Below are 57,024 nucleotides of genomic sequence, written 5' to 3'. Positions count from 1 at the left end.
GCGCGGATTAACCCGCCAGACCTGCACACTGAATGAGCAGACGTACCGGGCAACCCACCAGACGTGCACACCGGATGTCGCGCCTTCCATCCCCGGGTCGGCCGCCGTCGATTCGACTCCCGGACAGGGCCGCCCCCGGCATGAACCACGAAAAACCGCCCCACCAAACGCCGTAGACTGGAACGGATACCTTTTTATCCGTAAAAGACGCATGGGAGACTCATGTCTGAGATCAATCGTGAGGCTGTGGCGCACCTGGCGCATCTGGCCCACATTGAGATGACCGAGGATGAACTGGCCAAGATGGCCGGCGAACTGGATGTCATTGTTGATTCGATCAAATCCGTAAGCGAAGTTGCCGGTGAGGACATCCCGGCCACCTCCCACCCGATCCCGCTGGTCAACGTGTTCCGCGAGGATGTTGTGGGGCAGACGCTGACCAATGAAGAAGCGCTCTCCGGTGCTCCCGATAATGCGGCCGGCCGCTTCAAGGTCCCTGCCATCCTGGATGAGGAGTAAAGACTTCCATGAATGAACTGATCACATCGAGCGCCGCCGTCCTGGCGGACAAGCTCGCAGCCGGCGAGGTCTCCGCCGTTGAAGTTACGCAGGCACACCTGGACCGCATCTCCGAGGTCGACGGCGCCGTCAACGCCTTCCTCCACGTGAACACCGACGAAGCGCTGGCCGTTGCGGCCGACGTCGATAAGGCCCGCGCCGCCGGTGAAACCCTGCACACCCTTGCCGGCGTGCCGATCGCCATCAAGGACCTCATTGTCACCAAGGGTCAGCCCACCACGGCCGGCTCCAAGATGCTTGAGGGCTGGATGAGCCCGTATGACGCCACTGTGATTACCCGGATCCGTGCTGCGCGCATGCCGATGCTGGGCAAGACCAACCTGGACGAATTCGCCATGGGTTCCTCCACCGAGCACTCTGCGTTTGGCCCCACCCGCAACCCGTGGGACCTGGACCGCATTCCCGGCGGGTCCGGCGGCGGTTCGGCTGCTGCCGTTGCTGCCTTCGAGGCTCCGCTGGCACTGGGCACGGACACCGGCGGGTCCATCCGCCAGCCCGCCGCCGTCACCGGTTCCGTGGGTGTGAAGCCCACCTACGGCGGGGTTTCCCGCTACGGTGCCATTGCCATGGCCTCCTCGCTGGACCAGATCGGCCCGGTGTCCCGCACCGTGTTGGACGCTGCGCTGCTGCAGGAAGTCATTGGTGGACACGACCCCCGGGATTCCACCTCGCTGACCGATCCCGTGGGCAACCTCGTGGAAGCAGCCCGCAACGGCAACGTGGCCGGCATGCGCATCGGCGTCGTCAAGGAACTGCAGGGCGAAGGCTACGAAGCAGGGGTCCTAGCCCGCTTCAACGAATCCCTGGAGCTCCTCAAGGATGCCGGCGCGGAAATTGTTGAGGTCTCCTGCCCCAACTTCAAGTACGCCCTGGGCGCCTACTACCTGATCATGCCCTCCGAGGCTTCCTCGAACCTGGCCAAGTACGACGGCGTCCGGTACGGCCTGCGTGCCCTGCCCGCCGACGGCCCCATGACCATTGAGCGCGTCATGGGCGCCACCCGCGCCGCCGGCTTTGGCGACGAGGTCAAGCGCCGCATCATCCTGGGCACCTATGCCCTGTCCGCCGGTTACTACGACGCCTATTACGGCTCGGCCCAGAAGGTGCGCACGCTGATCCAGCGCGACTTCAACGCCGCGTTTGCCCAGGCCGACGTGCTGATTTCCCCGACCTCGCCCAACACGGCGTTCAAGCTGGGGGAGAAGCTGGACGATCCGCTGGCGATGTACCTGAACGACGTCGCCACCATTCCGGCAAACCTGGCCGGCGTACCGGGCATCTCGATCCCCGGCGGCCTGGCCGACGGACTGCCGGTGGGCATCCAGTTCCTGGCTCCGGTCCGCGAAGATGCCCGGTTGTACCGTGCCGGAGCAGCCCTGGAACGCCTGCTGGAACAGAAGTGGGGCGGCCCGCTGCTGGCCTCTGCACCCGTACTCGGAGGAGTGAAGTAATGTCTGCGCACATCCAGGACGAGACCCTGTCCTTCGAAGAGGCCATGGAGAAGTATGATCCGGTGCTCGGTTTTGAGGTCCATGTGGAGCTCAACACCAACACCAAAATGTTCTCCGATGCGCCCAACGTCTTCGGTGACGAGCCGAATACCAACGTCACGCCGGTGTGCCTGGGTATGCCCGGCGTGCTGCCGGTGGTGAACAAGACTGCCGTGGAGTACTCGATCCTGATCGGCCTGGCACTGAACTGCAAGATCGCCGAATCCTGCACCTTTGCCCGGAAGCAGTACTTCTACCCGGACACACCCAAGAACTTCCAGACCTCGCAGTACGAAGACCCCATTGCGTACGACGGTTACCTGGACATCGAACTGGAGGACGGGACCGTGTTCCGCGTCGAGATCGAGCGCGCGCACATGGAGGAGGACGCCGGCAAGCTGACCCACATGGGTGGCGCCACGGGCCGCATCCAGGGCGCCGACTTCTCGCTGGTGGACTACAACCGCTCCGGCGTGCCGCTGGTGGAGATTGTTACCAAGCCCATTGAGGGTGCCGGGTCGCGCGCGCCCGAGCTGGCCAAGGCCTACGTGGCCGCGGTCCGCGAGATCGTGAAGAACCTGGGCGTTTCCGACGCCAAGATGGAACGCGGCAACGTGCGCTGTGATGCCAACGTGTCGCTGCGCCCGTATGGCCAGGAAAAGTTCGGCACGCGCTCGGAAACCAAGAACGTGAACTCGCTGCGCGCCGTCGAACGCGCCGTCCGGTTCGAAATCCAGCGCCACGCCGCCGTCCTGGAATCGGGCAACAAGATTGTCCAGGAAACCCGCCACTGGCACGAGGACACCCGCTCGACGACGTCGGGCCGGCCCAAGTCCGACGCCGATGACTACCGCTACTTCCCGGAGCCGGACCTGGTTCCCGTGGTCACCACCACGGAATGGATCGAGGAGCTGCGCTCCCGCCTGCCCGAGCCGCCGGCCGAGCGCCGCAAGCGTCTGCAGGCCGACTGGGGTTACTCGGACGCCGAGTTCCGCGACGTGGTCAACGCCGGTGTCATGGATTCCATTGAGGAAACCATTGCCGCCGGAGCCTCCGCACAGGTGGCCCGCAAGTGGTGGATGGGCGAAGTGTCCCGCCGCGCCAAGGAAGCCGAAGTGGACCCCACCGAGGTGGGCGTGACACCGGAGCTGATCGTGGAACTTGACCGCCTGATCCAGGCCGGCAAGATCAACGACAAGCTGGCCCGCCAGGTGCTCGACGGCGTGCTCGCCGGCGAAGGCACCCCGGAGGAAGTCATTGAGGCGCGCGGCCTGGCCGTGGTGTCCGACGACGGCCCCCTGCTCGAAGCCATCGACGCCGCCCTTGCAGCTCAGCCCGACGTCGCGGACAAGATCCGCGGCGGCAAGGTCCAGGCTGTGGGCGCCATTGTTGGCGGCGTCATGAAGGCCACCCGCGGACAGGCCGACGCCGGCCGCGTGCGCGAACTGATCCTGGAACGCCTCGGCGTGCAGGGCTAACCAGGCTCATCGCATAAAAACTGCCGGCCCCGGGGATCCCCCGGGGCCGGTGGTATTTATGAGCCGGCGGTGCTTAACAACAGACGCCGGAGTTGGGCTGACGGTAGGGTTCAGGCATGGCCAATCATCCTCCAGCAGAAATCTCCGTGGATGCTGACCTGGTGCGGCAGCTGCTCCGCGAACAGCACCCCTCCCTGGCGGATATGCCGCTGCGGCCGGTCGCCAACGGCTGGGACAACTACATCTTCCGGCTCGGCGCCAACTACGCGGTCCGGCTTCCCCGGCGGCTCTCGGCGGCGCAGCTGACCGCCAATGAGCAGCAATGGCTCCCGGGGCTCACAGCGGATCTTCCGGTCGCAACCTCGGCTCCGGTATTTCCGGGCAAACCTTCAACGGCGTTTCCCTGGCCCTGGAACATCACGCGCTGGTTTGACGGACTCGAGGTGTCACTGCAGCCGCGGGACCGCAACGTTGCCCTTGCCGCGCAGCTGGCCGGGTTCCTGAATGCCTTCCACCAGCCGGCCCCGTCGGGGTTTCCTTTCAATGCGGTGCGCGGAATCCCGCTGGAGAACCGCAACGACGCGGTCCTGGACCGGCTGGCCAGCGGCATGGTCCCGCACGCCGCCCGCGTCCGGGAACTGTGGGACGCCAGCCTGAAACTTCCGCCCTGGCCCGGCCCGGCGCTGTGGCTGCACGGTGACCTGCATCCGGCAAACCTGGTGGGCACTGCCGACGGCGCACTACAGGCCGTCATCGACTTCGGGGACCTGACCGCGGGAGATCCGGCCACCGACCTCGCCGCCGCCTGGCTGGTGTTTGACCAAAACGGGCGCAGTGCCTTCCGTGCGGCTCTGGGGGGACAGTACGACGCCGACCCTTATGTTTGGGGCAGGGCGCAGGGTTGGGCGGTATGCATGGCTTCGGCCCTGCTCTCCAACTCCGATGACCATCCGGGGATGTACCTGCTGGGCTCGGAAACACTGATGGAGATCCTGACGGACGTGCGGGACTGGCTCTGATGCGGGCACGTGAAGGAGACAGCGTGGACTGTGACGTGTTGATTATCGGCGGCGGCATCGCCGGTCTATCACTGGGCTCGGCCCTGGCCGGCCGGACCAGCGTCCTGCTGGTGGAGGCCGAGGAAACACTGGGGTTCCACACCTCCTCCCGCTCGGCGCGCCAGCTTATTCCAAGCTACGGCCCGCCGGTCATCCAGGACCTGACGGTGCGGACCCTGGCAATGATCCGGGCGCTGGAGGTCCACCTGCCCGAACCGGTACTTACGGCGCGCAGCTTTCTGCTGGTGGGCAGCGAAGAAACGGTGCGGGACCGGGCCAGCGGCCACATGCATCCCATCACCGAAGCACAGCTGCAGGCACTGGCTCCGGAGCTGAAGCCGGGCTGCTTTGCCGCGGCGGGGCTGGACACCACCTCCGTTGCCTGCAACACCGACGCGCTGATGGAGTATCACCACCGGCGGATCCTGGACCGCGGCGGCCGCATTCGAACTGCCTCCCCGGTCCGCAGTGCGGTGTTTGAGGCCGGAACCGCCGAAACGGGGCCCGGGGCACCTGCCGCGGACTGCACCGGGAGCTGGGTGAGCGCAGCGGGGGACACCAGCATCAGGTCCCGTGTGGTGGTCAACGCCGCGGGAGCATGGGCCGATCAGCTGGCGGACCTCTACTCAGCCCGTCCGCGCGGGCTGCAGCCCTACCGCCGGACCGCCGCCGTCGTCGACGTGCAACATCCGCTGGCCGAAGACGCACCGATGGTGGCGGACGCCGATGAGTCCTTCTACTACCGCCCCGAAGGGCGGCAGGTGCTGATCTCGCCGTCGGAGAGCATTCCCAGCGCACCGATGGACGCCCAGCCGCAGGCCGATGACGTTGCCGCGCTGGTGACGCGGGTCAATGCCTTGACGACCCTAGGCATCACCGGTGTGGCGAGGTCCTGGACGGGACTGCGCACCCAAGCCGCTGACGGGCTTCCGGTGGTGGGGTACGACGACGTGGTTCCGGGCTTCTTCTGGCTCGCCGGACAGGGTGGCTACGGCTTCCAAACATCATCCGGAATCGCCGAACTTGGGGCTGCTCTGCTACTGGGTGAGACGTCGGAAATACCTGCTGCTGAGGCACTTCGTCCGGCCCGGATCACCCTGTGACCAATCTCTCACCGCTCCTTCGTAACGAATCAGCTCAAGCCGGCGTGAATGGTCTTTTTTGGACGAACAGGTGCCTACAGTTGAAGGACAAAGCCAAGTGGGCTTTCTCTTCTTTTTGATCCACCTTTTTGCCTGAAAGGTCTGTCTCAGTGTCAGATATCTTGCCGCCACAGCTGGTTGGCGTGCAGCAGCGTTCCCTCTATGTAAAAGCCCGTACAGTGCTGACCGTTATTTCCAGCGTATGGCTGGTTATGGCAGTAACCGGGGTTGGATTCTTTTCCGGAGGGACAACATCTCTGGCCCTGTCCCTGATCCTGCTGTACGGGACGGGTGTTGCACTGATTGTGGTGATTGCGGGCATTTACCGATTGGTCAAGAAGTCAGCCGTCCGCCGTGCTGAGAGTGTCCCCGATGACACGGCCGCCCTGGCCTTCGTTGACACCACCCGTTCGGCAACTGAAGAACTGCGCGCTGCGCTGCGTCCGCCGGCTGCGACCGGCCGGCAGTACGCGCCTGTGGCACGGACCGTTGGGCCGGCGGTCTCCATGTCTGATGCGGTTGCCGCGGCACGCGCAGCGTCCATTGCTGCGGCCGTTGCATCAGCTGTTGCTGAAGCCGCAGCAGCCGAGGAAACGCCGGCACGCCCGGCCGTCGCGAAAAAGCGGGTGGCCGCCGCTTCCACGGTAAAGCCGACGGCTAAGACGGCGGCCTCGGCACCCGCGGGGAAGGCAGGCGCTAAGGCGGCAGCGGCAACGGTCAAGGCACCTGCGAAGGAACCGGCCAGGACTACGGCGGCCAAGACCACAGCGGCCAAGACCACAGCCAAGCCAGCGGCCCCGAAAAGCCCCGTCAACAAGTCGGCCGCGGCAAAGAGCCCGGCAAAGAAGCAGCAGAAACCCCGGGGCGCCAACCCGCAGGTGAAGAACGCGGCGCCCAAGACTGCGGCACCCAAGACTGCGGCGCCCAAGACTGCGGCACCCAAGGGGCGTCCGGTCAGCAATCCCGGTTCGAAGTCCGCTTCACTGAAGCGTCCCGGCGCCTCCAATCGGGTGCCGGGCAAAAAGCAGTCCGGAAGCAGCGGTGCAGATGCGGCCGCCGGCACGAGCGGCCCGGCGGCCTCTGTTTCCGCGAAGTCCCAGCAATGCAGCCCGGCCAAGGGCCAGCGGCCCTCGCTAGTGCTGGCCTCCAGCAACCCGGCTCCGCAGGCTGCCCGCCCGGTGCATGAAGCACTGACCCGCCAAAGGGCTTCCTGACCCGTAGTGCCGCCGGCCATGCACGTTCAGGGAGTTGCCAGCTTTCCTACAGTTCGTGCCCAGCCAGGCCGTTTATCGTAGTAGATACCTCATAAGGGTGCGAGTGATGAATGGATAGAGTAGTGACCTATCCGGCGCCGGCAGACTAGGGTTGTTCCCCCAACCACCCCACAGTCTGCCGGCGCTTTTCCTTTGCCCAAAACCTCTTTGCCCAAAATCTCTTGCCCGGAAACCCCGCGCTGTGCCTGGTCCGTGCGGCAATGCCTAGTCGGTGCGAAAATCCGCAAACTCGCCCGTGGCCCGGGCCCAAGTGTCCTGGACCCCGGTGACCGTTCCCGGCGCGGCCGGCGAGTTCAGCCACTGCAGTAGTTCCGCCAGGGCTGCGCGGGGTCCTTCCGCCACCACCTGGACGGAGCCGTCGCTGTGATTGGCCACCACCCCGGTCAGTCCCAGCCGGGTGGCCTGCTGCAGGGTCCGGTAGCGGAACCCCACAGCCTGCACTTCACCGGTGATCCGGGCGGTCAGGCGGGCAGGGGCGGCAGCATCCGTAGGCATCATGGGCCTAGAGTAGCGGTGTGCCCAGCACCGAGTCAGCAGCAGCAAGCAGGGAACCGTCCGCCACTGCCACTCTGCAGGCCTCAATCTCCGGTGCCAAATACCGGTCCGGTCCCGGACCCGGCACCACTGCCCGCAGGGCCGTACGCACCGCGCCGACCGCCGGAGCACTGCGGCAGGTGGAAACACCGCCGTCGCGCATGTCCAGCGCCCGTGCCGAGGTGAGGATTTCAATGGCCAGGACCCGCGTCAGTCCGTCAATGGAGCGGCGTAGCTTCAGTCCGGCCGCCCAGCCCATCGACACATGGTCTTCCTGCATTGCCGAGGAGGGAATGGAATCCACGGAGGCCGGAACGGCGAGGCGCTTGAGCTCGGAGACGATCCCGGCCTGCGTGTACTGGGCGATCATATGCCCTGAATCCACACCCGGGTCAAAGGCCAGGAATGCATTGAGTCCGTGGCTGCGGGACCGGTCCAGGAAGCGGTCCGTCCGGCGTTCGCTCATGGAGGCAACGTCAGCGACGGCGATGGCCAGGAAATCCAGCACATAGCCCACCGGTGCGCCGTGGAAATTGCCGTTGGACTCCAGCCGCCCGTCCAGAGTGACCACCGGGTTATCGATGGCCGAGGCACGCTCACACGCCGCAACGTTCTCTGCATGGAGCAGCGTGGACCGTGCGGCGCCGTGCACCTGGGGTGCGCAGCGCAGCGAGTAGGCGTCCTGTACCCGGGTGAAGCCGCCGGTTTTCTGCTCTTCGATCAGGGTGGATCCGGCCAGGACGGCGCGGATGTTCGCGGCGGACTCGGCCTGCCCGGGCTGCGGCCGCAGGGCCTGCAGATCCGCGGCAAACACTGAGTCGCTGCCCAGCAGGCCCTCCACGCTCATGGCTGCGGCGAGGTCCGCGGTGGAGAGCAGCAGGTGCAGATCTGCGATCGCGAGCGTGAGCATGCCCAGCATTCCGTCGGTGCCGTTGATCAGGGCCAGGCCCTCCTTTTCCTGCAGCTCCAGCGGCTCCAGCCCGGCGGCCGCCAGGGCGACGGCGGCGGGAACGCGGTCGCCGTCGGCCGTGCGGACCTCACCTTCGCCCATCAGGGCCAGCGCGCAGTGGGAGAGGGGAGCGAGGTCGCCCGAGCAGCCCAGCGATCCGTACTCGCCCACCACCGGGGTGATGCCCGCGTTGAGCAGCCTCGCGTAGGCCAGTGCCACATCCGGACGGACCCCGGTGCGGCCGGTGGCCAGGGTGGAGAGACGGTTCAGCATCAGGGCCCGCACCACCTCGGTGTCCACTTCCGCGCCCGACGACGCCGCGTGGCTGCGGATCAGCGAACGCTGCAGCTGCCGGCGCTGTTCGGGCACGATCTGCTTGACGGCCAGGGCGCCGAAGCCGGTGGAGACGCCGTAATGAGGCTTGTCGTCGGCGGCGAGCTCCTCGATGACCGCGCGTGAAGAGCGCATGGCGGTGAGCGCCTCAGCTGCCAGCGCCACGGGGGCGCCGTGCCGGGCGACGGCGACGATGTTCTCCGCGGTCAGGGCGCCGGTGCCCAGTTCGACGGCGGAGCGGGGGGTCTGCAGGGTTTCCATCCTCTTATCTGAGCATGGGAACGGCAGTGGGCCTAGCCGGCCGCCGATTCCCTTTCTGGGATCCCAGACACTGCACTAGGATCTGGACATGTCTGAGAGCTATTCCCGGGTGCAGGTTCCCGCTGCCGCGCAAGTCCTGTCCATTCTGCGGTATTTGGGAACACAGGCCGGACCGGTCAGCGCCACGGCCGTCTCCCGTGATCTCTCCCTGCCGCGTTCCACCACATACCACCTGCTTGCTGCCCTGGTTCGCGACGGCTTTGCCGTGCATCTGCCGGAGGAGCGCAAATACGCCCTCGGGGCAACGGCGCATGAGCTCGGCACCGGTTATGCCCGGCAGGCACCACTGCAGCGCATCGGCCGGTTTCCGCTGCGCAAACTGGTGTCCTCTGCCCGCCTGACCGCGCACCTGGCCGTACTGCAGGGCACCGACGCCATCTACGTCATCGAGGAACGGGCACCGAGACAGGAGCCCCTGGTGACCGACGCCGGGATCCGGCTGCCGGCCCACCGCACCGCCAGCGGGCGGGCCATGCTGGCCCAGATGACCGACGCGCAGTTGCGGGCGCTCTACCCGGATCCGGAGAACATGCGGTCCGGCCGCGCCGGCGGTCCTGCTCTCTCGGTCCTCCTGGCGCAGGTGCGCGAGTGCGGCTACGCGTGGGAGGAGAACGAGGTGACGGAGGGCTTTTCCTCCATCGCCGTGCCGGTCCTGGACCGCTCCGGGCACGCGGTCGCCAGTGTCACCCTGACGGCGCCGAACCGGTTGCAGGGGGATCAGGGGGTTCCGTCGGCGTCGCAGGGAATCCATGATTTCGCGGTCCGGCGGCTGCCGGAGGTGTCCCGGTGCGCCGTCGAAATCTCCCGCCGGCTCGGAGCCCAGCCAGCCTCGGCTCCGACTCCGGTTGCGTAAAGGCTCCGGCACATCAGCCGGCACGCGCGCTGTCAGACCGCACGTCACAAAAGGGTGGAAACGAAGCGCAGCCCCGCCAGCACCTAAGTTTCTGCCCGCGTGCTGTCTGAGATCCCAGACAATGCGGATTTCCTCTCCGGCTGGATACCGCCCGTCGGCTACGGTCTGGTCATGGCTACCACTCACGACCCTTCCCGCAGCATCCGAGCCCCCCGCGGCACCGCCCTCACCGCCGGAAGCTGGCAGACCGAGGCGCCCCTGCGGATGCTCATGAACAACCTGGACCCGGAGGTGGCCGAGCGGCCCCAGGACCTGGTGGTCTACGGCGGCACCGGCCGGGCAGCTCGGAGCTGGGAGGCCTACGACGCGATCGTGGCCACCCTGTCCACCCTGGCCGACGACGAGACCCTGCTGGTCCAGTCCGGCAAACCCGTGGGTGTGTTCCGGACCAACGTGTGGGCACCGCGCGTGCTGCTCGCCAACTCCAACCTGGTGGGGGACTGGGCCACCTGGCCCGAGTTCCGCCGGCTGGAGGCCGAGGGCCTGATGATGTACGGGCAGATGACGGCCGGATCCTGGATCTACATTGGCACCCAGGGCATCCTCCAGGGCACCTACGAGACCTTCGGTGCGGTGGCCCGGAAACTCTTTGACGATGAAAACGCCACCCTCGCCGGCACGCTGACCCTGACCGGCGGCTGCGGCGGCATGGGCGGGGCGCAGCCGCTGGCCGTGACCCTGAACGGGGGTGCGGTGCTGATTGTCGATGTCGACGAAACCCGCCTGCGCCGGCGGGCCGGCAAGCGCTACCTGCAGGAGGTGGAAACGGACCTGGACACCGCCGTCGCCAAGGTCATGGCCGCCAAGGCCGAGAAACGGGCGCTGTCGGTAGGGCTGGTGGGCAACGCCGCCGAGGTCTTCGAGGAGCTGCTGCGCCGCCAGCTGGCCGGGGACATCAGCGTGGACATTGTCACTGACCAAACCTCCGCGCACGACCCGCTGAGCTATCTGCCGGCGGGCATCTCCGTGGCGGACTGGGAAGCCGAATCAACGGCGGACCCCGAGGGGTTCACGAAGAAGGCCCGCGAGTCCATGGCCCGCCAGGTTGCTGCCATGGTGGGTTTCCAGGACGCCGGCGCGGAGGTGTTCGACTACGGCAACTCCATCCGCGACGAAGCACGCCAGGGCGGTTATGACCGGGCCTTCGAGTTCCCCGGGTTTGTTCCCGCCTACATCCGCCCGCTTTTCTGTGAGGGGATGGGCCCGTTCCGCTGGGTTGCGCTGTCCGGTGATCCGCAGGACATTGCCGTCACGGACGCCGCGATGAAGGAACTCTTTCCCGAAAACACCCGTCTGCACCGCTGGCTCGACGCAGCTGCGGAGCACGTCGAGTTTGAGGGGCTGCCGGCCCGCATCTGCTGGCTGGGCTACGGCGACCGGGCCAAGGCAGGGCTGCTGTTCAACTCCCTCGTCGCCCAGGGCAAGGTCAGCGCGCCCATCGTCATTGGCCGCGACCATCTGGACTCCGGCTCCGTGGCCTCGCCCTACCGCGAGACCGAAGCCATGGCCGACGGCTCCGACGCCGTGGCCGACTGGCCCCTGCTCAACGCCCTGCTGAACACCGCCTCCGGCGCCACCTGGGTTTCCATCCACCACGGCGGCGGCGTGGGCATTGGCCGCTCCATCCACGCCGGGCAGGTGTCGGTGGCCGACGGCACCGAGCTGGCCGCGCAAAAGCTGGAACGGCTCCTGACCAACGATCCGGGTACCGGGGTGATCCGCCACGTTGACGCCGGCTATCAGCGGGCCTCCGACGTCGCCTCCGAACGCGGCATCCGCATTCCGATGGAAGAGTAGGGTCCATGGATCCGACACCCGCTTCACCCGTCAACGCCCTGATGGCCGCCATCGAGGGAACCGGGCGCGATATCCGCCGGGGCGGATACTCCCGCCCGGTCTACTCCACCGCGGAACTGGACCTGCGTGAATGGTTCACCGCTGAGGCGCTCACCCGCGGGCTGGCCGTGGAAACCGATCGCAACGGCATCCTGTGGGCGTGGTGGGACCTGCCGGAGAACTCCTCCCGCGGAATCCCGGAGGAACCGGATGCACCGTCCCCGGAGCCGCAGCGCCGCGGGGCGCTGGTCACCGGATCGCACCTGGATTCCGTGCCCGGCGGCGGCGCCTTCGACGGCCCGCTTGGCGTGGCCAGCGCCCTGGCGGCAGTAGATCTCCTGCAGGCCCGTGAAAAGGAAGGCAGCCTGCTCCGCAACCGGGCACTCGCCGTAGCGGTGTTCCCGGAGGAGGAAGGCTCGCGTTTTGGCGTCGCCTGCCTCGGCTCGCGGCTGCTGGCCGGTGCCATTGACCCGGTCAAGGCGCTCTCCCTGCGCGACGCCGACGGCAACACCTTTGCCGATGTGTCCCGCGCCCACGGACTGGATCCGGACGCGATGGGTCGGGACGAGGCAACGCTGGTCCGCATCGGCGATTTTGTGGAACTGCATGTGGAGCAGGGCCGCGGACTGAACACTGAAGAGTTCACCGATGCTGCCGGGCGCGGGCCCGCCCTTGCGGTGGCCGGGTCCGTTCTGGGCCACGGCCGGTGGCGGTTTTCCATGTCGGGGCAGGGCAACCATGCCGGCACCACCCTGATGGCGGACCGGGCCGATCCCATGGTCGCGGCCGCGCAGCTGATCGTGGCCGTCCGGCAGGCCGCCGCCGCGCAGGCCGGTGCCCGCGCCACCGTGGGCCGGCTGGAACCCGTGCCCGGCGGTACCAACGTCATCGCGTCCCGGGTGGATCTCTGGCTGGACGTCCGGCACCCCGAGGACGCAGTGACCGCCGCCCTGGTGGAGAAAATTCATGGCCAGGCACAACGGATTGCCGCGATGGAAGGCTGCACTGTACGCCTGACCGAGGAATCCTACTCCGGCACGGTCCATTTTGATGCGGCCCTGCAGCGCTCGCTCGAACAGTCGGTGGCCCGTACCGCGCCAGGAGCGCCCGTCCTGGCCACCGGAGCCGGGCACGACGCCGGGGTGCTGGCCGCCCGGGTGCCCACCGGCATGCTGTTTGTCCGCAATCCCTCCGGCATCAGCCACTCTCCGGAAGAGTATGTGGAGGATGACGACGCCGAGGCCGGCGTGGCCGCGCTTGCGGATGCCCTGCAGGACCTGCTGTGAGCGCGTCGGCTCAGCAGCGGTTTTTCTGGTGCGAGACGGGCTGGGTCAACGGCGCCGCGGTTGCCGGTGTCCGGCTGGAGGTCAACGCTGCGGGTACGGTCACGCAAACCGAAACCGGAGTGCCGCCGCGGGAGGAGGACTGCCGGCTGTCCGGCGTGACCTTTCCGGCGGCGTCGAACGCCCATTCCCATGCCTTCCACCGAATCCTGCGCGGACGCACCCATGCTGGCGGCACCGGCAGCTTTTGGACCTGGCGCGAGCAAATGTACCAAGCCGCCGGCGCCCTGACACCGGAGCTGTACGAGCAGCTCGCCACCGCCGTGTTTGCCGAAATGGTGGTCACCGGGTGGACTTCTGTCGCCGAATTCCACTATGTCCACCACCGCCCGGACGGCAGTGCCTATGCGCAGGAACATGCCATGGAACGGGCGCTGGCGCGGGCCGCCGTTGCCGCAGGTATCCGCCTGACCCTGCTGGACACGTGCTATCTGGCCGGAGGCTTCGGCGCCGCGCTCACCGAGGAGCAGCTGCGCTTCGGAGACCGCGACGGCGCTGCCTGGCTGGCGCGGCTGTCCTCCCTGCGCGCGGCGTTTGCCGAGGAATTCGATCCGGCGCAGGTCAGCGTGGGCGCGGCACTGCACTCGGTGCGCGGCGTTCCGGAAGCCGAGCTGGAACTGATTTCCCGTGAGCTGCCGGACGATCTTCCGCTGCACATCCACCTCTCCGAGCAGCCTGCCGAAAACGAAGCATGCCTGCAGGCCACCGGGCTCACCCCTGCCCTGCTGCTGGCCAGGCACGGTCTGGTGACCCGGCGGCTCTCCGCGGTCCACGCCACCCACCTGACCGAAGAAGACATCACCGTCCTCGGAGCTGCCGGGGCAACCGTGGTGATGTGTCCCACTACGGAGGCGGACCTGGCCGACGGGATCGGTCCCGCAGCACGCCTGCGCTCCGCCGGAGCCCGGATTGCGCTGGGCACCGACCAGCACGCCGTCGTTGACCCCTGGCTGGAGATGCGGGCACTGGAACACGGTGAACGCCTCAGCTCCGGAGAACGCGGCCGCTTTAGCCCGGCTGATCTGCAGGCGGCGGCGTCGGCTGCCGGGGCGCAGGCTCAGGGCCGGCAGATTCCGGGGCTGGCTGTGGGGAATTTCTGCGATTTAATGTCAGTGGACCCCGGAACTCTCCGCACTGCCGGCTCGGACCCCGGCCAGCTGGCACTGTGCGCCACCGCCTCCGACGTGCACACCGTCGTCGTCGGCGGCCGTATCCGGGCCCGGCAGGGCAGCCACACGGATCTTGGTGACCCGGCAGCCCTGCTGCGCGCCGCCATTTCCACACTCGACGCCGTTTCCAGACTCGACGCGGCACCCGCCACCACCAGCAAAGGACGCCCAAACACATGAGCGCGGCAGCAACACTGATCACCAACATCGGCGAGCTCTCCACCCAGGATGAGTCCCGCGGCCCCGGGGAGTCCGTGCTGCGGGATGCCGCCGTGGTGTTTGAAGGCGAGCGGATCAGCTGGATCGGGGCGGCTTCCGAGGCGCCGGCCGCCGATGAGCGGGTCGACGCCGGCGGGCGGGCAGGGCTGCCCGGCTGGGTGGATTCACACACGCATCTGGTCTTCGCCGGGGACCGCAGCGCCGAGTTTGAAGCCCGGATGGCGGGGGAATCCTATACAGCCGGCGGCATCGCCGTCACCACCGAAGCCACCCGTGCGGCCTCGGACTATGACCTCACCCGGCTGCTGCTGGCCCGGATGGCTGAAGCCGCTGCCGGGGGAACCACCTATCTGGAAACCAAAACCGGGTACGGACTCAGTGTGGAGGAAGAGCGGCGGCATGCACGGATCGCCTCCAGCGTGGCCGATCAGGTGACGTTCCTGGGCGCCCATCTGGTGCCGGCCGGCGCAGACGCCGAGGAATACACGAACCTGGTGTGCACCGAGATGCTCGCCGCCGTGCGGCCGTATGTGCAGTGGGCGGATGTCTTCTGCGAGCGGGGTGCCTTCACCGAGGACCAGTCGCGGCGGGTGCTGCAGGCCTGCCGGGACGCGGGCCTGGGGCTGCGGGTGCACGGCAACCAGCTGGGCCCCGGCGCGGGGGTGCGCCTGGCCGTGGAATTCGGTGCCGCCAGCGTGGACCATGTGAACCACCTGACCGACGACGACGTTGCCGCCCTCGCCGGCACCTGGTCCGGGTGGAACACGGCGGGATCCGGAGCTGTTTCTGCCGGGACTGCGGGAACATCCGCTGGGGGATCAGGTGCTCCGGGAACGGTGGCCACCTGCCTGCCGGCCTGCGACCTGTCCACCCGGGCGCCGCTGGCACCGGCGCGGAAGCTGCTGGACGCCGGAGTGCAGGTGGCCCTCGCCTCCAACTGCAACCCGGGCACCTCCTACACCAGTTCGATGAACTTCTGCGTGGCCACGGCGGTGCTGCAGATGGAACTGTCGGTACAGGAAGCGGTCCGGGCCGCGACGTTCGGCGGCGCGCTGGCGCTGCGCAGGCACACCGGCGCGGACCGGGACGGGCAGCGGGCGGTGGGCTCGCTCGCCGTCGGGCACCGTGCGGACCTGCAGCTGCTCAACGCACCCTCCGCCGCGCACCTGGCCTACCGTCCGGGCATGCCGCTGACCGGTGCGGTCTGGCGGGCCGGAGTTCCCGTGCGGCGCTGATCTGTCCCGGGCTGGCCCGTGCGCGGCTGACGTGCGCTGATCTGTCCCGGGCTGGCCCGTGCGCGGCTGAGGTCAATTGCGGGGTGGGTCGGTGGTGGACGGCGTCCCTGCCGCCGCAGCGTTCCCGCATCCGGCACAATGGGAACCATGCGTGCTGCCCCCCTTCCCGCCCCGGCCGGTTCCCTGGACCCGCGGGCCCGGAAGATGCTGGTCTTCGAAATCCTGATTGTGCTGGGACTCTCGCTCGGACGCTCGGGGGTATACGCCGTCGTCCAGTTGCTGGAAAAGGTCGCCGAAGGCCCGCTGGGTGGACAGACCACCACACTGAACCCGGTGCTGGATGAAAACCCCTGGTTTGACCTGACCTATCAGCTGCTGGGTATCCTCTTCTCCCTGCTGCCGGTGGCGCTGGTGCTGTACCTGCTCACCGAACCGGGCAAATCGGCGTTCCGGCGGATCGGCTTCACCTTCGAGAAACCCCTGCGCGATTTTGGGCTGGGCGTGGGACTGGCGGCAATTATCGGCGTCGGAACCCTGGGCGTGTATGCGGCCGGCCGTGCCCTGGGCATCACCACGGCACTGGTTCCGGCGGCGCTGGACACTTACTGGTGGACGCTGCCGGTGCTGATCCTCTCCGCGCTGCGGCACGCGGTGCTGGAGGAAGTCATTGTGGTGGGCTACCTGTTCCTGCGGCTGCGCCAGCTGGGCTGGGGCACCCCGGCGATCATCATCACGTCCGCGCTCATCCGTGCCAGCTACCACCTCTACCAGGGGATCGGCCCGGGAATCGGCAACTTCCTGATGGGCCTGCTGTTTGGTTACGCCTACGTCAAAACCCGGCGGGTCATGCCGCTGGTGATCGCCCACGCACTGGTGGACATCGCCGGATTTGTGGGCTTTGCACTGTTTGGCCCCGCCATTGGTATTGGCACTTGATTCCCGTTCCCGCCAAACCACTAACGCAACCTGAGGAGAGCACCGCCCCGTGACACTGACAACCCCCTGGGGAGCCGATCTGGACCCGGAGTCCGTGCTGCAGGAATATCCCCGTCCGCAGCTTGTCCGGAACAGCTACCTGAACCTCAACGGGTCCTGGCAGTACGCCATCACCTCAGCCCGCCGGGACCAGGCTCCGGCCGACGGCGACTGGGACGGGCAGATCCTGGTCCCGTTCTCGCCCGAGGCAGCGTTGTCCGGCGTCCACCGGCAGCTTCAGCCCCAGCAGCTGCTCTGGTACCGGCGGACCGTCCGGCTGCCGGCTGGATTTGTGGATGATCGGGTGCTGCTGCACTTCGGTGCGGTAGACCAGAGCTGCACTGTGACCGTCAACGGCACACAGGTGGGAGGGCACGACGGCGGTTACCTGCCGTTCTCCCTTGACGTCACCGACGCGCTGGTTCCCGGCGCCGAGCAGGAGATTGTGGTTCGGGTCCGTGACGTCAGCGACACCGAATATCACAGCCGCGGTAAGCAGGTCCTGGACCGCGGCGGCATTTGGTACACCGCGCAGTCGGGCATCTGGCAGACCGTCTGACTGGAATCCGTGCCGCGGACGAGCATCTCGCAGCTGGTCCTGGTGCCGGACCTGGAGTCTGTGACGGTGACCGTGCTGCTGGACGGGACGCACGGCAGCGTTGACGGGGGCGAAAACGGTGGTGCGAACGGCACTGGCGGTGCCGACGGCGGGCAGAACGGCGCTGACGGAGGCCACGATGGCCCCGCAGGTGCTGACGGCGCGCATGACGGCGCGCGTGACGGTGCCGGCCTGACCGCGGTGATCACCGTGTCCGCGGGCGGACGCACTGTGGCTGACGCCGTCGTCGTTCCTGGGGAAGAAACACGGATTACGGTGCCGGATGCACACCTGTGGACACCGGAGGATCCGTTCCTCTATGACGTGGATGTGCGGCTGCGTTCCGGCGGCCGGGAGATCGACAGCGTGCGCAGCTACACCGGGCTGCGGACCTTCGGCACGGGACCGGACGCGTCCGGCCATACCCGGCTGCTGCTCAACGGTTGCCCATACTTCCATGCCGGGCTGCTGGACCAGGGGTACTGGCCGGACGGGCTGTACACGGCACCGTCGGACGCGGCCCTGGCCTACGACATCCAGGCGGCCAAGGATCTGGGCTTCACCATGCTGCGCAAGCACATCAAAGTGGAACCGTTGCGCTGGTACTACCACTGTGACCGGCTGGGCATGCTGGTGTGGCAGGACCTGGTCAGCGGCGGTCGGACCTACCGGCACGCCGTTGTCACGGCCCCTGCGGTGGGAGCACCGCACCGTTATGACACCGATTACGCCGCTTTTGGCCGCGCCGATGAACAGGGCCGGACGGACTTCCTGACGGAGCTGCACGGCACCGTTAACCTGCTGCGCAACAGTACCTCCCTGGCCGTATGGGTTCCCTTCAACGAAGGATGGGGCCAGTTTGATGCCAATGCCGTTAGTGATCTGCTGCACTCACTGGATCCGACCCGCAGCATCGACCATGCCAGCGGCTGGCACGACCAGGGCGGGGGCGACCTCAAGAGCGTGCACGTCTATTTTGTTCCCTTTGCGCTCCGGAAGGGCTGGCTGCGGGACGGGCGCGCCGTCGTCCTCTCCGAATACGGCGGCTACAGCCTGCGCGTGCCGGGCCATACCTTCAACGAGAAGGAGTTCGGCTACCGGAAGTTCAAGACGCCGGAAGCGCTGCGGCAGGCGTGGATCAAACTGCACCGGCGCCAGATTGAGCCGGCGGTGGCTCAGGGCCTGGCCGCGACCGTATATACCCAGCTCACCGATGTGGAGGACGAGGTCAACGGGCTGCTCACCTACGACCGCCGCGTGGTGAAGATAGATGCTGATACGGTCCGGGAGACCAATGCCCGGTTAATCCGGGCGTCCGGTTCCTGAAGGAGCTCACGCACGCCGGCGTTTCCCGGGAAGGCCTGAACCAAGCTCACGCACGACGGCGTTTCCTGGGAAGGCCTGCCCGCAGCAGCATGCGGACCAGGCCGTCGGGGTCATGCTTTGGCTTCGTGATATCGGACCATGACCAGCGGACAAAGCCGACGCCCGTGGCCCGGATAGCGTCCTCTCGACGCTTTTCGCGGATAAGGGTTTCCCGGACCGCCGTTCCAATCTGCTGGCTAGTGCCGGAAGTATTACTGGATCCGATAGCCCCGTATTTCACGGCCCCGTCAAATTCACCGACCAGCGCGTACTCCTTCCAATAGAAGTCCGTTCTTCCTAGGAACTCTCCGCCGGCAGACCGGAATTCATGCTGGAGTTCGGGCTGCGGAAACCCGAGCAGATGCAGCACTGCACGGGAGTATGACTCGCCGGGGGATTCAGACCGGCCATCGGCGAAGGAAATTACCCTCCTGGCCCTGGTGCGTTTAGCCTCGTCGGGGAGTTTTCCGCTGAGGACCATCAGGGCGTCCCGTTCCAGAGCAGGGAATCCGCGGGCTTCATCGGGGCGCAGCATGTGGTCCATGGCAGGAACGGCACGTTCGAAGGGCAGTCGGGCGGCCATATCGAGGACAGTTTGTGCACGGGACGTTAGGGTAAGGCCGTCCTGAGTTGTCGTCGGCTCGAGCAGCGTCCGTGGAGTCCAGCAGAGATTGCCGCGGCGTCTCCCGTGCGACGAACCCGGGGCCAGCAGCAGGACTTCAGAGGTTCTGCCGATGACAGGTAAACCCCAGATGACGGCGGCGGACTGCTGGATCAGGATCCGAGGTGCGTGGCCTTGGCCCTGGTCAACGGCAGCGGAAATCGCGGCACGGTCCCGGTCCCATTTCGGCATTTTCTGCCATTGGGCGGCTCGGATGTAGACCCCGGCCCGCACCCGTACCAGTTCACCGTTCCGGCATTTCCGTGCCAGGGACCGTCTGCCGGTGCCGTCGTGGTCGGCGTCGGATGCATAAAGAAACTCGGGGTCCATGACCCAAGGGTGCACCCTTGGGCATACCGTCCCCGAGGAACGAAGGCCGACTTGTGGATAAGAACTCCTCCGAGGAATCCGCGACTGTTTTGGGCAGGGGCATCCGGTTTGGGATTCTGCTGCCGGTGCGGACCGGCAGCGATTTCCCAAAGGGTGCGCGGACGCCCAAAGTGGTAGCGGATCCGGGTGCTGCGTTGCCCAAAGGGTGCGCGGATGCCCAAAGTGGCAGGATTTGGCTTCTCTGAGGTGCAACCGAGGGAACCGCGACTGTTTTGGGCAGGGGCATCCGGTTTGGGATTCTGCTGCCGGTGCGGACCGGCAGCGATTGCCCAAAGGGTGCGCGGATGCCCAAAGCGGTAGCGGATCCGGGTCCTGCGCTGCCCAAAGGGTGCGCGGATGCCCAAAGTGGTAGCGGATCCGCGTCCCGCGCGGCGGCAAACCGGCAGCAGGATTAGATCTCGACGAGGCCCTTGGCGGTGTCGAAGGAGACGGACATGATGCCGGGGGTGCCCTTGGGGGAAATCCAGGTGACGCCCACGTTTTCCAGCGGTTCCTCGGCGGGGGTGCCCAGCCACTGGGCCACGCGGTCCGCGGAGCCGGCGATGGTCAGGGAGTTCAGCTTCACCTTGCCGGGCATGCCCGGAAGAGCGGCGGAGGGGTGCAGGGCCTCCGTTCCGTCATCCCAGCGCAGCATGTACGGCACCTGCGGATCCGCGATCAGCCCGTTGATGCCGATCTGCTGCCAGGTCAGTTCCTGGCCGTCCGGGAACTTGCGGTTGCCCGGAACGGAGAGCCGTCCGAGGCGTTCTTCGAAAGGGGAGAGGTCATCCACAGCCACGCACCAGCCCATCCAGCCGCCGCCGCACTCCGAGCGCTGGCGCACAGCCTGGCCAAAGGGCGCTTTGTCCGAGGCCGGGTGGTTCAGGGCCTCCACCACCTCAACGTACTGGTGATTGGCCAGGGGCAGGATCATGTTCCGTGTTCCGAAACGCGGGTGCACACCGCCCTTGACGAAGTCCGCTCCCAGAGCGGCAGCAATCCTCTCAGTCGTGGCCAAAAGACCGTCGGATTCACAGGCATAAGATACATGGTCCAAGCGCATGCGGCCCATTTTGGCACGTTGTGACCCACCTCTCGACTAAGGCAACCCTTAGCTGGCCACAACTTCCGTTTGACCTGCTGATTTATCTGCCGGAAGCCTGTCGCCGGGGGTCCGGATCTGCCGTACACGCGGCAGGAGCAATCCGAATCAGGCCGTCCGGCTGTCGCGGAGAACAGCGCTGCCGATCCTCGGTGAAGCCCCCGACATCCCGGGAAATGATCCGTCACAGACCTTGCAGGCGCAGGGCTTATCCGTTTTCATAGGGGGATAGGTCATGAGTGCCAGCAGATAGCCCCGGCTTGCTGGCCGGCAACCCTCCAACCGCGGTGGGGTGCCCCGGGTGAAGACCTGGCTGTACGTCAAACGGACGTACGGCAAGCGCGGACCACACATGGCTGCCGGTTATCTTTTTCCGGCTACAAGTCTCGGTGCGGTCCCTAGTTACAGGGAGCAAACAATGTCAGGAAACTGGTCGTTCGAAACCCGGCAGATCCACGCTGGACAGGAGCCCGACGCCGTCACCGGCGCCCGCGCGCTGCCCATCTATCAGACTTCATCCTTCGTCTTTCCCAGCGCCGAGTCAGCGGCCAACCGTTTTGCACTGGCCGAGCTGGCTCCGATCTACACACGCATCGGCAACCCCACCCAGGAAGCGGTGGAAAACCGGATCGCCTCCCTCGAGGGCGGGATCGGCGCACTGCTGCTCGCCTCCGGCCAGGCCGCTGAAACCTTCGCCATCCTCAACGTGGCCGAGGCGGGAGACCACATTGTGGCCAGTCCAAGTCTCTACGGCGGCACCTACAACCTGTTCAAGCACACGCTGAAGAAGTTCGGCATCACCACCACCTTTGTCCAGGATCCGGACAATCTGGAGCAGTGGCGGGCGGCGGTGCAGCCCAACACCAAGGCCTTCTTCGGCGAAGTGGTCTCCAACCCGCGCCAGGACGTGCTGGACATCGAGGGCATCAGCACGGTGGCGCGCGAGGCCGGCATTCCCCTGATCGTGGACAACACGCTCTCCACCCCGTATCTGATCCGGCCGATCGAGTGGGGCGCGGACATTGTGGTGCACTCGGCCACCAAGTATCTGGGCGGGCACGGAACTGCCATTGCCGGCGTGATTGTGGATTCGGGCAACTTCGACTTTGGCGCAGATCCGGAGAAATTCCCCGGTTTCAATACCCCCGATGAGAGCTACAACGGCCTCGTTTATGCCCGTGACCTGGGCGCCGACGGCATTCTGGGCGCCAACCTGGCCTACATCCTCAAAGCCCGCGTGCAGCTGCTGCGCGACCTCGGGTCGTCCGTGTCGCCGTTCAATGCGTTCCTGATTGCCCAGGGTCTGGAAACCCTGAGCCTGCGCGTGGAACGGCACGTGAGCAACGCCGTCGCGGTGGCCAATTGGCTGGAAGGGCACGACGACGTCGTCTCCGTCGCCTACGCGGGGCTGGAGTCCAGCCCGTGGTTTGAGCGCGGGCGCAAGTACGGGCCGCGCGGAACCGGCGCCATTGTCTCCTTTGAGATCGCCGGCGGCGTCGACGCCGGCAAGGCCTTCGTGGATGCCCTGGACCTGCACTCGCATGTGGCGAATGTGGGCGACGTGCGTTCCCTGGTCATTCATCCGGCGTCGACCACGCACAGCCAGCTGGGCGCGGAGGCGCAGGCGGCGGCCGGCGTCAGCCCCGGGCTGGTCCGGCTCTCCGTGGGCATCGAGCACATCGACGACATTATTGCGGACCTCGACGCCGGTTTCCGGGCCGCCAAGGGAGCGTAAGGCACAGCGTGAGACTTCCTTCTACCGCAAAGACTGCAGTGACAGCCTCCACTCCCGGCCGCACCGTGCCGCAGCACTCCGTTCCTGTCCGGGACGGGGTGCTGCGGCACGCCCGCATCGGCAGCCTCGACCTGGAAACCGGCGGGCATCTGCCGGCCGTGTCCCTTGCCTACGAGACCTGGGGAAGCCTGAACGCGGATGCCACCAACGCCGTGCTGGTGGCCCATGCGCTCACCGGCAGCACCCACGTGGCCCGGGGCAGCAGCGGGGAGGACGGCTGGTGGGATGCCCTGGTGGGACCGGGCAAAACGGTGGACACGGACCGTTTTTTTGTGGTCTCGATCAATATGCTCGGCGGCTGCTACGGATCCACCGGACCCTCCTCAGTCGATCCGCAGGGTCTTCCCTGGGGCTCCCGTTTTCCGTTTGTCACCGTCCGGGACTCGGTCCGCGCCGAGGCGCGCCTGGCCGACCAGCTGGGAATCCGGACCTGGCACACCGTGCTGGGCGGCTCGCTGGGCGGTGCACGCGCCTTGGAATGGGCCGCCACCGAGCCGGGAAGGGTGCAGCGGTGCGCCGTGATCGCCTGCACCGCTGCCAGCTCCGCGGAGCAGATCGCCTTTGGCCAGGCCCAACTGGAAGCCATCCGGCTGGATCCGGACTTCAACGGCGGTGACTACTACAACGGCAGGGCACCGGTGGCCGGACTTGGCCTGGCCCGCCGGATCGCCCATATTACCTACCGGTCCGAAGCCGAGCTGGAGTACCGCTTTAAAAATGACCCGCAGGTGCAGGAGGATCCGTTGGGATCTGCGTTGTCGGCCGCGCGCGGTCGCTACGCAGTGGAGAGCTACCTGGACCACCAGGCCCACAAGCTCGCCGGCCGATTCGACGCGAACAGCTACCTGCTGCTGACCGGGGCACTGATGAGCCACGACGTGGCCCGCGGCCGCGGAACGGTGCGGCAGGCACTGGCGGAGACCGGGACGGAATTCCTCATTGCCGCTGTGGATTCGGACCGGCTCTATTTCCCCCGGCAGTCCTACGATCTGGCGGCGGCGCTGCCCCACAAGACCGACGTGCACATGATCAGCGCGCCGATCGGCCATGACGGGTTCCTCACAGATGTGGAACAGATTGGCGTTCCGCTGCGGGAACGGTTCTTCGGTTCGGCCTAGCCAGGGACGGCCGCCATACCCTTGCGCAGGCTGCGTGAACATGGCAGAAACAAACGCATGGGTGATTCTATTCGCGTGGCGGCGCAGGCACAGTGTTCCCCGGAACAGCTCTGGCACGCGCTGGTGGACAACCGTGCGGCGTGGTGGCCGGAAATGGAATTCACCGCCAGCCCGGGGTCGCCGCTGGCGGAACGGGCGGCCGACGACGACGGCGGGCAGCGTGCCTCGGGCACCGTGTTGGCGGTGGCGCGGGACCGGCTGCTGTCTTTCCGGTGGACCATGCCCCACTGGAACGCGCACACGGTGGTGAGCTTCCAGCTCGCCGCCGCGACGGGTCCGGACCCGGAAACGGACTACACCGACGTCGTCGTCACCGAAAGCGGGCTGGGCGGTCTGGCGGTGGGAGCCGACGTGGCCCGCACTCACACAGAGGATTGGGCCGACCACTTGGCGAACCTGATCAGGCTGGCCGAAAACGCCCCTGCCGGCTGACCGTCCTGCGTGAGGCCGATGCTAGCCTTGCGCCATGACATCCGATGAGGGCCCCCCGCCGCCGGCAGCGACTGCGGGCGGTTCCCGCCGCCTGCTGCAACTCTTGGTGCCGATCGCCGGTGCGGTGCTGCTGATCGCTGGAATCGTACTCCTGGTGCGTGGTGCCGGGGCAGGAACCGTGAACTTCGGCTTTGTGGGCTACATTACGGTGACGGAGGAGGACGGGGTTTTCGACGGGCTGGTGCTTGTCAGCCGCAGCATGCAGGCGGGTGCAGTGCTGGTGCTGGCAGGTGCCGTTGTGCTCGCGTTTTGGGTCGGCCTGCAAGCCGGCCACCGCCGTCGTCCGCCGGTACCGCCGGCTTCCGCGGCGTCGGGCGGCGACGCGCAACCCGGCTAAGCGGTTTGTCGAGAAAACCCGCTGGAGGAATCTAGTCGCCGGAGCCCGGGGGCATGCCGGGCCCGCCGAACATCGGTCCGGCGTCGGGACGCTTGGCCGCAATGCCGTCGCCTGAGGACCGGTGCCGCACCCGGCGCACCACCCACGGCATGAAGTATTCCCGGGCCCAGGACAAATCCTCGGTGCGGGCGGTCCGCCAGTTCTTGGCCGGCATGGGCTTGGGCTCCAGCGGCTCCAACGTGTGCGGAACGGCGAGGGTTTCCAGCACCATCGCCGCAATGGTGTGATGGCCCAGCGGAGAGAAGTGCAGCCGGTCCGGCGCCCACATCTCCCGGTTGCTCAGCCGGCGCAGCGCCCACATGTCGGCGATGACGGCGTCGTGCCGGGTGGCAACGGTCCTGAGGTTCTCGTTGTAAACGGCTACCTTGCCGCGGACACTGCCGATCACCGGCGTGGTGCCAAGATCCGGTCCGGTGAAGAGCACCACAGTGGCGCCGGCTTCGGAGAGCCGGGCAACCGCAGCGTCCATCTTTTCGGCCAGCTTATCGGGGTCCCCGCCCGGGCGGATCACGTCATTTCCGCCGGCACAGATGGTCACCAGATCCGGATGCAGTTCCAAAGCCGGCTCCAGCTGTTCGTCGATGATCTGGTTCAGCAGCCGCCCCCGGATGGCGAGATTGGCGTAGGCAAAGTCCTCACGGCTGCGGGCCAGCTCCTCGGCCACCCGGTCCGCCCAGCCGCGGTGCCCGCCGGGGCTGTCCGGATTAGGGTCGCCGATCCCCTCCGTAAAGGAGTCGCCGATGGCCACATAGCGGGTCCAGGGATGATGCGGGGATTCCTCGCCGGCGGCCTGTGGCGCAGCAACAAAGGACGATGCGCCAGCTGCGGAAGCGGAGGCTGCAGCGGCCGCGGTGGACGAGGAGGAAGAACGGTTTGGGGAAGGGGAAAACGAAGTCACCAAACCATCCTCCCAAGGAGGGCGCCGGCTACGCGACCGTAGGTTCGCCAATCGGCCGTGCCAGAATGAATATCATGCCTAAAACTGCCCCCTGGAATCCCACTGTCCTTTGGTCCAAGCCGGAAGCCGAACGAACCGGAACTCCGCTGCTGGTCCTCTTCCACGGTTACCTTGCCAATGAGGAAGATCTCATGGGACTGGCGGATTATCTGCCCGCAGAATTCACCATTGCATCGGTCCGCGCACCGCAGGCCCTTGGCCCCGGGTACACCTGGTTTCCGCTGATGAACGAACCTGATTTTTCGGTGCAGCGAGTGGCGGACGCTGTGAGTGATGTCTCGGACTGGCTGGACAGCGTCAAGGGCGTGCACAGCAGCGTTTCCCTGCTCGGCTTCTCGATGGGCATGGCCGTGGCGAGCACGCTGCTGCGGCACCGGCCCGCTGACTTTGCCGCCGTCGTCGGGCTGTCAGGTTTTGTGGTTCCCGCGGAAGGGAACCCGTTCTTCCATGATGAGGACCTGGCGGCCGGCGGCGTGCCGTTCTTCTGGGGCCGGGATCAGGCCGACCCGGTGATCGATGCCCCGCGCATCGAATTCACCCACGCCTGGCTGAACGAGCACACCGTTCTGACGAAGATCCTGTATTCGAACATGGGGCACGGCATCAACATGCAGGAACTGGGGCATGTGAAGGAGTTCCTCACGCACCTGGTGCTCAAGGCCTGAGGGCCGGGCGCGTGCACCGGCTGCTGGCGTGCCGGGTTGACGTCTTGGCCGGCGACTAGTTCTCGGTGATGATCCGGATGGCTTCACCGTTGACCGAGATGACGTCGCCGGGGTGCAGCTGGCGTCCGCGGCGCTCCTCGATCTCGTCGTTGACCTTCACCAGACCGTCTTCGATCAGCTGTTTGGCCTGGATGCCGTCTTCGGCCAGGCTGGCCAGCTTGAGCAGCTGGCCCAGGCGGATCATTTCGTCGCGGATGGGGAGGTCTTGGGGGTCGATAGTACTCATGTGTCCATTCTGCCTGACATTGGCCGACGCCGATTCCGGCCAGGGCGCCGCCCTGCCGTAGTGTTAGTCCGTGCCAAATGCTGTGCGAATCAATCCCCTGATCGGTCTTCCCCTTGCTGTCCTGGCCGGGACGGCCATTCCTGCGCAGGCCCGGATCAACGGCGCCCTCGGGGAAAAGCTGGACGACGGGCTGGCCGCAGCCCTGGTCAGCTTTTCCGTGGGGCTGGTGATCATGATCCTGATTTCGGCGGTGCTGCCCCGCGGCCGAGCCGGTGCGGCACAGCTGCTGCCGGCCCTGCGGGAACGCCGTTTTCCGCGCTATTACATCCTGGCCGGTGCCATTGGCGCCTACTTTGTCCTCTCGCAAACCCTCACCGTGGCGGTGCTGGGCGTTGCCGTATTCACGGTGGCCGCCGTCGCCGGCCAAACCATGACCGGGCTGGTGGTGGACCGGCTGGGCATCGGGCCGGCGGGTAAGAAGGCGCTGACCGTGATGCGGGTGGTTGGCGCGGTGCTGACCATCGCCGCCGTCGTCTGGGCCGTCAGTCCCAAGCTCAGCGGAACCTCCTCGGTCGGGGACCTGCTGCTGCCGGTGCTGCTGCCGCTGACCGCCGGCATGCTGATGAGCTTCCAACAGGCCATGAACGGCACCACCGGCATGCACTACGGAACACCGATTACCGCAACCCTGGTCAACTTCATCTCCGGCGCCGCGGTCCTGCTGGTGTTCTGGCTGGCCAAAGTGGCAGTGTCCGGTCTCGGACAGCCGCTGCCGGGGGAGTGGTACCTGTATTTGGGCGGTGCCATGGGGTGCGTGTTTATTGGCTTGAGCGCCCTGCTGGTGCGCAGCCTGGGTGTGCTGCTGACCAGTCTGGGCATGATCGGCGGGCAGCTGGTGGGTTCGCTGCTGCTGGATATTTTCCTGCCCGCACCGGGTTCCGTGGTGGTGGCCGCAACCGTCCTCGGCACGCTGCTGACGCTGGCGGCCATCGTGGTGGCTACCCTGCCGTGGAACATGCCCGGAGTGCTGCCGCGCCGGAGAAGCTGACCATCGAGTGTCGCGACAATGGCGTTCAGGCCCGCCGAGTGTCGCGATTATGACGATTTGGCCGCAACTTTGCGGCATCGTTCCCCCACTCGACGGGCGCAGTCATACGGGCTCAGTCGTAGGGGCGAATCAGCGCGGGCCCTCCACCCGAAGCGGCAATTCTGAGGCTCACACCGGCGACTGACGTGAGCGTGGCGCTTTTCCCGCACCTTTGCGCACAGCGAAGCCCCGCACACGTCCGGTGGCAGGGTTTGAGCCCGCTGACCTTAAGCTGGTAGATGTAGAGCTTTTGCCCTCCGCAGGTCCTCGCCGCGCAACCTGCCGGCGCACACCGCGGACGGGACCAATAGCGGACCGCACCCAGCGGCCTGCGTAGACATGAAAGAACGGCGGTACCACTGACATGGCTTCGACCAAATCCAAACTGGATCCGATCATCTCCCTCGCCAAGCGCCGGGGGTTCGTCTTCCAGTCGGGTGAGATTTACGGCGGATCACGGTCCGCATGGGATTACGGCCCCCTGGGTGTCGAGCTCAAGGAAAACATCAAGAAGCAGTGGTGGCAGCACATGGTCCGCGGGCGCGACGACGTCGTCGGCCTGGATTCCGCCGTCATCCTCCCGCGCCAGGTCTGGGAGGCCTCGGGGCACGTGGAGGTCTTCTCCGACCCGCTGGTGGAGTGCCTGAGCTGCCATAAGCGCTACCGTGCCGACCACCTCGAAGAGGCGTACGAGGAAAAGAAGGGCCACGCCCCCGAAAACGGCCTGGCCGATATTGCCTGCGCCAACTGCGGCACCAAGGGCCAGTGGACCGAACCGCAGGAGTTCTCCGGCCTGCTCAAGACCTTCCTGGGCCCGGTGGCCAACGAAGAAGGCATGCATTACCTGCGTCCGGAAACCGCGCAGGGCATCTTTGTGAACTTCAACAACGTGCTGACCACCTCACGCAAGAAGCCGCCGTTCGGCATCGGCCAGATCGGCAAGAGCTTCCGCAACGAAATCACACCGGGAAACTTCATTTTCCGCACGCGTGAATTCGAGCAGATGGAAATGGAGTTCTTCGTCGAGCCGGGCACGGACGAGGAATGGCACAAGTACTGGATCGAAAACCGGTTCAACTGGTACACCCAGCTGGGCATCAATCCGGATAACCTGCGCCTCTTCGAACACCCGCTGGAAAAGCTCAGCCACTACTCCAAGGGCACCACCGACGTCGAATACCGCTTCGGCTTTGCCGGGTCCGAGTGGGGCGAGCTGGAAGGCATTGCCAACCGCACTGACTTTGACCTGGGCACGCACTCCAAGCACTCCGGCACCGACCTGAGCTACTTCAACCAGGCCACCAACGAGCGCTTCACCCCGTACGTGATTGAGCCCGCCGCCGGCCTGACCCGTTCCTTCATGGCCTTCCTGGTGGATGCCTACACCGAGGACGAGGCGCCTAATGCCAAGGGCGGGGTGGACAAACGCACCGTCCTGAGGCTGGATCCGCGCCTGGCGCCGGTCAAGGCCGCAGTGCTGCCGCTGAGCCGCAACGAGGACCTCTCGCCCAAGGCCAAGGACCTCGCCGCGCAGCTGCGTCGGAGCTGGAACATTGACTTTGACGACGCCGGCGCCATTGGCCGCCGGTACCGCCGCCAGGACGAAATCGGCACACCGTTCTGCATCACCGTGGACTTCGACACCCTTGAAGACCAGGCCGTCACCGTGCGCGAACGCGACTCGATGGCGCAGGAGCGGGTGAGCCTGGACAAGGTCCAGGGCTACCTGGCCCAGAGGCTGATCGGCGCGTAATGACACTGACGTTCCGCGAATGGCGCGAAGATGATGACCTCAAGCTGAACCAGCTCTGGGGCGATCCGGAAACGGTGCAGTCCGGGCAGTTCCGGGCCGTGCTGCGTCCGTCCTCCAACGAGCCGTGGAGCCGCTGCATTGTGGCCGAAGACGACGGCGTTCCGGTGGCTGCCGGCGTTGTCTATGAGACCTCGCTGCATCCGGACCGGCTGTGGGTTTATGTGGAGGTTGCGCGGGAGAACCGGCGTACCGGCCTGGGTTCCACCCTGCTGGCCATGCTGCGCAAGGAAGCCGAGACGGCGCCGTCGGGCGTTAGCGCTCTGCGGGCGAAGGTGGAGCCGGGAACCTCCGGCGCCGCGTTTGCCCAGGCCGCCGGATTCTCCCGGATCCAGCGCTCCCGCGTGGTGGTGGTGGAACCGGGGCGGATCAGCCTGCCCGTCTTCTCCGACGACGCCGGACCGCAGCTGGAGGAAGCCGCCACCGGATCGGTGGAACTGACCTCCGCCGTGGCGGAGTTCTACAACAGTGTGCACGACTGGGACCGCGCGGAAATGACGCTGGGCCGGGCCCAGCAGATGCTGCTCAACGATGCCACCGGTGCAGCCGGCGCCGTGGTGCTGCGTGACGCGCCCAAGGTCAAGGGCGGCAAGATTGCTGCTTTTGCCGTGAGCTACACGCATAACCGCACTGACGAACCGGCGGATGTCTTCCTTGGCTATGACACCCACCTGGAACGCTCGGAGCAGGAAGCGGCACTGGAATCGCTGCTGGCCATGCTGACGTACCAGTATCCGGTGCAGCTGGAGGTCGACGAATCCATGGCTCCGGTGGCGCGGATCATCCAGGCGCTCCTGGAAAAGGGTGCGGCCCGCGAGGTTGGGCCGGCCACGGAGATCGTCAGCAGCTAGTTTCGCTGCTGCGGCTGCTGCTTCTTTGGCGGCGTTGCGGCCCGACGGCAGGACATAACGACGACGGCGGGTGCCGGTTCCTTCGGGAGCCGGCACCCGCCGTCGTTCCGGGCCCTTGTGGCTGGACGTGCGGATCGCCGCCATCTGGTGTGCAGATCTGGCGGGTTCCGCCGCAGGGAGGTCACCATATCTGCACACTGGATACCGCGCCGCCCTCTGGTGTGCAGATCTGGCGGGTTCCGCCGCAGGCAGGCCACCATATCTGCACACTCGTGCCGAGAAAACAGCTAGGAGGCGAGGCTGCCCGAAAGTCCGTAGAGGACCGACTCAGCGACCTCATCCAGAGAGCGCTCCGGGCTGAAAACCAGCCATTCCAGGCCGCCGATCAGGGCCGCACCAAACACGCTGCCGGCCACCAGCCCGAGCCGGTCCTCCATGGCAGCCGGCGGCCGGGTCTCCCGGATGGCGGTGACAAACTCGGCCAGCACCTCGCGTCGGAGCAATTCGAGGGAGTGCTGCCAGGCGCGGTCGGTCCGGAAAATCTCTGCGGCCAGCAGCCGCGCCAGCGCCCGGTTGTCAGCGACTGTTTTCAGCAGCGCGCGAATCATTGCCTGCAGCGCCGGCCAACCTGTCAGTGAGTCGCGGGCGCTGCGCACGGTTTCCGCCAGCACCCCCACACCCTCCAGCAGGAGCTCCTCAAAAAGCCGGTCCTTGGACGAGAAGTTGTAATAGACGCTGCCCTTGGCCACCCCGGCCCGTTCCGCCACATTTTCCATGGTGGTCCCGGTGATGCCGTTGTCGGCAGCCAACTCCAATGCGGCATCGAGGATTGCGCGCTTGGTACCTGACTGACGTGGCATAAATGTTCCTTTGAATTCGTAGGGGACCTTCATCGATCTTAGAGGCCCGGGGAACCCACCCAGAAAGCCAACTTGGGGGAAAGCGGCCGGACTTGGGAGAATGAGGCCGATCCTTGTTTCCTGCTCCCGTTCCACCGGGCGCAGCTCCGCGCCTATGCCGAAGGACCCCCATGGGACACAGCCATGCCCCGCATTCCGACGAGCCGCCTTCCCCGACGGCGTTGGCCGCCCGGCGCCGCGCCAATTTCCTGCTGACCTGCATCCTGGTCCCGCTGGCGCTGCTGGCGGTAGCCGGCATGGTGCTGTTGTGGCCTTCGGGGGACCGGTCCGGTGTCACGGTGTCGGATCCGTATGCCACCGCCGACGGCGTCACCTTTGAAACGGGCGAGGTCCAGCGCGTCAGCGAGGAGAACTGTCCGTCATCGCAGGCTCTGCTGAACGCGGGCGGAACCGCCCAGCAGTGCCTGGTGGCGTACACAATGCCCAGCTCCGGGGGCACCGCCATCCAGGTTGAAGTTCCGCCCGAAGTCGCCAAGGCAGAGTCGATCGAGGCCGGGGACAGCATCAGGTACCTGAACCTGGAGGCCGTCATGCAGCAGGGTGGGGGAGCGCCGCCGTACATCTTCGTGGACTTTGTCCGCTCGGTGCCCATGGCGGCACTGACCGTGCTGTACGCGGGCGTGGTGATCGCCGTCGCGCGCTGGCGGGGGCTGCGCGCCCTGGTGGGGCTGGCCGGTGCCTACGCCGTGCTGGCCGGCTTCATCCTGCCCGGGCTGGTGGAGGGAAAGCCGCCGCTGCTGCTGGGCCTGATCGGTTCGAGCGTGATCATGTTCGGCGTCCTCTACTTTGCGCACGGCTTCACCGCCCGGACCTCGACGGCGCTGCTGGGGACACTGTTCGGGCTGTCGATCACGGCCTGTCTGGCGGCGTGGGCGACGGATGCCGCGCACCTGGTGGGGGTCGATGACGAAAACGCCTACACGCTCATCAACTCCTCGGACAACATCTCCGTGTCCGGCATCATCCTGTGCGGGTTGATCATTTCCGGGCTCGGCGTGCTGAACGACGTGACCATCACACAGTCCTCAGCCGTTTGGGAAATGTACGAACTGGCCCCAGGCGCCAGCGCCAAACGTCTCTTCTCCGGAGCCATGCGGGTGGGCCGGGACCACATTGCCTCCACCGTCTACACCATTGCCTTTGCCTATGCCGGGGCAGCGCTTCCGGTGCTGATCCTTGTTTCACTCTACGACCGGCCTTTCCTGGACAGCCTCACCAGCGGCGAACTGGCCGAGGAGGTCATCCGCACGCTAGTTGGCTCCGTTGGCCTGGTGCTGGCCATCCCGGTGACCACGGCCATCGCCGTGCTGGTGGTCAAAGCGGTGGGGATCAAGGGGATTCCGCACGGCACCGCCGCCGGACACCCGGTCGGCGCCGACGCTGATCCCGCCGAAGCCGCCCACCCCGGTAGAGATAACGCGGATTCGGCTGCTCCCGCACGCTCGGAGGAAACGGCGGGTGCCGGCATGGGTGCCCTGCCGTCACGGCGCTCGCTTCGACACCGGTCGTAGCAGCCACCTCAAGACGACGACGGCGCCGGTCCCCTCGCAAGGGGACCGGCGCCGTCGCGTCTGGGTACTTGGGCCGAAGCCGCTAGCCGGTGAGCTGGCCGGAGAGCGTGAACATCACCGAATCCGCCACCTCGGTCAGTGAACGGTCGGGGCTGAAGACCAGCCACTCGATGCCGCCCACCAGGACGGCGCCGAAGATGGTGCCGGCCACGAGTTCCGCGTCCCGCCGCTGCGGATGCGCCTGACGGATCACGGCCACCAGTTCCGCCAGCGCTTCCCGGCGCACCAGCTGCAGGGGAATCTGCCAGGACCGGTCGGTCCGGAAGATCTCTGCAGCGATGAGCTTGGCCAGAGGCTGGTTGCCGGAGATCGCCTTCAGCATGGCGTTCACCATGGCTGAGAGGGCTGCGGTTCCGGACCTGCCGCCGCGGGCCTCACGCAGGGTCTGCGCCAGGGCGCCCACACCGTCCAGCAGCAGCTGCTCAAACAACTTGGCCTTGGAGGAAAAGTTGTAGTACACGCTGCCCTTGGCCACCCCGGCCCGCACGGCGACGTCCTCCATGGTGGTGCCGGTGATCCCGTGCAGGGACGCCAGCTCCAAGGCGGCATCGAGGATCGACTGCTTGGTGCCTGATGCGCGTGGCATGGATTCTGTCCTTATCTTGTGCGACACTGCCGGATCTTGTGCGCCACTGCCGGCCCGGGGCTAGAGGTGCAGTTCCGGGTGCAGACGCTTGATCGTCCACATCCGCTGCTTTCCGGCAACCACTGAGCTGATGAGAATGCACACGGCGGCCAGGATGCCCAGGAAGGCCACGGCGATCCACATCCGCGCGTCCACTCCGCCGGTGATCAGGGCGCGAAGGCCGTTGACCACATACGTTGCGGGCATGAACGGGTGCAGCGCCTGGAAGAAACCGGGCGTGGTTTCCACGGGGTAGGTGCCACCGGAAGAGCTCAGCTGCAGCATCAGCAGCACCAGGGAGGCAACCCGGCCGGCTGCGGTGCCCAGCACGATGATCAGCATTTGCTGCAGGGCCAGGAAGGCAACCGTGGTGAGGTACAGGAAGGCGCCGGTGCCAATCAGATAGGCGGGATGGATGTCCAGCCCCCAGACCAGAACCGCCATCATGATGAGGACCTGGCCCAGGCCGATGGCCAGCGCCGGAACCAGTCCGGTGGCCAGGGCACGGAACCCGGAAACTCCGGCGGCCAGTGCCCGGGTGGGAAGGGCCCGCAGCAGAAGCCAGGTGATCAGCGCACCCACGAAGGTGGCCAGAGCCAGGAAGAAGGGAGCAAACCCCTCACCGAAGCTGGACGCCTCGGTGGAATAGTCCGCGTCCAGTTCCACCGGGCTCGCCGCCACGGTGGCCTTGGTATCGATCAGGTCACCGGAATCCTGCGGCAAAGCCGAGGCGCCGTCCGCGAGGGCATCGGCCAGTGTGTGGCTGCCTGCGGAGAGCTTTTCGGCTCCGGCAGAGAGGGCGTTGCCGCCGGTGAGCAGTTCCCCTGCGCCGGCGGAGAGGTCATTGGTTCCGCCGCTGAGCGTGTCGGCACCGGCAGCGAGTTCACCGGCACCACTTTGCGCACTCTTCGCTCCGGCATCCACCTGTGCGGCGCCGGAGGCGAGGCTGGCGGCTCCACCGGAAAGCTGGGCCGCTCCGTTGGCAGCGGACTGGGCTCCGGCGGCTACTTCGCCGGCACCGCCGGCGAGGCTGGAGCTACCCGCGGCGAGCTGTCCGGCTCCCGCTGCGGCCTCGGAAATGCCCGCCTGCAGGCCCGCGTTTCCGGCGGACACCTGCTGGGCGCCCGCTGCGAGCGGCTGAAGCTGGGCCAGCAGAGGGTTCGACGGGTCAGCGGCCGTCAGGGCGGCAACCACCTGGTCCAGTCCGGTGGAGACCTGGGACGCTCCGGCAGCCAGGGACTCCGACTGGGGAACGGCGGAGGTGAGCTTCTCCGAGAGCGTGCCCAGGTTTGTGTTCAGGGCCGCCGCGCCGGAGGCAACACTGCCGGCGCCCTCGGACAAGGTTGCAGTGCCGTTCGCCAACGACGCTGCGCCGGTGGAAAGATCGTTGCTGCCCGTGGCGAGCGAGGATGTTCCCGTTGAGAGTTCAGTCAGGCCGGAGCTGAGCTGGTTGGCGCCGGTGGAGAGCTGCAGGGCTCCGTCCTGCAGGGTGACGGTGCCCGTGGCCAGGCTGTCCAGGCCCGCCACGAGCTCGCCCGCACCGGAGACGGCGGAATCGATGCCCGTGCTCAGCTCGCCCGCGCCGTCGGCCGCGTCGCGAAGGCCGGAGCCGGCGTCGTTCAGTCCCACCAGCAGCGTGGAGGCAACCTGACCGCCCAGCTCCGAGGAGACAGCATCCTTAACCTGCGCCATGGCCTGCTTGCCCAGCACGCCGGCCAGGAAGTTGTTGGAGTCGTTGTACGTGGCATTCAGGCGGGCAGGAACGGGGGTGTCCGTGCCGACGGAAACGGCGCTGGCCGAGAAGTCCTTCGGAATGGTGAGGGAGAGGTAGTAGGTGCCGTCCTGGACACCCTTTGCTGCGTCTTCCGCGTCCGTGGGATGCCAGTCGAGGTCCGCTCCTTCAAGGAGCTTGTCCTCCAGCTCATCGCCGGCGTTCAGTGGTTCTCCGTCCTTGGTGGTGCCCGCGTCCTCGTTCACCAGGGCCACGGAGAGCCCGTCCATGTTCTTATCCGGCGAGTCAAAGGCCCACAGGTACAGGGCACCGTAGATGAGGGGAATGAAGAGCATGACGACGACGGCGATCTTTGGCAGGGTGCCGCGGCGGAACCGGGCCAGTTCCGTGCCGGGGGAAAACAGGGCGAACATCAGTTGGCCTCCTGGGAGAGCAGCAGTGCGGACGGCTGGGGATCAAGGTCCTCCCACAGGCCGGTTTCAAGGGAGGCGGCGCCGACGACGACGGTGGTGCCGGAGGCAGCGATGGCAGCAAGGCGCTCCCAGACCAGGCGGCGGGCCTGCGCGCTGTGGACCTGCTCGATGTCGTCAACGAAGAGGATGCTCGGTCCGCTGAGCAGAGCCAGGGACAGGCGCAGCAGGAAGTGCTCGGCCTCACCGAGGTTCCAGATCACGGTGGAGGCTGCGGGAATTTCCGTTTCTCCGAAGACCGGTGCGCAGGCACGGGCCACCTGGCGGTCAGTGGGCTTGCCGAGCACGCTCCACCAGGGCGCCAGCCAGGCCTGGCGTTCCCGCACGGCCTGGCCCACGGTAACGCTCGGTTCCAGGACGTCAATATCCTCGAAACCGGCAATGGCCGTGTGTTTCTGGATTTCCCGCGCGTCCCGGGGGAGTGCGTGGCCTAGGACCTCAAGGGTGCCGTCCCCGGCCTTCATGCGGCCGGCAAGCGTCAGGAGGATGCTGGTGCGGCCGCTGCCCGCAGGACCGTAAAGAACGTTGAGGGGGTCGGATACGGCGAAACTCAGCGGGCCGTAAACGGGACCCCGGGCGGCGGACAGGCTGAGGCCTTCCGCGGTAATGACCGGTTGCACAGGTGCCTTTCAGGGAAGCCGGGAGGGTCCCGGTGAGACCGGTCGGTTCTAGACTGACCAGTCAGTTTAATCTGACCAGTCAGTCTAACACCGGATGGGGCGCGTCGATAAACCGCCAGCCGCCAGCAGGATTTGCACCGACTTGCGAGAATGGGAGAGTGACTGTTGCATCCCCAGAACTCAAGCTCGAGCTGCCCCCGCTGCAGCTGGGTCCCATCACCGTGGACACGCCGGTAATCCTGGCGCCCATGGCCGGCATCACCAACAAGGCCTTCCGACGGCTCTGCCGCGAATACGGCGGCGGCCTCTATGTGTCCGAAATGGTCACCTCCCGTGCCCTCGTGGAGCGCTCGCCGGAATCGCTGCGCATCATTGAGCACGACGACGACGAAAAGGTCCGCTCCGTGCAGCTGTACGGCGTGGACCCCGTGACCGTCGGTGCCGCCATCCGCATCCTTGTGGAGGAAGACCGCGCCGACCACATTGACCTGAACTTTGGTTGCCCCGTGCCCAAGGTCACCCGCAAGGGCGGCGGCTCGGCCCTGCCCTGGAAGCTGGACCTGTTCACCGCCATCGTGCAGACCGCAGTGAAGGAAGCCTCCCGCGGCAATATTCCGCTGACCATCAAAATGCGCAAGGGCATTGACGAGGACCACCTGACCTTCCTCGAAGCCGGCCGCATCGCCCGTGACTCCGGTGTGGCCGCCGTTGCACTGCACGGCCGCACGGCCTCCCAGTTCTACTCCGGCAAAGCCGACTGGTCCGCCATCGCGGAACTGCGCGAAGCCCTGCCGGATGTTCCGGTGCTGGGCAACGGCGACATCTGGTCAGCTGAAGATGCCATTGCCATGGTGCGCCAGACCGGCGTCGACGGCGTGGTCATCGGACGCGGCTGCCAGGGCCGCCCGTGGCTCTTCGGCGACCTGCAGGCCGCCTTCGAAGGCAGCGACACCCGGCACCGGCCGGGACTCAAGGAAGTGTCCGAGAGCGTCTACCGGCACGCCGAACTTCTGGTGGAAACCTTCGGCGGAGAAATGATGGCACTGCGGGACATCCGCAAGCACATGGCCTGGTACTTCAAGGGCTATGTGGTGGGCGGAGACCTCCGCGCCCAGCTGGCCACCGTTCCCACTCTCGAGGTCCTGCGCGAACTGCTGGACCAGCTGGACCCCGAGGCTCCGTATCCCGGCGTTGACGCCGAGGGGCCGCGCGGCCGTGCGGGCTCACCCAAAAAGACAGCGCTGCCGGAAAACTGGCTGGAATCGCGGGAGCTCAACGCCGCGCAAAAGTCCATCATTTCCGCAGCTGAACTCAATATTTCAGGCGGCTAAACACCCATGACCTTTCCGCAGGCTTTCCAAACCGCAGGCTATACCGACGTTGACCTTGCACGCTGGGTCACCGAGCCTGCCAAGAACACCAACCGCACCCAGTTTGGCCGCGACCGTGCCCGGGTGCTGCATTCCTCGGCGCTGCGCCGGCTCGGTGCCAAAACCCAGGTGGTGGCACCGGACACCGACGACTTTGTGCGGACCCGCCTCACGCACTCCCTGGAAGTGGCCCAGGTGGGACGCGAGCTGGGCAACGCGCTGGGCTGCGATCCCGACGTCGTAGATGCCGCCTGCCTGTCCCACGACCTGGGGCATCCGCCGTTCGGGCACAACGGCGAGACGGCACTGAACGACATTGCCCACGCCATCGGCGGTTTTGAGGGCAACGCGCAGACCCTGCGCCTGCTGACCCGGCTGGAACCCAAGATCATAACGCCCGACGGCAGTCCGGCCGGTCTGAACCTGACCCGCGCCTCGTTGGACGCCGCGTGCAAGTATCCGTGGCGGATCGCCGATGCACCGCTGGTCAACGGGCACCGGACCACCAAGTTCGGCGTCTATGAGGACGACCTGCCGGTCTTCACCTGGCTGCGCGACGGCGCCCCCGCCGGACGCTCCTGCCTGGAGGCGCAGGTGATGGACCTGGCCGATGATATTTCCTACTCCGTGCATGACGTCGAAGACGCCATTGTTGCCGGACATGTCCAGCTCAAGTGGCTGGACAACCCGGACCAGCGTGCCCGGGTGATCGGCTACACCCAGCAGTGGTACCTGCCCGGCACCGACGGGGCGGCCATTGAAGAGGCGCTCAAGCGGCTTGAATCCGATCAGGTGTGGGTCCGCGAGTCCGACGGCAGCCGCAAGTCCATGGCCGCGCTCAAGGACATGACCAGCCAGCTGATCGGCCGGTTCTGCAACAGCGCCCTGGAAGCCACCCGCATTATCTACGGCACCGATCCGCTGACCCGCTACAACGCCGAGATGGTGGTTCCGGAAGAGACCCAGCTGGAGATCGCCGTCATGAAGGGCCTGGCCACCACGTTTGTCATGACCACAGACCAGCGCCAGCCGCTGTATGAGCGCCAGCGCGAAATCCTCACCGCCCTGGTGGCCCAGCTGGCGGCCACGGGGGACCGGCACCTGGAACCAATGTTCGCCGCGGATTGGCGGGAAGCGGCCGACGACGGGGCGCGGCTTCGCGTGGTCGTGGACCAGGTGGCGTCCCTTACTGACGGGTCAGCGCTGGCACTGCATGAGCGCCTGGTGGGACCGGTTCCGGCGCTCTGGTAACCCCTGCGCTGCGGGTTTGTAGACGTCGCTCGAAAAAGGACGCGGTACCCTAGCGCGGGCCCCGCAGACGTGGTTAGTGTGTCGGCTCTGAGGTGCAACACCCACCCCTTCGGTTACCACTGGCCGCAGGAGTACCTCTGCCGGACCAGTTACCCGAGGATCCTTCATGAGCACCCACCCCTCTGTGTTTCGCCGCCGCCAAAGTTCCAGGTTTTTCCGCAGGGCCGCCCGCCTCAGGGGGTGGGCGGTCCTCCTGCTGTCCCTGTTGCTGGTCGCGGCTCCGCTGGCGGCACCGGCGAACGCCAGAATTAATTCTGATGGTCCGGTGCGAAACGGTCTCCCCTCCGAGGTGACGGACATTGTCATCACATCATTGGGGGCAGGCCAGGCGGTGACCGGAGCCCTGCCGCCGGTGGGCGCCGAATGGCCGGTTGCCTCCTATCCCACCAGCATTCCGCCGGACTACGTGACGGACAATGTGAGCTTCGCCGGGATCATCAACACCGAGGATGTCACGGGGACCAATACTGCGCAGATGTACTGTATCGATCTGCGGACCGAGACCCGGATCGGGCTGGGGTAGGTAAACGGCACCTGGGACGAGTCCAACGTTCCCAACATCGGGTACGTAGAGCGCATTCTGAACACGTACTACCCCACCACTGACCTTCCCGCGGGATTGACCGATGACCAGCAGGCAGCAGCCGTCCAGGCGGCCATCTGGTTCTTCACCGACGGCTATGTGGTCAACCCCGCTAATCCGCTCTATGCAACAGTGGCCGGGATCGTCAATGACACCGTCACAGCGGGGCCCCTGCCTGAACCTGCAGCCCCCGATATCACCATCACGCCGGCCACCGCAGAGGGGCCCGTGAACGGGGTGGCGGGTCCGTACACCGTGGCCGCCGAGGACGCTGCGGAAATCACGGTTGCGGTGGACGACGGCTTCAGCCTTTACACCGACGCCGCGGGAACCAACCCCCTCACCAATCCCGTTGCCAGCGGTACGCAGGTATGGGTGCGCAGCGATGCAGGCGCCACCGGGCCGGCGGACATCACCGCACGGGCAGTGGTGACCGTCCCCACAGGAAACGTGTTCCTCTACGACCAGGCGACATCGGGGACCACCGTCGCCCAGAAACTCATTCTGGCAGTTACCGAGGAACTCAGTGCAAATGCCACGGCCACGGCAAATTTCTTTGAAACCGGTTCACTGCAGGTCACCAAAACCATTGCAGGCGCCGCAGCCGGAAGCCAGGGCGATGTGATCATAAACATTGACTGCGGAGTCGGTTACCAGTTCACCTTCACTGTCCCCGCGGGAAGCACCGGGTCGGTCACCTCCGAGACGTTCACCGACATTCCGGCCGGAACCTCCTGCACCATCACCGAACCCACCAACGGCTCCAGCACCAGCGTCTCCGTCCTCACAGACCTTCCGGGACCCATAGCCATCACCCCCGGCATCACCGCCGCGGGAACCGTTACCGATACCTACACCTTTACCCCCGGGACCCTGGTTGTCCGCAAGGTTGTTGCAGGTACGGCGGCCGGAGCCCAGGGCGAAGTGCAGATCTCCGTGGTCTGCACCGCGGACGGTGCCACGGTTTTGAACACCACCGTCACCATCCCGGCGGGGGAGACCGACCCTGCTGCGTCGGAGTTCCCGGGCCTCGCGGCCGGTACCAGCTGCACGGTGACCGAAACAGCGAACGGCGAGACCGACGCCGTGAGCGTCACGGTCACGGGCGGCGGCAGCGTGACTGTTCCAGCCGGCGGCAGTGTCGAATCAACAATTACCGACACCTATGAGTTCCGTCCCGGCACCTTCGCGGTCCGCAAAGATATAGCCGGAGAAGGGGCCGGACGGCAGGGCGAAGTGATCCTGCAGGTGAGCTGCACTTCCGGACTCACCGACACCATTACCATTCCGGCCGGGACGGTTGATTCAACCACCGAGGAATATGAGAATCTGCCGGCTGGAACCAGCTGCACGGTGACGGAAACGGCGAACGGCGCCAACGCGGCCGTGAGCGTCACGACCGTTATTGATCCCGCAGGCGGAACCGTTTCCATTCCGGCAGGAAACGGCGTGGAAGTAACGGTCACCGACACCTACACGGTGAATCCGGGCCTGCTGACCGTTACCAAGGCCATTGCGGGTGCCGCTGCCGGAGGGCAGGGCCAGGTGGAAATCGTCGTCACCTGTACCCTGGACGGCGCTACAACCCTGGAACAGACCATTACCATCGAGGCAGGTGCAACCGGGACCATTCCCACTACCGTCCCGGATATCCCGGAAGGCAGCAGCTGCGCCGTCACGGAACCCGTGACAGGTGAGACCAGCGAAATAGAGGTCTCCGTGGACTTGCCCACTTCGGTGGTCATTTCAGCCGGGGAAACGTCCTCAGCGACGGTGACCAACACCTACACGGACCGGCCTGGCACTCTGGTTGTCACTAAGGTGATTACCGGTGAAGCCGCTGGAAACCAGGGTGGCGTCCAAGTCCGAGTGGTGTGCACGCTGGACGGTGTCACCGAGCTGGACGAGATCTTCCAGGCTCCGGCCGGGGCGACCGGACAAGCTGCCGGGCGGTACATCAACATTCCGGCCGGAGCATCCTGTGCTGTCACAGAGCCGGAAAGCGGTGCCACCGAGACGGTTCTGGTGGAAACGGTCCTGCCCGATCCGGTGACGATCGCCAGGGGAAGCACCGTCGAGTCAACCCTGACCAACACCTACACCTTTGCGCCGGGCACGCTGACGGTAACCAAGTTCATCACAGGGGCCGCAGCCGGCCAGCAGGGCGAGATCACCCTGCAGGTTACCTGCGGGCCGGACGGATCCGTACTCAACGAAACAGTGACGATCCCGGCCGGAGCTACCGGGAACGTTCCCACCAGCTTCGAAGACCTGCCCGCCGGAACCGAATGCACGGTCACGGAACCGGCAAGCGGTGCCACGGAGACCGTTCAGGTGAGCACCGAGCTGCCCGATCCGGTCACCATTCCGGCCGCGGGAGGTTCCGAAGCTGCAGTTACCAACACTTACACCCTGGCGCCGGGAACCCTGGAGCTGACCAAAGCCATCATCGGGGAAGCAGCCGGGCAGCAGGGGGACGTGGTCCTGCAGGTCCTCTGCGGGCCCGAGGGATCGGTGCTGACTGAGACGGTCACTATCCCCGCGGGGACGGAAGGCAACACCACCACCACCTTCGAGGATCTGCCGGCCGGCACTGAATGCGCCGTCACGGAGACCGCCAGCGGCGGGACCACGGCTGTCTCCGTGGTGACGGAACTGCCGGATCCGGTCACGGTCCTTGGCGGTCAAACCGTCGGGGCCACGGTCACGAATACCTTTTCGTTCACTCCCGGCACGCTGGCCGTGACCAAGGTAATTACCGGCGAGGCAGCAGGCCGGCAGGGAACGGTTGTCCTGCAGGTCCGGTGCGGTCCGGACGGATCGGTGCTCACTGAAACTGTGACCATCCCCGCCGGAACCCAGGGAAGTGTCACCACCGAGTTCCCCGGGCTGCCCATCGGCACCGAATGCACGGTCACCGAACCCGCCGGCGGAGGAACCGGTACCGTGACCGTGGCAGCCGAGCTGCCAGACGCGGTGGCGATTCCTGCCGGACGAGGCGCTGTTGCAACGGTGACCAACACCTACAGCACCGTGGTTAAGCCGCAGCCGGTCAAACCAGCCCGTCCGCAGCTTCCCTCCACCGGGGCGGACGGAACCTCCGGCTTCCTTGCCGCCGGCGCCGGGCTCCTGCTGGTCGGCGGACTCGCACTGACAGCAAGCCGCCGTAGGGCCAACAAGGCGGAGGACAACGGCACCAACCAGCAGTAGTCCCTAGCCCCGGCGTGCCGGAACACCGGCCGCCGGGGCGGTTAGGACGGGAAGAATAGACTGGAGGTATGGCCGGTCTGATTAAACGCGAAGATATTGACGAAGTACGCACCCGCACCGACATCAAGGCCGTGATTGACGGCTACGTAACGCTGAAGTCCGCCGGCATCGGCTCCTATAAGGGGTTGTGCCCCTTCCACGATGAGCGCTCGCCGTCGTTCCATGTCCGGCCCCAGGTGGGCACCTATCACTGCTTTGGCTGCGGCGAGAGCGGCGATGTCATCTCCTTCGTTCAGAAAATGGACCACGGCACCTTCTCCGAGACGGTGGAGAAGCTTGCCGCGCGGCTCGGCTACGAGCTGCACTATGAAGACGGAGGGACCGGGCCGCGCCGGGAAGATGTCGGCAAGCGGCAGCGGCTGTTGGATGCCCACAAGATCGCAGCCGAGTTCTTCGCCGCGCAGCTTCGCACCCCCGGCGCCCAGGCGGCCCGGGACTTCCTGCAGGAACGAGGCTTCGACCCGGCCGCGGCGGCCCACTTCGGCGTGGGCTACGCCCAGCAGGGCTGGGACTCGCTGCTCAAGCACCTCACCGACAAGGGTTTCACCCGCGAGGAGCTGGCCGGCACCGGCATGTTCTCCACCGGCTCCGACGCCTCCCGCTTTTATGACCGCTTCCGCGGCCGGCTGATCTGGCCTATCCGGGACCTGACCGGAGCGGTGATCGGGTTCGGTGCCCGCAAGCTGTACGAGGATGACCAGGGCCCCAAGTATCTGAACACTCCGGAGACTGCGCTCTACAAAAAGTCCCAGGTGCTCTACGGCATCGACCTGGCCAAGCGCTCCATCGCCAAGGACCGGCAGATCGTCGTCGTCGAGGGCTACACGGACGTCATGGCCTGCCACCTCGCCGGCATCACCACCGCCGTCGCCACCTGCGGCACCGCCTTTGGCGAGGACCACGTCAAGATTGCCCGCCGGCTGCTCTCCGACGACGGCACCGGGGGAGAGGTCATCTTTACCTTTGACGGCGACGCCGCGGGCCAGAAAGCCGCACTGCGCGCCTTCGACCTGGACCAGCGCTTCACGGCGCAGACGTATGTGGCAGTGGACCCGGAGGGCATGGACCCGTGCGACATCCGGCAGAAACACGGCGATACCGCCGTCGCCGAGCTGATCCGCTCCCGGCGGCCGCTGTTCGAGTTCTCGATTCGCTCCACGCTGCGCAAGTTTGACCTGAACACGGTTGAAGGCCGTGTGCAGGCACTGCGCGCCGCCGCGCCCGTGGTGGCGGAAATCCGCGATCCCGCGATGCGCCCGGCCTATGCCCGCGAGCTCGCCGGCTGGCTGGGGACTGACGTCGACGACGTCACCCGCGCCGTCTCCTCAGCCGCTAAACGGCTGCGGGAGGGCAGCACACAGGGAAAGTCTGCGGCGGACAAGCCGGGGCACGACGACGCCCGCGGCTCCCAGCGCGAGTCCCGGGACGGTTGGGGCCAGCAGCAGGGCAGGCAAAGCCAGGGGAGCAGTCAGGAAAATCGCGGGGGCCAGTATGGGCAGACGCCGCAAAACCGCGGCGCTTATCAGCAGCCCGTACCGGAACCGGTGCTGGAAGAACCTGCCTTTCTGCGTCCGGATCCCCGGGATCCCGCCGCGCGGATGGAACGCCAGGCGCTGGAGGTTGCGCTGCAGCAGCCCGGCCTGCTGGATGAGGGGCAGTGGGAACGGTTCAAAGCCGCCCGCTTCTCGGTGCCGGCCTACCTGGCGGTACACAACGCCATTATTGCCGCCGGCCACGCGGGGACGGCTCCGGCACAGTGGGTGGAGCAGGTCCGTCAGGAACTGCCGGACACCCTGCGCGACTTTGTCAGCGAGCTGGCCGTCACTCCGCTGCATGCCCGGGACGACGACGCCCTGCAGCGCTACTGCAGGGACATCCTCAACCGGCTCTTCGAACTGCAGGTGACGCATCTGAAGGCTGAGAAGCTGGGCCAGCTGCAGCGGCTGGACCCGTCAGCGGATCCGACCCTGTTCCAGCAGCTGAACCGTGAACTGATGGAACTGGAAATGCAACGGCGGGCCCTGCGCGGGGATCAGTAGGATCCCTGCCGCAGCCCGATTTCGCTTCCCCGCAAAACCTCTGTAGAGTAGGACACGCGCTTTCCTCCGTAGCTCAATTGGCAGAGCATTCGACTGTTAATCGAAGGGTTACTGGTTCAAGTCCAGTCGGAGGAGCAGGAAAAAGGCCCGTGACCGGGCAGTATGCCGGTCGCGGGTCTTTTGCTTTAACCACTTGTCCCTGCCGGGGGAGTTTCGTGTCTGCCCGGCATGCCCCGCTCGACTGTTCCGGCGTACCTCTAAACGAGAGGTACGCCACACATATTCAGTAAACTGACACGCCAAAAAGCCTGTATAGTTGATCTCGCGCTTTCCTCCGTAGCTCAATTGGCAGAGCATTCGACTGTTAATCGAAGGGTTACTGGTTCAAGTCCAGTCGGAGGAGCAAACGGACTCCCTGATCAGCTGAAAAGCCGGTCAGGGAGTCTTTTTTGTGCAGTTTTACCTCGGATTCCGCCGTCCATCGCCTGAGACCGGCCACCGGCCCCTCTCGGCGTGCGGCCGCTCGTGGCATTTTCCCTGACAGGTCGAACCATTGCTGCCGCTGGACTCCACCCGCGCCCTTTCCATTGCCTACATGCCCGGCGTCGCCCAGGTCAGCCGCGCCATCGCTGCTGATCCAGCCGTGGCTGCCAGCCATGCCCGGGCTTCCCGCCTGGTTATCGTTGTCAGCGACGGTACAGCGGTCCTGGGCCTGGGAGATATTGGACCGGCAGTGTCGCTGCCGGTGATGGAGGGCAAAGCGGCGCTCCGGCTGCGCCCCAGCTACGGCGCCGTCAACCTCGAGGATATTTCCGCACCGCACTGTTTCGAACTCCGGCATCCGGGATGTGGTGGTGCGTGACTCGCGCGGCATTGTCTCGGACGGGCGGCCGAACCTTACTTCGGTAAAGGCAGATCTGGCGGGGCGGACCGATCCTCGCCGCATCCACCGCACAGCGGCGGACGCCCTGTACGGTGCGGACGTGTTCATCGGCGTCTCCTCGGGCACCGTGGACGAAGCACTGCTGGCCACCATGGCATTGCCCCGGCCATGAAAACGGCCGCCGCCACCGCCATTGCTGATCTGGTTGGCGAGAACCTGAGCCCGGACTACATTGTGTCCGGCCCGCTGGACCCGCGCGTCGCCCCGGACGTCGCCCCGGCCGTCGCCGCAGGCGTCGCCTCAGAGGCGGCAGCAGCCATCGATGTCCGCACGGAATCACCGTCCGCGGGCCGGTGATGTGGGTGAGTGCGGGGGAGATGTTCCCCACAGGCATCCACTCCGTCGGCGGCATCGGGGCGATGGGCTCCCAGCTACTCAACTGTGCCCTGACTTTGGCGTTTCCCTGGGTTGATTCATAATCCCCGTAAAGGCTGTGGCCTTCGCAGCCTTTACTTTCATTGCCTTCCTCTCTTCCTGGTCCGTGCGGTGAAAGCTTCGAAGTTCTTCGGGAAGGACCTCGGGGACTCCACGCTTTCACCGCGCTGACCAGCGCCCAGTTCGCTCACGTGTTCCCACCCAAGCCCTTCATGCCTAGGGTTATGCGTAGGATTACTAGGTTTGGGGCGGAACTTTCAGATAACCACGACGAGAGACAGAGGAACCTTCCATGGGCGCGAGCCAGCCAAAGCCTAGTCCAGGCGAATCAGAGAAGGTGGCGCATCCGTTCAAGGTGATTGCCGTCACCGTGGCGGCCGCCGTCGGTGGTCTGCTGTTTGGGTTCGATACGGCCGTTATTAACGGCGCGGTGGACGCGATTGGCGCAGAATTTGAGCTCAGCTCCGGAGTGCTGGGCTTTACTGTTGCCATCACGCTGCTGGGCTGTGCGATCGGCGCCTGGTTTGCCGGTCAGCTGGCAGACCGGCTGGGCCGCAAAAAAGTGATGGTTGCCGCGGCCATTCTGTTTGCTGCAAACTCCATTGGTTCCGCTTATGCCGTCAATGAGTGGGACTTGATGTGGTGGCGGCTGATTGGCGGCCTCGCCATCGGTACCGCTTCTGTCATCGCCCCCGGCTACATTGCGGAAGTTGCTCCCAGCAAGTGGCGCGGTGCGCTGGGCTCCGTCCAGCAGCTTGCCATCACCCTGGGTATCTTTGCGGCACTGCTCTCCGATGCGTTCCTGGCAGATGCAGCCGGCAGTGCCCTGGGGCAGCTGTGGTGGGGCCTTGCCGCCTGGCGCTGGATGCTGCTAGTCGGCGTCGTGCCGGCCATTGTTTACGGTGTCCTGGCACTGACCATTCCAGAATCCCCGCAGTATCTTGTCCGCAACAACCGGGATGAAGATGCGGCCAAGGTGCTGCGCACCGTGTCCGGCGTGCAGGACACCGATCTGAAGATCCGCCACATCCGGGATAGCTTCAACAGCAAAAAGCCCACCTTTAGAGACCTGCGCGGACCGAAGTTCGGCCTGCAGCCCATTCTCTGGGTCGGCATGGCGATTGCCGCCTTCCAGCAGCTGGTGGGCATCAATGCGATTTTCTACTACTCCACCACCTTGTGGCAGTCCGTCGGTTTCAGCGAAAGCGATTCGTTCACGACGTCGGTCATCACCTCGATCATCAACGTCCTCATGACCATCGTCGCAATTGCCTTTGTGGATCGGATTGGCCGCCGCAAGCTGCTGATGGTGGGTTCCGCCGGCATGTTCGTGGGTCTGCTGATGGCAACCGTGTCCTTCTCGCAGGCTGAGGGCATGGGCGATAACGTGGAACTCTCCGGTATTTGGGGGCCTGTGGCACTGGTAGGCGCAAACCTCTTTGTGATTTTCTTTGCCGCAACCTGGGGACCGGTCATGTGGGTCACGCTCGGTGAAGTGTTCCCGAACAACATCCGTTCCCTGGCCCTGGGTCTGGGTGCGATGGTCAACTGGATCTTCAACTTCATTGTGACCCTCTCCTTCCCGTGGGTAAGCGCCAACTTCGGGGTCTGGATCATGTACGCCATCTTCACGATCTTTGCGGTTATTTCCTTCTGGTTCGTCAAGACAAAGCTGCCCGAGTTTTCCGGTCGCGAGCTCGAGGATCGGGAAGGCCTGGAAACCACCTAGGCTCCTGTACCTCTGTGCACAATGTGAAAGCTGAGGAGAATGGTAATTTTGGGTAATGGCAACGGCGAAGATTAATCAGGGGACGGAGGCTGGGCGCATGAAACGCTCCGCTAGCACACGAAGGACGGCAGGGAACTCCTCGCTGGTGGGTTTGGCGAAGGTGATGGCACGGCTGACCCCCCGCCAGCTGACTGACGAATTTAGTCTGGCCACTGCCGAAATGAAACAAAAGGGCATCAAAGCCGGTGTGGCCGCCGCGTTTATGGTGGTTGCGCTGCTCTTTGTCGCCGGCCTGGCCATTGCACTGATTGTTGCCGCGATACTCGGCCTGGCCACCGTCATGCCGGGATGGCTTGCAGCACTTCTGGTGGCGCTGCTGTTCCTGATCATTGCAGCCGTGGGCGCCCTGATCGGCTACACCCGGTTCAAGAAGACGCTGCCGCTGCTGCCCGAGGAAGCAATCTACGGTCTGCGCTATGACCTTGGTGTCCTGAAGGAGGGCCGCAGCTTTGATCCGGCCACGCTGGAGAAAAAGCCGAAGGAACCCAAGGACAAGGACAAGGAAAAAGACAAGAAGAAGCAGGACGACGACGCTCCTCAGCAGACCACACCCGAGGAGTTGCGCACGCGCACCCGGCAGCGGCGCGAGCACATGGCCGCCGTCCGCGACGGCCTCGGTGAGAAGGTTGATGTCAAGGAGCAGATCCGCGAGCTCAAGGCCCGCCGCGCTGCCCCGCACCGCAACTCAGGCTCCTCCGGGCAGGATGGCAACACGCCGTCAAGCGATGAGATCATGGCCCTGATCAAGGAACGCTGGCAGCCGCTGACCGTAATGGCAGCTTCGCTGCTGGCCATGGTCATCATGATCCGCAGGCTGAGCCAAAAATAGGTTCCCATCATCGCTGACAAGAGGAATGGACCGTGATCAGACTGATCGGTGCAGGAACGCGTCCGGGCCGTGAGACAACGGAACTGGACACCTTCTGGACTGTTCCCAACCTGATCACGGTCCTTCGCTTTTTTGGAGTACCGCTTTTTGTGCTGTTCACCGTCCGTGAGGAATACGGACCGGCGTTCATCACGCTTGTGGCCGTCGGCTCCACTGATTGGGTAGACGGTTATCTCGCACGCCGGCTGGATCAGGTGTCCCGGGTGGGGAAGTGGCTGGATCCGGTGGCAGACCGTCTGGCGCTGATCATCGTGGCGGTGACCTTCGTTGTGCAGGACATTGCTCCTTCATGGCTGGTCCTGTCCATCGTGATTCCCGATGCCGTCCTGATCCTTAACGCACTGGTGCTGTTCCGCGGCAACCCCAACCTACCGGTGAGTAACATCGGCAAGATCCGCACCGCGTTGCTGCTGCTGGGCGCACCGCTCCTGCTGCTTCAGCGTGTCCCGGGCTTCGACTACGGCTGGCTGTCCGCCACGGGAACGGCCCTGCTTCTGCTGGGCTGCGCTGGCCACCTGATCGCGGCGGCGGGATACCTGCGGGCAGCCTGGCAAAAATACGCCCGGGAACGCAGCGCGGCCGGGAACGCCTAATGGTCGGAATTGCCATCGCCTGCGCACTGGCCAGTGCAGTCTTCCTGGCCTTCGGTGCGCAGCGCCAGGGAAGCGCGGTCAGCGCTGACACCGGCGGTCTTGAGCTGAATTCCTCGCAGTTCCTGCGGCTGCTGCGCAACCCGCGCTGGCTGTTGGGGCTCTTCCTGCTGGGAGTGGGTACGGCGCTCAATGTCACCGCCCTGACGCTCGCACCGTTGACCGTGGTCCAGCCCATCGGGTCCATCGCCCTGGTGATCACTACGGTGGTCAACTCGCGGGACCAGGGCCTGCGGATGAACCGCATTACCGTGGCCTCCATTGTGGCGTGCGTGGTGGGCAGCGCGCTGTTCGTTTCCCTCGCCGTCGGTGTAACCCGCGACCAACAGGAGGTCCAGCCCGCACAGGAGCTCACCATCGTGCTGATCCTCGCGGTGGTGGTCGTGTTCTTCGGCACTATAAATGCGCTCTTTGGCCGGCGGATCGGCGCTATCGGTTTTATTGTGGGCGCCGGCGTCCTTTTCGGTTTCGTCGCGGTCCTGACCAAGGTCATTGCAAGCGACTTGCTCAACCCCAACGGCCGGTTTCTGCTCAATGTGCCGTGGTACACCCTCCTGGGCATCGCCGTTGCCGGCGGTCTCGGGGCCTGGTTTGTCCAGAACGCCTATTCAAGCGGCCCGCCGGACCTCGTCATCGCCGGATTGACCGTGATTGATCCGATGGTGGGCATTGCGATCGGCATCGGCGTCCTTAACGAGCTGGTACCCGATGTACCCGCTGTGGCGGCCGTTGCCATGGGGGTCGCAGCTTTGATTGCTATCGTGGGGGTCGTTGCGCTCTCCCGATATCATCCGGACGTCATCCAAAGACGGGCAGAGGCACGGCGCCGGCAAAAGCAGGCCGCCGCAAAAACTTCGAAAGACCAAAAGAGGGACTCCCTGTGACCGACGACGCATCGGCCGACAAACCGCTGACAATTCTGATTGCGTGCGATACCTACCCGCCGCACCTGAACGGTGCCGCACAGTTCGGCTACCGGCTTGCCCGCGGCTTAAACGGGCGCGGCCACAACGTGCATGTGCTGGCCCCCAACGACGTCGACGGCGGCAGCCGCTCGGACCTCGACGGCGACTGGCCCGTTCACCGGCTGCGGTCCCACGGCGTTCCCACCCACGAGTACTGGCGCATCTGCCTGCCGTGGCAGATCAAGAAGGAAATCAGCCTGCTCTTTGACCGGGTACAGCCCGATGTGGTCCACATTCAGTGCCACTACATGGTGGGGGAGTACACGCTGTATGAGGCGGAGAAGCGCGGCATCCGTGTTATCGCCACCAATCACTTCATGCCGGCCAACCTTGACCCGTTCCTGCCGTTCCCCCGCTGGCTGAAGAAAATCATTGCCAGGAACTCGTGGAAGGACATGGGCAAGATCATGGGGCGCGCAGCGGCCGTGACCACGCCGACGCCGCTTGCCGCCAAGGCTATGCATGCTCATGCTTTCCTGCCGGATGTGCTGCCCCTTTCCAACGGCATCGACGCATCGGTCTACGAACTCCAGCCGGGCGAGCGCGTCGAGCGCCACGAACATCCGACAGTGCTTTTTGTTGGCCGGCTGGCGGAGGAGAAGCACGTGGATGTGCTGATCGACGCCGTGGCGAAGGCACCTAAGCACCTGAATGTGCACGCCGAAATTATCGGTGGCGGCGAAGTTAAGGGCAGTTTGCAGGCACAGGTGAAGCGGCTCGGCTTAGAAGGCCGCGTCGTTTTCCGTGGACTGGTCTCCGACGAGGAACTGCGGCGTGCTTATCAGCGGGCCGATGTGTTTGTGATGCCCGGGACCGCCGAACTCCAGTCTCTGGTCACGCTGGAGGCGATGTCCGCCTCCACGCCAGTGCTCCTGGCTGATGCGATGGCGCTGCCGCACCTCGTAGAGCCTGGCCGCAATGGCTACCTGTTTCAGCCCGGAAACAGCGATGAACTCGGCGAACGGCTGGCATCCATCCTGGAACTGGACCCGGACGGCCGGGCCGCGATGGGTGCGCACAGCCGCTCCATGGTGGAACGGCACAGTCTGGATGCCACCTTGTCCACCTTCGAGGATCTGTACTACGGGCGACCGCCGGCACAGGGAAGCCTCTAGCTTTCCGGGGGGTACTTCTCCGGATTGGTGGGACGGGCTGGCCTGCCACTAGGATGGCAATATTGCGCTCACCGGCGGGAATATCCCGAGGGGCGACGAGGGGCTGTAGCTCAGCTGGTCAGAGCAGCGGACTCATAATCCGTGGGTCGTGGGTTCAAGCCCCACCAGCCCTACGCGATACCGGGGATTTTCGGAGGTTCAAGTAGCCTCCGGATGTCCCCGGTCTTCACTTAGTCTTCACAAAGTCAGTGGAGATGCGTGGATTAGTCCTCGTCGTAGGGATCCTGCCAGGCAGATTCCGCCCGCAGTATTCTGCGGACCCGTGTAGCCAAGACCCACTCGTTGTGGGCTTTCCCGTCTTCGTCGATCCAGTGCAGAAGTACCTGCGTGCGAGTCCAGGCGGCTGCCTTAGCGTCTATAGTCCCGAATTGGGGTTGCTGGGCCCTGACGTACGGTTCGCGCCTGTACGGGGCGTGCGTGACCGGGCCGTTGGGGTGTCGCCCGCCAGTCGGTTGCAGCCCTTGCCGCGCTTCCATGACATCCACTTTATTCACCCGCGGAACTCTGTCATCTGCCACTGACATAACCGCCCGAACGCCTGTGCACCGTGTTAAAATTGCGCATGGCAACTTCCGAGCTTTGGACTGACGCGACTCTTCCGACGACGCCGGGAGTTTATTCGGTTCCCACCGACCAGCCAGGCACTTTGCCTGAGCCCAACGGGCACCTGAAGCGACGGGATGTGGGTAAGTACCGGCTGTGTAGCCACACGGACCGGCACGGGGTAGTCACCAACTGGCAGCGGGAGCTTCCGGATGGCGAGTGGCGCGAGGTTGAGTCATTGCGAGAGCATGGCATCAGCTCACTCTGACTTAAACACCGAAGGCGCCCCACTCGTGTTGAGTGGGGCGCTGCTTGCGTTTTAGCTGGTGGCTGTACGCCCGCTAATCCACAGTGGCCCTCCACCGTGGACGACCCCTCCGCCCATCGTCAGTGGGCCGTTGATGCGGATTGCGTTGTCAGCAGTTTTCAGCACTCCGGAGAAGTGCACGGCGCCGATGTCAGTGTTCAACGGTTCCGGGTGGTTCTCGGGTGTGTCCATGCGCCCACTCTAACCGACAAATGGCGCCCCCAGTCCAAAGACTAGGGGCGCTATGTCATGCTCGTGATTTCATAGTGGGTCCATGCAAGGGGGTGCTCGTTCCACATTTGGTGGTGGCGCAAAATATCACCAAGGTCTGCGAGACTATACGCATGGAAATGGACAGGATTATTGAATTTCTGGAAGCACGCCTAGCTGAAGATGAAGGGCTGGCATTGGCTCTTTCGGGTGATGGAGATCCCGATGCGGCGGAAGCCCGGAGAGTTGAACGGCTCCTTGCGGAATGCAATGCCAAACGCGACACCATCAATTACGTTCAGAGGCTGAATAACGCAGGGATGCCTGAGTTCTCCGCTGATTACCTCGAAAAGTTCTTGATCATCATGGCGTCGGTGTACAGCGGTCACCCAGACCACGATGAGCGCTGGGTTTGATGACCCGCCACTGAGGCTTACACGTAGGCTTACACGGTTTTGACGGGTGCTAGTGCGTTCTCCTCAACGGTCTTGAGGAACTCTTCAGTGCCCTGTTTATTGGCCTCGAGGAAGGGGGCAATGTCGTAGTTTCGGAATGCCTCCTCCTGCTCCTCGGTCATTTGGGGCAGATACCGGTTGGCGGCTTCAATGGTTCCGGCCCGATACTTTTCCGGGACTAGATCCATTGCAGGTCCGTACCAAGTTCCCGTGAATGACACGTCCTGAACGAGGGACCCAACCCTGGACTGCAGCCTGAGTAGGAGGGGGTCAGTGCCGCTATAGGAAGCCATAACCGAGGCTAGGATAATCTCGAACCGAATTGGCGCATTCTCCAGGAAGCCCTTGATGGTTCGGTTTGCCATCAAGCGGGCAACCTCGATTTCATCGGGCCATTCGCCTGTGAGCGAGGCGGTTATGAGTGACTTTCGGAAGCACTTAACGCAGGCGCGGCACGGGTGCCCGGGAATGCCCCTAATGCATGACTGGGCGAGGTGCCCAAATTCGCTCGTCCGCACAATCGTTGATGTTCCAATTTCACTAACCCCCGCGGTCGCGTTGTATGTGTCGAGCGCGACGGCGTCGAAGAGAGTTTTCCACCGCGTATAGGGCGTACGAAGTTTGTATTCGGACCACTTGCCGGCACCTGTGGAGTAGGCGGATTCGGCGATTGTCCCGAAGGTGATGGCGTCAAGGTTGAACTCATCGGCCAGCAGGATTAGCGCGATTGCCGGCGCCGGGTCCACAGAGAAACCGACTGGACCGCGCACCCATTCGTGGTCAGACTCTACGATATGGACAGACCTTCCGGCCTTTCGCATTTCTGCGATTGCGTGCAGGGCGACGTCGGGCTTGTAGAGACTTCGCCCACCCTCAGGAGGGGAGGTGCGTAGCGAGAAGACGGGCACGGTGTCATCGGGCATCAGTGCCAGGGCGCCCATGGAATCCACCCCGCCGGAGAATGATAAGCCCGGATGTGAGCCTTCGCCCGGTGTGCGCTTGGGGATGTCTGCGGACTGGTTTGTGACGTCGATTCTAGCGGCAACCTTGACTGCCTCAGCGAACTCTTTGCTTACTGCAAACGACAAGTCCAGGCGGTTGCCGATCCACGGATAAAACGTGAGCAAGGCTGCCAGCGCTCGAAGGTCGGGGTGCGTGTTGAATATAGAAAATCCGTCAGGAAGTTTGAACGTTGCTTTTTTACTGACGAGCGCAGCCTTGCCGGCCAATTCGCGGTCGCCCTCCGACAATTCGGCACTCATAATCAAATCGGCATTTACCTGGCTCATCGTGATCTGCATTCAGTCATCGTAACTGTTTGCGAGAGGTCGCAGAAAAAGTGCCCCCGCACCGGTGAGGGTGTGGGGGCGCTTTGTCATGCTCGGCGCTTCGGTCCAGTGCTGACCGGGTCCTTGGTGTAGCTGTCCGGCGTCTTAGCGAGCCCAAGCAACCAACCAACCTGTGGCACCTTCGTCTCGATCAGGCGCACCACGAGGTAGTAGGCGCCGATGAACGCCGAGTCGATCAGCGTCGAGAGAGCCTGCTGCCCTTCAAGGTCGATGTTCAGGCCGACGCGTGTCAGCAGTCCGAGGATGGAGCCGACAACAATCGGGACAATGGTGCGAATCAGTGACGCTGCGAACGGGTTCACTTGGCGCCCTCCACGGTCACGTCAACCTTGACGACACCCTCAGCGATGGCGGTGCGCACGGTGTGGTCGATACCGGCGAGCAGCTTGGCTTCATCGAACGACTCGCCGCCCGCAACAGCCTTGAGTGCGGACACGAGCTGCGCGGTTACAGCCGTGTTGGACTCGGTGCGGCGCAGCATCCCGTACAGGTCGCCGTCGTGGTACGCCCCGGACTTGCCGGGCCGGAACCGCAGGGCCAAGGCGTGTAGGGCCTTGAAGTTGTCCGGCAGCCAGGCCAGTTCCGTACGGAGGTTGGTCGTCTGGCCCTTCGTTCCGTTCGTCACGGGGATCTTGGTGTCCAGGATCGTGGAAGCGATGTGAGTGAAGAGCCACGACGCTTTGTTGTTGAGCTGGCTCCAAGACTGGTCCAGCTTCTCTACGTTGTTGGGCATGATGATCTCCTTATGCGTCTGCGAACAGGTCCGGGATTCCGGCCCCGTACTGGGTGGTGTCAGGGATGAGCAGGGGGCGTGTGGGCGCTTCTCCGGCGGGGATAACATTGATTGCGCCGCCAGCGAGCCGGTCTTCCTCTGCGATCTGCGGGAGGGGGTTGAATCGACCGAAGGGGGCAACGCCGGGGTTCGGGGTCACGTATGTTTCAAAGTGCAGGTGCGCACCGCCTGGGCCCTTCGGGATGACATTGCCGGTCCATCCGGACCTCCCGATGATCTGACTCCGCTGGACGCGCTGGCCGGTGGAGATTGCCCAGCTTTCGAGGTGTGCGGAGATGGACCGCCAACCGTCGTGCTGAATGACGACGACGTTCCCGGCGAAGTCTGCGCCTTGATAGAAGTAGTTCTCCCAGGCGATGTCGTAGGGCATCGTGAGGTTCGGCCCTGCGTAGATCACCGTCCCGGGCGCAATGGTGCGCACTGGCGTTCCGGCCGGGCAGCCGTAGTCCATGCCGAGGTGACCGAACCCCAGCTGCCAGGACCAGTGGGCGTTGGACCCGAAGTCCTGTGTGATTGGTGCGTCAACGGGATGCATGTGCCCTCCTATGGGCGTCGGTAGGGCATAAACAAAGTCCCGGGGTGCGGGGCTTAGAGATGGATGCCACTCGGTGGCGGGGAAGGTATCTCCGCCTCGTGGCCGTGCTTGCGGATGATAGCCAGCAGCCGGTAGCAGTACGTGATGAGCACATTGTTGTGGTCGCGGACAGCCTGAATCTCCTCGCGAAGTTCGGCCGTCTCCGCTTTCTGGGCCTTCACGTCAGCCTTGAGCGCCGTGATGTCTTCCTTGAAAGAATCGATGAGTGAATCACGCTCGGCGATAGTGTCGCGCCGCTCGACGGCCTTATCCTCGGGGGCCTTGATCTTCTTGGAGGTGAGTGTGCTGGCGAAGCCGATGAGGGCGACTCCGAGGGCGCCGAATGCGGCGAGTGATGTTGCGTCCACTAGTCACCGACTTCCGCGGCTACTGCCGCCCGGCGCACACCGTCCTTCACAATGAACACCCGCGCCACCAGGGCGGCCGTCAGCCCGTAAGCCAGGGCGACTTGTGCACCGCGGATCGGGTCATGCGTGTCTGCGAGGAGGGCTATCTGCAGGATGCCGTAGCAGACCGGCCCGCCGGCGAACAGCCAGATTCCGGCGATCTCCACTTGCCGTCCGGAGAATCGGAGCCTGCGGGGCTGAGCAGCCATGATGAGCCCGGTAAGGCTCACAATGAACCCGGCGACGGTGCAAGTGCACCAGAGCCACAGGAACACGCCGCCGGTGCCGGCTGGCCGCACGGAGTTGCCGGAGAAATAGAAGATGGGCCACATGATTCCGAGAGCGATCTTGACGTTCACAAAGGCCCAGTCGACTGCGGTCAGATAGTCCAAGGCGCGTTTAGTCGCGCCCCAGCGTTTCAAGGCGACTGCTTTCGGGTGGGTTGGTACACATGGGTAGGCACATAGCCTCCTGACGTTGGGGTAAAAGAAAAGCACCCCACAAGGAGGTGCTTGAGACATGGGCGCACCGCTATGAACCGTCCCGGGTTTGATGCCGCTATCTTCTGTGAGAAAGATAGTGACTATGCCCAAGCAGTTCCCTCCCGAAGTCCGTGACCGTGCAGTG

Annotated in this window: 51 protein-coding genes, 3 tRNA genes, 1 pseudogene and 1 riboswitch; of the genes and pseudogenes, 38 read left to right on the top strand and 17 right to left on the bottom strand. The window is 65.3% G+C overall.

The window, feature by feature from the left end:
* Positions 1-222: 222 nt before the first annotated feature.
* From gatC to ABIB35_RS15670, 6 genes are all read left to right on the top strand, one after another.
* Positions 223-519: an Asp-tRNA(Asn)/Glu-tRNA(Gln) amidotransferase subunit GatC gene (gene gatC, locus ABIB35_RS15695; RefSeq protein ID WP_210230431.1), complete on the top strand. Its 297-nt coding sequence runs from the start codon at positions 223-225 to the stop codon at positions 517-519.
* An 8-nt stretch (positions 520-527) separates the two neighbouring features.
* Positions 528-2,030, top strand: a complete 1,503-nt coding sequence (gatA, locus tag ABIB35_RS15690) for an Asp-tRNA(Asn)/Glu-tRNA(Gln) amidotransferase subunit GatA (RefSeq protein WP_354182657.1) — start codon at positions 528-530, stop codon at positions 2,028-2,030.
* Complete coding sequence (gatB, locus tag ABIB35_RS15685) at positions 2,030-3,547, top strand: Asp-tRNA(Asn)/Glu-tRNA(Gln) amidotransferase subunit GatB (protein WP_354182656.1); 1,518 nt, start codon at positions 2,030-2,032, stop codon at positions 3,545-3,547. The genes gatA and gatB overlap by 1 nt, the downstream gene beginning before the upstream one ends.
* A 116-nt stretch (positions 3,548-3,663) precedes the next feature.
* On the top strand, positions 3,664-4,566 hold the full coding sequence (locus tag ABIB35_RS15680; RefSeq protein WP_354182655.1) for an aminoglycoside phosphotransferase family protein: 903 nt from the start codon (positions 3,664-3,666) through the stop codon (positions 4,564-4,566).
* 23 nt (positions 4,567-4,589) lie between these two features.
* Positions 4,590-5,708 carry an NAD(P)/FAD-dependent oxidoreductase gene (locus tag ABIB35_RS15675; protein ID WP_502915811.1) on the top strand — a complete coding sequence of 373 codons (1,119 nt, stop codon included), beginning with the start codon at positions 4,590-4,592 and terminating at the stop codon, positions 5,706-5,708.
* Positions 5,709-5,857: 149 nt separating this feature from the next.
* On the top strand, positions 5,858-6,961 hold the full coding sequence (locus ABIB35_RS15670; protein WP_354182653.1) for a hypothetical protein: 1,104 nt from the start codon (positions 5,858-5,860) through the stop codon (positions 6,959-6,961).
* 264 nt (positions 6,962-7,225) lie between these two features.
* Here ABIB35_RS15670 and ABIB35_RS15665 read toward each other — a convergent pair whose 3' ends face one another.
* Positions 7,226-7,519: an acylphosphatase gene (locus tag ABIB35_RS15665; protein WP_354182652.1), complete on the bottom strand. Its 294-nt coding sequence runs from the start codon at positions 7,517-7,519 to the stop codon at positions 7,226-7,228.
* Positions 7,520-7,523: 4 nt separating this feature from the next.
* Positions 7,524-9,098 (bottom strand): histidine ammonia-lyase, encoded by a 1,575-nt coding sequence (hutH, locus tag ABIB35_RS15660; RefSeq protein ID WP_354182651.1) that lies wholly within the window; start codon positions 9,096-9,098, stop codon positions 7,524-7,526.
* A gap of 88 nt (positions 9,099-9,186) precedes the next feature.
* On the opposite strand from hutH, the gene ABIB35_RS15655 reads away from it, so the two are divergent.
* The 8 genes from ABIB35_RS15655 to ABIB35_RS18780 all read left to right on the top strand — a co-directional run bounded on the left by ABIB35_RS15655 (position 9,187) and on the right by ABIB35_RS18780 (position 18,772).
* The gene (locus ABIB35_RS15655; protein ID WP_354182650.1) at positions 9,187-10,011 is read left to right on the top strand and encodes an IclR family transcriptional regulator; all 825 of its coding nucleotides are present in this window, start codon (positions 9,187-9,189) and stop codon (positions 10,009-10,011) included.
* Positions 10,012-10,182: 171 nt separating this feature from the next.
* On the top strand, positions 10,183-11,868 hold the full coding sequence (gene hutU, locus ABIB35_RS15650) for a urocanate hydratase (RefSeq protein ID WP_354182649.1): 1,686 nt from the start codon (positions 10,183-10,185) through the stop codon (positions 11,866-11,868).
* 5 nt (positions 11,869-11,873) lie between these two features.
* Entirely contained in the window at positions 11,874-13,193 is a 1,320-nt protein-coding gene (locus tag ABIB35_RS15645; protein WP_354182648.1) for an allantoate amidohydrolase, read from the top strand.
* Positions 13,190-14,599, top strand: a complete 1,410-nt coding sequence (locus ABIB35_RS15640; protein ID WP_354182647.1) for a formimidoylglutamate deiminase — start codon at positions 13,190-13,192, stop codon at positions 14,597-14,599. Before ABIB35_RS15645 ends, ABIB35_RS15640 begins: the two co-directional genes overlap by 4 nt.
* Positions 14,596-15,873 carry an amidohydrolase family protein gene (locus tag ABIB35_RS15635; protein WP_354182646.1) on the top strand — a complete coding sequence of 426 codons (1,278 nt, stop codon included), beginning with the start codon at positions 14,596-14,598 and terminating at the stop codon, positions 15,871-15,873. The genes ABIB35_RS15640 and ABIB35_RS15635 overlap by 4 nt, the downstream gene beginning before the upstream one ends.
* Positions 15,874-16,020: 147 nt before the next feature.
* Positions 16,021-16,809 carry a CPBP family intramembrane glutamic endopeptidase gene (locus tag ABIB35_RS15630; protein WP_354182645.1) on the top strand — a complete coding sequence of 263 codons (789 nt, stop codon included), beginning with the start codon at positions 16,021-16,023 and terminating at the stop codon, positions 16,807-16,809.
* Between the two features lie 49 nt (positions 16,810-16,858).
* Entirely contained in the window at positions 16,859-17,407 is a 549-nt protein-coding gene (locus ABIB35_RS15625; protein WP_354182644.1) for a sugar-binding domain-containing protein, read from the top strand.
* A gap of 9 nt (positions 17,408-17,416) precedes the next feature.
* On the top strand, positions 17,417-18,772 hold the full coding sequence (locus ABIB35_RS18780; protein WP_502915810.1) for a glycoside hydrolase family 2 protein: 1,356 nt from the start codon (positions 17,417-17,419) through the stop codon (positions 18,770-18,772).
* Between the two features lie 46 nt (positions 18,773-18,818).
* Here ABIB35_RS18780 and ABIB35_RS15615 read toward each other — a convergent pair whose 3' ends face one another.
* Both ABIB35_RS15615 and ABIB35_RS15610 read right to left on the bottom strand, forming a co-directional pair.
* A complete protein-coding gene (locus ABIB35_RS15615) occupies positions 18,819-19,802 on the bottom strand; it encodes a hypothetical protein (RefSeq protein WP_354182643.1) in 984 nt (327 codons plus the stop codon).
* Positions 19,803-20,253: 451 nt separating this feature from the next.
* Positions 20,254-20,904 carry a VOC family protein gene (locus ABIB35_RS15610; protein WP_354182642.1) on the bottom strand — a complete coding sequence of 217 codons (651 nt, stop codon included), beginning with the start codon at positions 20,902-20,904 and terminating at the stop codon, positions 20,254-20,256.
* A gap of 270 nt (positions 20,905-21,174) precedes the next feature.
* A riboswitch (SAM riboswitch) is annotated at positions 21,175-21,291 on the top strand.
* A gap of 70 nt (positions 21,292-21,361) precedes the next feature.
* Between ABIB35_RS15610 and ABIB35_RS15605 the strand changes: the two genes are divergently transcribed.
* Genes ABIB35_RS15605 through ABIB35_RS15590 form a run of 4 tightly spaced genes read left to right on the top strand, consistent with a single transcriptional unit; the run spans position 21,362 to position 24,745 of the window.
* Positions 21,362-22,678 carry a bifunctional o-acetylhomoserine/o-acetylserine sulfhydrylase gene (locus ABIB35_RS15605; protein ID WP_354182641.1) on the top strand — a complete coding sequence of 439 codons (1,317 nt, stop codon included), beginning with the start codon at positions 21,362-21,364 and terminating at the stop codon, positions 22,676-22,678.
* Positions 22,679-22,716: 38 nt separating this feature from the next.
* A complete protein-coding gene (gene metX / locus ABIB35_RS15600) occupies positions 22,717-23,856 on the top strand; it encodes a homoserine O-acetyltransferase MetX (RefSeq protein WP_502915814.1) in 1,140 nt (379 codons plus the stop codon).
* Positions 23,857-23,913: 57 nt separating this feature from the next.
* The gene (locus tag ABIB35_RS15595; RefSeq protein WP_354182640.1) at positions 23,914-24,348 is read left to right on the top strand and encodes an SRPBCC family protein; all 435 of its coding nucleotides are present in this window, start codon (positions 23,914-23,916) and stop codon (positions 24,346-24,348) included.
* A 34-nt stretch (positions 24,349-24,382) separates the two neighbouring features.
* Positions 24,383-24,745: a hypothetical protein gene (locus ABIB35_RS15590; protein ID WP_354182639.1), complete on the top strand. Its 363-nt coding sequence runs from the start codon at positions 24,383-24,385 to the stop codon at positions 24,743-24,745.
* 31 nt (positions 24,746-24,776) lie between these two features.
* Here ABIB35_RS15590 and ABIB35_RS15585 read toward each other — a convergent pair whose 3' ends face one another.
* Positions 24,777-25,553, bottom strand: a complete 777-nt coding sequence (locus ABIB35_RS15585) for an SGNH/GDSL hydrolase family protein (protein WP_354182677.1) — start codon at positions 25,551-25,553, stop codon at positions 24,777-24,779.
* 224 nt (positions 25,554-25,777) lie between these two features.
* On the opposite strand from ABIB35_RS15585, the gene ABIB35_RS15580 reads away from it, so the two are divergent.
* Positions 25,778-26,428 (top strand): alpha/beta hydrolase, encoded by a 651-nt coding sequence (locus ABIB35_RS15580; protein ID WP_354182638.1) that lies wholly within the window; start codon positions 25,778-25,780, stop codon positions 26,426-26,428.
* A gap of 55 nt (positions 26,429-26,483) precedes the next feature.
* Here the strand turns inward: ABIB35_RS15580 and ABIB35_RS15575 are convergent, their stop codons facing one another.
* Positions 26,484-26,714 (bottom strand): RNA-binding S4 domain-containing protein, encoded by a 231-nt coding sequence (locus tag ABIB35_RS15575; RefSeq protein ID WP_354182637.1) that lies wholly within the window; start codon positions 26,712-26,714, stop codon positions 26,484-26,486.
* A gap of 70 nt (positions 26,715-26,784) precedes the next feature.
* Between ABIB35_RS15575 and ABIB35_RS15570 the strand changes: the two genes are divergently transcribed.
* The 3 genes from ABIB35_RS15570 (at position 26,785) to ABIB35_RS15560 (ending at position 30,462) form a co-directional block, all read left to right on the top strand.
* Positions 26,785-27,762, top strand: coding sequence for a DMT family transporter (locus ABIB35_RS15570; protein WP_354182636.1), 978 nt, complete (start codon positions 26,785-26,787; stop codon positions 27,760-27,762).
* A 403-nt stretch (positions 27,763-28,165) separates the two neighbouring features.
* A complete protein-coding gene (locus tag ABIB35_RS15565) occupies positions 28,166-29,554 on the top strand; it encodes a glycine--tRNA ligase (RefSeq protein WP_354182635.1) in 1,389 nt (462 codons plus the stop codon).
* Positions 29,554-30,462, top strand: a complete 909-nt coding sequence (locus ABIB35_RS15560) for a GNAT family N-acetyltransferase (RefSeq protein WP_354182634.1) — start codon at positions 29,554-29,556, stop codon at positions 30,460-30,462. The genes ABIB35_RS15565 and ABIB35_RS15560 overlap by 1 nt, the downstream gene beginning before the upstream one ends.
* Before the next feature lie 287 nt (positions 30,463-30,749).
* Here ABIB35_RS15560 and ABIB35_RS15555 read toward each other — a convergent pair whose 3' ends face one another.
* The gene (locus ABIB35_RS15555; protein ID WP_354182633.1) at positions 30,750-31,322 is read right to left on the bottom strand and encodes a TetR/AcrR family transcriptional regulator; all 573 of its coding nucleotides are present in this window, start codon (positions 31,320-31,322) and stop codon (positions 30,750-30,752) included.
* 170 nt (positions 31,323-31,492) lie between these two features.
* Here ABIB35_RS15555 and ABIB35_RS15550 point away from each other — a divergent pair, with 170 nt between their 5' ends.
* Positions 31,493-32,893, top strand: a complete 1,401-nt coding sequence (locus ABIB35_RS15550) for a YibE/F family protein (protein ID WP_354182632.1) — start codon at positions 31,493-31,495, stop codon at positions 32,891-32,893.
* Positions 32,894-32,975: 82 nt separating this feature from the next.
* Here ABIB35_RS15550 and ABIB35_RS15545 read toward each other — a convergent pair whose 3' ends face one another.
* Genes ABIB35_RS15545 through ABIB35_RS15535 form a run of 3 tightly spaced genes read right to left on the bottom strand, consistent with a single transcriptional unit; the run spans position 32,976 to position 36,400 of the window.
* A complete protein-coding gene (locus ABIB35_RS15545; RefSeq protein ID WP_354182631.1) occupies positions 32,976-33,539 on the bottom strand; it encodes a TetR/AcrR family transcriptional regulator in 564 nt (187 codons plus the stop codon).
* A gap of 60 nt (positions 33,540-33,599) precedes the next feature.
* Positions 33,600-35,723: a YhgE/Pip family protein gene (locus ABIB35_RS15540; protein ID WP_354182630.1), complete on the bottom strand. Its 2,124-nt coding sequence runs from the start codon at positions 35,721-35,723 to the stop codon at positions 33,600-33,602.
* Positions 35,723-36,400 (bottom strand): ATP-binding cassette domain-containing protein, encoded by a 678-nt coding sequence (locus ABIB35_RS15535; RefSeq protein WP_354182629.1) that lies wholly within the window; start codon positions 36,398-36,400, stop codon positions 35,723-35,725. Before ABIB35_RS15535 ends, ABIB35_RS15540 begins: the two co-directional genes overlap by 1 nt.
* Before the next feature lie 158 nt (positions 36,401-36,558).
* On the opposite strand from ABIB35_RS15535, the gene dusB reads away from it, so the two are divergent.
* The 14 genes and pseudogenes from dusB to ABIB35_RS15465 all read left to right on the top strand — a co-directional run bounded on the left by dusB (position 36,559) and on the right by ABIB35_RS15465 (position 51,872).
* Positions 36,559-37,731 (top strand): tRNA dihydrouridine synthase DusB, encoded by a 1,173-nt coding sequence (gene dusB, locus ABIB35_RS15530; protein WP_354182628.1) that lies wholly within the window; start codon positions 36,559-36,561, stop codon positions 37,729-37,731.
* A 6-nt stretch (positions 37,732-37,737) separates the two neighbouring features.
* Positions 37,738-39,021, top strand: coding sequence for a deoxyguanosinetriphosphate triphosphohydrolase (locus ABIB35_RS15525; RefSeq protein ID WP_354182627.1), 1,284 nt, complete (start codon positions 37,738-37,740; stop codon positions 39,019-39,021).
* Positions 39,022-39,187: 166 nt separating this feature from the next.
* Positions 39,188-39,604, top strand: a complete 417-nt coding sequence (locus tag ABIB35_RS15520; RefSeq protein ID WP_354182626.1) for a hypothetical protein — start codon at positions 39,188-39,190, stop codon at positions 39,602-39,604.
* A gap of 36 nt (positions 39,605-39,640) precedes the next feature.
* A complete protein-coding gene (locus tag ABIB35_RS15515; protein WP_354182676.1) occupies positions 39,641-42,874 on the top strand; it encodes a beta strand repeat-containing protein in 3,234 nt (1,077 codons plus the stop codon).
* Between the two features lie 68 nt (positions 42,875-42,942).
* Complete coding sequence (dnaG, locus tag ABIB35_RS15510) at positions 42,943-44,973, top strand: DNA primase (RefSeq protein WP_354182625.1); 2,031 nt, start codon at positions 42,943-42,945, stop codon at positions 44,971-44,973.
* A 62-nt stretch (positions 44,974-45,035) separates the two neighbouring features.
* Positions 45,036-45,108: transfer RNA gene (locus ABIB35_RS15505), tRNA-Asn, on the top strand.
* A 195-nt stretch (positions 45,109-45,303) separates the two neighbouring features.
* A tRNA-Asn gene (locus ABIB35_RS15500) sits at positions 45,304-45,376 on the top strand.
* Positions 45,377-45,532: 156 nt separating this feature from the next.
* A pseudogene (locus ABIB35_RS15495) lies at positions 45,533-46,213 on the top strand (NAD-dependent malic enzyme); the annotation flags it as partial.
* 370 nt (positions 46,214-46,583) lie between these two features.
* Positions 46,584-48,020: a sugar porter family MFS transporter gene (locus ABIB35_RS15490; protein WP_354182624.1), complete on the top strand. Its 1,437-nt coding sequence runs from the start codon at positions 46,584-46,586 to the stop codon at positions 48,018-48,020.
* Between the two features lie 97 nt (positions 48,021-48,117).
* Entirely contained in the window at positions 48,118-48,909 is a 792-nt protein-coding gene (locus ABIB35_RS15485) for a phage holin family protein (protein WP_354182623.1), read from the top strand.
* A gap of 32 nt (positions 48,910-48,941) precedes the next feature.
* On the top strand, positions 48,942-49,562 hold the full coding sequence (locus ABIB35_RS15480) for a CDP-alcohol phosphatidyltransferase family protein (protein ID WP_354182622.1): 621 nt from the start codon (positions 48,942-48,944) through the stop codon (positions 49,560-49,562).
* Entirely contained in the window at positions 49,562-50,503 is a 942-nt protein-coding gene (locus ABIB35_RS15475; protein ID WP_354182621.1) for a DMT family transporter, read from the top strand. The genes ABIB35_RS15480 and ABIB35_RS15475 overlap by 1 nt, the downstream gene beginning before the upstream one ends.
* The gene (locus tag ABIB35_RS15470) at positions 50,500-51,699 is read left to right on the top strand and encodes a glycosyltransferase (RefSeq protein ID WP_354182620.1); all 1,200 of its coding nucleotides are present in this window, start codon (positions 50,500-50,502) and stop codon (positions 51,697-51,699) included. Before ABIB35_RS15475 ends, ABIB35_RS15470 begins: the two co-directional genes overlap by 4 nt.
* Before the next feature lie 99 nt (positions 51,700-51,798).
* Positions 51,799-51,872 (top strand) — tRNA-Ile (locus ABIB35_RS15465).
* Positions 51,873-52,621: 749 nt separating this feature from the next.
* On the opposite strand, the gene ABIB35_RS15460 is transcribed toward ABIB35_RS15465, so the two are convergent.
* Positions 52,622-52,801: a hypothetical protein gene (locus ABIB35_RS15460; protein ID WP_354182619.1), complete on the bottom strand. Its 180-nt coding sequence runs from the start codon at positions 52,799-52,801 to the stop codon at positions 52,622-52,624.
* Between the two features lie 152 nt (positions 52,802-52,953).
* Here ABIB35_RS15460 and ABIB35_RS15455 point away from each other — a divergent pair, with 152 nt between their 5' ends.
* Complete coding sequence (locus tag ABIB35_RS15455; protein WP_354182618.1) at positions 52,954-53,235, top strand: DUF6221 family protein; 282 nt, start codon at positions 52,954-52,956, stop codon at positions 53,233-53,235.
* Positions 53,236-53,264: 29 nt separating this feature from the next.
* Here the strand turns inward: ABIB35_RS15455 and ABIB35_RS15450 are convergent, their stop codons facing one another.
* From ABIB35_RS15450 to ABIB35_RS15425, 6 genes are all read right to left on the bottom strand, one after another.
* Positions 53,265-54,575 (bottom strand): DUF6395 domain-containing protein, encoded by a 1,311-nt coding sequence (locus ABIB35_RS15450; RefSeq protein ID WP_354182617.1) that lies wholly within the window; start codon positions 54,573-54,575, stop codon positions 53,265-53,267.
* A 74-nt stretch (positions 54,576-54,649) separates the two neighbouring features.
* On the bottom strand, positions 54,650-54,925 hold the full coding sequence (locus tag ABIB35_RS15445; protein WP_354182616.1) for a hypothetical protein: 276 nt from the start codon (positions 54,923-54,925) through the stop codon (positions 54,650-54,652).
* Positions 54,922-55,356: a hypothetical protein gene (locus ABIB35_RS15440; protein WP_354182615.1), complete on the bottom strand. Its 435-nt coding sequence runs from the start codon at positions 55,354-55,356 to the stop codon at positions 54,922-54,924. The genes ABIB35_RS15445 and ABIB35_RS15440 overlap by 4 nt, the downstream gene beginning before the upstream one ends.
* Positions 55,357-55,366: 10 nt before the next feature.
* A complete protein-coding gene (locus ABIB35_RS15435; RefSeq protein ID WP_354182614.1) occupies positions 55,367-55,951 on the bottom strand; it encodes a M23 family metallopeptidase in 585 nt (194 codons plus the stop codon).
* A gap of 53 nt (positions 55,952-56,004) precedes the next feature.
* The gene (locus ABIB35_RS15430) at positions 56,005-56,358 is read right to left on the bottom strand and encodes a hypothetical protein (RefSeq protein WP_354182613.1); all 354 of its coding nucleotides are present in this window, start codon (positions 56,356-56,358) and stop codon (positions 56,005-56,007) included.
* Positions 56,358-56,819 (bottom strand): hypothetical protein, encoded by a 462-nt coding sequence (locus ABIB35_RS15425; RefSeq protein ID WP_354182612.1) that lies wholly within the window; start codon positions 56,817-56,819, stop codon positions 56,358-56,360. The genes ABIB35_RS15430 and ABIB35_RS15425 overlap by 1 nt, the downstream gene beginning before the upstream one ends.
* Between the last annotated feature and the right edge of the window lie 205 nt (positions 56,820-57,024).

The organism is Arthrobacter sp. UYP6, from assembly GCF_040547315.1.
In the GTDB taxonomy this organism is placed as follows: Bacteria; Actinomycetota; Actinomycetes; order Actinomycetales; family Micrococcaceae; genus Arthrobacter_B.
The sequence above is the reverse complement of the archived record's forward strand: the minus strand, read 5'-3'. Positions and strand labels throughout refer to the sequence as shown.

What these genes read in the sequence shown, in the direction of transcription:
- ABIB35_RS15520 (WP_354182626.1), top strand. Translation starts at nt 39,188, where the DNA reads ATGAGCACCCACCCCTCTGTGTTTCGCCGCCGCCAAAGTTCCAGGTTT.
- ABIB35_RS15575 (WP_354182637.1), bottom strand. Translation starts at nt 26,714, where the DNA reads ATGAGTACTATCGACCCCCAAGACCTCCCCATCCGCGACGAAATGATC.
- ABIB35_RS15560 (WP_354182634.1), top strand. Translation starts at nt 29,554, where the DNA reads ATGACACTGACGTTCCGCGAATGGCGCGAAGATGATGACCTCAAGCTG.
- ABIB35_RS15550 (WP_354182632.1), top strand. Translation starts at nt 31,493, where the DNA reads ATGGGACACAGCCATGCCCCGCATTCCGACGAGCCGCCTTCCCCGACG.
- ABIB35_RS15540 (WP_354182630.1), bottom strand. Translation starts at nt 35,723, where the DNA reads ATGTTCGCCCTGTTTTCCCCCGGCACGGAACTGGCCCGGTTCCGCCGC.
- ABIB35_RS15455 (WP_354182618.1), top strand. Translation starts at nt 52,954, where the DNA reads ATGGAAATGGACAGGATTATTGAATTTCTGGAAGCACGCCTAGCTGAA.
- ABIB35_RS15525 (WP_354182627.1), top strand. Translation starts at nt 37,738, where the DNA reads ATGACCTTTCCGCAGGCTTTCCAAACCGCAGGCTATACCGACGTTGAC.
- ABIB35_RS15645 (WP_354182648.1), top strand. Translation starts at nt 11,874, where the DNA reads ATGGATCCGACACCCGCTTCACCCGTCAACGCCCTGATGGCCGCCATC.
- ABIB35_RS15655 (WP_354182650.1), top strand. Translation starts at nt 9,187, where the DNA reads ATGTCTGAGAGCTATTCCCGGGTGCAGGTTCCCGCTGCCGCGCAAGTC.
- gatB (WP_354182656.1), top strand. Translation starts at nt 2,030, where the DNA reads ATGTCTGCGCACATCCAGGACGAGACCCTGTCCTTCGAAGAGGCCATG.
- ABIB35_RS15450 (WP_354182617.1), bottom strand. Translation starts at nt 54,575, where the DNA reads ATGCAGATCACGATGAGCCAGGTAAATGCCGATTTGATTATGAGTGCC.
- ABIB35_RS15605 (WP_354182641.1), top strand. Translation starts at nt 21,362, where the DNA reads ATGTCAGGAAACTGGTCGTTCGAAACCCGGCAGATCCACGCTGGACAG.
- gatC (WP_210230431.1), top strand. Translation starts at nt 223, where the DNA reads ATGTCTGAGATCAATCGTGAGGCTGTGGCGCACCTGGCGCATCTGGCC.
- ABIB35_RS15460 (WP_354182619.1), bottom strand. Translation starts at nt 52,801, where the DNA reads ATGGACACACCCGAGAACCACCCGGAACCGTTGAACACTGACATCGGC.
- ABIB35_RS15680 (WP_354182655.1), top strand. Translation starts at nt 3,664, where the DNA reads ATGGCCAATCATCCTCCAGCAGAAATCTCCGTGGATGCTGACCTGGTG.
- ABIB35_RS15440 (WP_354182615.1), bottom strand. Translation starts at nt 55,356, where the DNA reads ATGCCCAACAACGTAGAGAAGCTGGACCAGTCTTGGAGCCAGCTCAAC.
- ABIB35_RS15595 (WP_354182640.1), top strand. Translation starts at nt 23,914, where the DNA reads ATGGGTGATTCTATTCGCGTGGCGGCGCAGGCACAGTGTTCCCCGGAA.
- hutH (WP_354182651.1), bottom strand. Translation starts at nt 9,098, where the DNA reads ATGGAAACCCTGCAGACCCCCCGCTCCGCCGTCGAACTGGGCACCGGC.
- gatA (WP_354182657.1), top strand. Translation starts at nt 528, where the DNA reads ATGAATGAACTGATCACATCGAGCGCCGCCGTCCTGGCGGACAAGCTC.
- dnaG (WP_354182625.1), top strand. Translation starts at nt 42,943, where the DNA reads ATGGCCGGTCTGATTAAACGCGAAGATATTGACGAAGTACGCACCCGC.
- ABIB35_RS15630 (WP_354182645.1), top strand. Translation starts at nt 16,021, where the DNA reads ATGCGTGCTGCCCCCCTTCCCGCCCCGGCCGGTTCCCTGGACCCGCGG.
- ABIB35_RS15435 (WP_354182614.1), bottom strand. Translation starts at nt 55,951, where the DNA reads ATGCATCCCGTTGACGCACCAATCACACAGGACTTCGGGTCCAACGCC.
- ABIB35_RS15545 (WP_354182631.1), bottom strand. Translation starts at nt 33,539, where the DNA reads ATGCCACGCGCATCAGGCACCAAGCAGTCGATCCTCGATGCCGCCTTG.
- ABIB35_RS15615 (WP_354182643.1), bottom strand. Translation starts at nt 19,802, where the DNA reads ATGGACCCCGAGTTTCTTTATGCATCCGACGCCGACCACGACGGCACC.
- ABIB35_RS15610 (WP_354182642.1), bottom strand. Translation starts at nt 20,904, where the DNA reads ATGCGCTTGGACCATGTATCTTATGCCTGTGAATCCGACGGTCTTTTG.
- ABIB35_RS15565 (WP_354182635.1), top strand. Translation starts at nt 28,166, where the DNA reads ATGGCTTCGACCAAATCCAAACTGGATCCGATCATCTCCCTCGCCAAG.
- ABIB35_RS15580 (WP_354182638.1), top strand. Translation starts at nt 25,778, where the DNA reads ATGCCTAAAACTGCCCCCTGGAATCCCACTGTCCTTTGGTCCAAGCCG.
- ABIB35_RS15475 (WP_354182621.1), top strand. Translation starts at nt 49,562, where the DNA reads ATGGTCGGAATTGCCATCGCCTGCGCACTGGCCAGTGCAGTCTTCCTG.
- ABIB35_RS15555 (WP_354182633.1), bottom strand. Translation starts at nt 31,322, where the DNA reads ATGCCACGTCAGTCAGGTACCAAGCGCGCAATCCTCGATGCCGCATTG.
- ABIB35_RS15490 (WP_354182624.1), top strand. Translation starts at nt 46,584, where the DNA reads ATGGGCGCGAGCCAGCCAAAGCCTAGTCCAGGCGAATCAGAGAAGGTG.
- ABIB35_RS15485 (WP_354182623.1), top strand. Translation starts at nt 48,118, where the DNA reads ATGAAACGCTCCGCTAGCACACGAAGGACGGCAGGGAACTCCTCGCTG.
- ABIB35_RS15635 (WP_354182646.1), top strand. Translation starts at nt 14,596, where the DNA reads ATGAGCGCGGCAGCAACACTGATCACCAACATCGGCGAGCTCTCCACC.
- ABIB35_RS15665 (WP_354182652.1), bottom strand. Translation starts at nt 7,519, where the DNA reads ATGATGCCTACGGATGCTGCCGCCCCTGCCCGCCTGACCGCCCGGATC.
- hutU (WP_354182649.1), top strand. Translation starts at nt 10,183, where the DNA reads ATGGCTACCACTCACGACCCTTCCCGCAGCATCCGAGCCCCCCGCGGC.
- ABIB35_RS15590 (WP_354182639.1), top strand. Translation starts at nt 24,383, where the DNA reads ATGACATCCGATGAGGGCCCCCCGCCGCCGGCAGCGACTGCGGGCGGT.